This is a genomic window from Emergencia sp., from assembly GCF_048465375.1.
In the GTDB taxonomy this organism is placed as follows: domain Bacteria; phylum Bacillota; class Clostridia; order Peptostreptococcales; family Anaerovoracaceae; genus Senimuribacter.
In genome coordinates, this window is record NZ_DBFWLQ010000007.1 from 1 (window position 1) to 57671 (window position 57671).

Consider the following 57671-nt stretch of genomic DNA (forward strand, 5'->3'; position numbering starts at 1 on the left):
CCGAGCACGGCGATTTCGAAGAAATCGTGCAAGTCCGAAAGTGGGCAGACCATTGTGTTATGACGAAGAGAAGCAGTGGACTTGAACCGATAGGCTTACGCCGTGAAAATCGACTCTCCAGCGGAGAGTTGATTAGGCGGAAGGTGCGCTGGTGACCGAAAAGGGAACCGAGCACGGCGATTTCGAAGAAATCGTGCAAGTCCGAAAGTATGCAAACCATTGTGTTTTGACGAAGAGAAGCAGGCAGGTCAGTCAATGCTTGGGAGTACCACTTTTAGATTGCATGTTTACACTATTTTTGCTGATTGTAATGTTTGCAATTACAAATTCACTAATTACTACAGTGCCTGTCTGTTATTTCATGTTTCTAATTTCAATATTCAGAGCAGTCTTTGATCTTTTGGAGAATAGCGCTTTGTTGAAGGTGTTAAAGATATATCCATTTTTAAAAAAGACCCTGGTTCAATGGTGTTCTTGGTTCACGACAATTAAATTTATATGCCTTTATATGTGGATATTTGCATGCATTTTAAAGTGCCTGGCTGCCATCTTTTAAAGGTGACAATGTTCGCCAATTTGTGCGTAAAAACAATTAATTTAAAAATTATATATTGCGCATAAACCGATTATGAATTAAATTAATGTATTTTCAAAATATTTCCGCTTTATTATTTTGATTTTCTATACACTATGGTACAATAAAGATGTGTAGTGATGTGAAGGGAGAATATTTATGGAGAATAAGAAAAGTGGACTAATGGCCAAGTTTCTAGTCCCATCTGTAATCGGTATCATTTTATTTATGATTCCAGTAAAGTATAATGGCGATTGGACAGTGTGTGTCAAAATTTTAGCTGACATCATTGGCGGCGCTTTGGGAGGTTTCCTTCCGATTTTGTGTGTCGCTATCATCACTGTTTCCGCAATTATGTCTGTTATTTCTTTGGCCAAACCGAAATTTATCACAGAACACCCTATTCTGAATGACACTTTTTCAACCTCGATCATCTGGGTCGTTATCAGAGTGATCGGTGCGGTACTCGTGTGGGTTACCTATCTGGGTCTGGATGCAGAGGATGGAAAAACAGGTTTTCTGCACATGCTTACCGAAGGCGGTGCCGGCGGATTCGTATTAGGTGATTTGCTGACTGTACTGGTAATCATCTTTGCGATTGCAGCCCTGCTTCTGCCGCTGCTTTTAGACTTCGGTCTATTGGAGTTTGTCGGCGCACTGTTGACAAAGGTCATGAGGCCTCTGTTCAAGATTCCTGGACGTGCTGCAGTTGACTGCTTTACTTCTTGGATTGGCGATGGTACGCTGGGCGTTATGCTGACCTGTAACCAATATGAGGGTGGTTACTATTCTGCAAGAGAAGCTTCCGTTATTGCTACGACCTTCTCAGCAGTATCCATCACCTTCAGTATCGTCGTTCTATCACAGGTGGACCTGATGCAGTATTTTGGTGTTTACTATCTGCTCATCTGCCTGATCGGCGTAGTCTGTGCAATCATCGTACCGAGGATCCCTCCTCTTTCTTTGAAGAAGGATACATACCTGGTTGAAGGCAAGGCAATGCCGGAGAGCATTCCAAGCCAGTACAGATCATCCATTCAGTACGGTACTGATCTGGCTCTGAAGAGAGTGCAGGAGCACAAGGGTATCGGCCAGTTCTTTGAGAACGGCATGAAGAACGCAGTAGGAATGTGGTTTGGCGTATTGCCTTCCGTTATGGCTATCGGAACAATCGCTTTGGCGCTTGCAAACAACACGCCGATTTTCGAAATCTTAGGAAAGCCTTTCTTACCGCTTTTGAACCTTTTGCAGGTTCCAGAAGCCCTGGACGCATCAAAGACCATGATCGTAGGCTTTACGGATATGCTGACACCGTCAATCATCGCTTCTGCTGATATTACCAGCGTCATGACAAAGTTCATCGTTGCTGTTGTATCTGTAACGCAATTGCTCTATTTGTCAGAAGTTGGCGGCTTGATTCTGGGATCAAAACTTCCAGTGAAACTTTGGGAATTATTCGTGATTTTCTTAGAAAGAACGATTATCAGTTTGGTTATCGTTTGCCCACTGGCACATTTAATTTTTTAGATAAGTCTTAAATTATTTTGTTTATATTAATTTAGCATCGCTATGCATTAGGGCAGTTCGCAGAGAACTGTCCTTTTTATTGTCAAATTTAAGGAGGCTTTTGACAGAAAGGAAAATTCTTGAAAAAACATTGACAATTATACATATTCAATGTATAATTAATAACGTTGCGGTTGATAATAGTAATTGTTATGCAACAGGTATTCCGAGGTAGCTCAATGGTGGAGCAACCGGCTGTTAACCGGTAGGCTGTGGGTTCGAGCCCCACCCTCGGAGCCAATTTTATGCCGGAGTGGCGGAATTGGCAGACGCACAGGACTTAAAATCCTGCGATCCTTACCGATCGTACCGGTTCGACCCCGGTCTCCGGCACCAATTTTACTGGTGGGAAGAAAGCCTGTAATGAAAAGTTGAATATTTGATATCGCGGGGTAGAGCAGTTGGTAGCTCGTCGGGCTCATAACCCGGAGGTCGCAGGTTCAAGTCCTGTCCCCGCAACCATGAAAGCAGTAATTGCAAGGCTTTGAGAAATAAATAACCTTGCAATTTTTTTATTTATTGTGAAATTAGCCACTTATTAACCATTTAGTTTTCGATGGAGAAGAGGGAGTCTATCTTATCAGCTGCTTTCTTCATTTCAGAAGAACTGACTAGACGATAAAATTTGGCAGTTATGTTGACGTCAGAATGTCCCATAAGCTTTGATGCTGTTTCCAGTGGTACACCGTTCTTACATAGCATTGTACAGAACGTGCTTCTACAGGCGTGGAACTTCCTATACTCCACACCTGCCCGTTTCAAGTGACGGATCCACGCAATTCGAAGATTGCCTTTGTCTAAGAACCTGCCGCTTTCTGATGTAAAGACATAATCTGTGCGGTAGCCATTACGCAGCATCTCCTGTCTGTGCCAGATCGTATATTTCTTAAAGGCTTCCTGTACGTTCAGTGGTAAAGGGATGGCTCTAACACTGCTGGGGGACTTGGGCTTCTGGATGACTCTCTCATACTCCCTATAACTGCTCTCGTCAATTTTGTAATGCGTGTTGATCTGCTTGCTGATTGATACGTTTCCATCTTTAAAATCATCGTATGTAAGCGCCAGCAATTCACTAGCACGAAGGCCAGTAGCCAGTGCAAGCTGGAAGAGGAACTGCTTCCTGTTCGGTGTCTCAATAATCTTTCGGATTTCCTCTTCAGTAAATACTTCTATTTCTTTTATTCTTTTGGAGTCGGACTCAACTTCAAGCCTGGGAAGCGTTATGCTGATCATGATGTCCTGGCAATATCCCTCATTTGAGAGATATTTGAACAGGCGCTTCAGATACTTGTATAGGTTCTTCAGGGCAGACTGGGAGACATCAATCTCTTTGCCGTCAAGCCGACCTTTTGCGAGTCCATTAAGCATCGTCTGTATGTCGGCGCTGGAAATCTCCTTGATCGGCCGGATCATCATGGCGGCTGGAGCCAGTTTTTCGCGATATTGGCGCTCGTACAGCTCGATGGTTCCAGGCGCAAGGTTCTCATGGAGCATGACCTGGTAGGTGTAATATTTTGCAATCTTGCCGAAAGAGTCGTTCCGGTTCTTGTTCCCGCATGTACTGCCTGTATTTCTCTTCCGCTTCTAGCTTGCCGCTACCGTAGAAGGCTTTCATGATCGCCTTGCCATTGGCATCTTCACCAACTTTCTTCCGGATACGGTAATATTCTGTACCGTTGGCAGCAGTGTAGTTCTTTTTCTTTGCCATTGTATCACTCCTTTTGTTAAAAAAGGGTACAAAAATACCCTGAATTCATTGAAAAAACAGGGCTGATATGATACAATCAATTTGCGAGATTGAGGTTGTATTTATTACAGCCCATTACATTAGCTCCTGCTTCGGCAGGGGCTTTTGTTTTATTCTAGAAAGTGTATTTTACCCAATATTGCTTATAGGCTGAGTTGTAGATATAATTGCTGAATGATATCAGATCTTCCGGAACTAAGATGAATTCGTACATTGTAGCGCTTCCGCCATTATATAACTCCACGTCAGAAGCGGTTTGATAACCCAATTCATCACTCATGGTCAGGCCGTCCATAGATGGAAGAGACGCATTGCAATTACCGTTATAAAGATCATAAGAATTGATAATTGACAATCCTGATAGAGAAACATCTTCGTATCCGGATTTTGCCTTTACTTCATATTCAATCCCTACTAATTTTTTCCCAACAAAAGACTCAGCATCATATTCTTGGTAGAATTCCCATGTATCACGATCAAGTTCTTTAAACCAGTTTTCTGCCTCACTGCCAGAACAAATCCTGTTAACCCTAAAATACATCGTACCCGAGGATGTCTTAACAGTAATTCCCTTTGTAGGATCAGCAGGCTTTTGTCTGCTGCCGGTTGCATATTTGACTGTCACTTTGCAAGTATACTTCTTTTTGCCAATTTTTCCTGTAATGGTCGTAGTGCCAGATTTCTTTGCAGTAATTTTTGCAGATGCCTTACCTGTTGACTTTACAGTTGCAACTGTTTTTTTGCTGCTTGTCCAAGTGACCTTCTTTGAGGCATTCAGCACCTTTACAGTTGTGGTCTTGCCGGCATAAAGCGACAATGTTTTCTTGTTAATCTTAACCGTGGCCGCTGATGCAAAAACTGTAGTTGATAGGACGAGCGCAATCGCAACGACTATTGTTACAATCAAATTAAATTTCTTCTTTTTCATAACATTCTTCCTTTCGAATCATATCGAAATATTTAAGATGCCCTGATAGGCAAGATACCGAATTATTGACACTATTCTTTTTTCATTTTAGCATAACCGATATAGGAAAGCACCATCTCTACGATAACAAACATGAAGTACATAGGAAACAATGCCAGTGCGACCGTATAGAGAATTGCACCGGCGAGGGCAAATCCTCTTTTCCTCATGAATAGGCCCAGAGCGTTAAATAACACTGCTACAGCAGTTGCGATCACGTGTGGCGTTACAAGAACTGCTGCTAGTCCGCTGCCAATTTGCTCTGCACTGCCATCGCTGCCTCCCACGGCACCCGTCCAATAGAATATTGCATAGATCAAGTAGGCCGCTCCTATGATAAAGGAGATCAGCAACAATTTGTTGAGTTTTTTCTTTTCCATAGTTCATTCCCTCTTTCTTTCTCACAATGATATATCTAAAATACCTTCTCAGTATGACATGTATCAAATTGTTGCTGTCCAATCTTTCTTTTGATATCGAGCTGGCGCATTCTGTAGGAATGGTGATTATTGATCAACGCAACGAGAATAGGGGAAATGATTGCAGCAACAGCAATGATGGCAGTAATAATTGATAAATCCATGATATCACATCCTTTCAAACTGAGTATACCATACCCTGGAGAAAGGGACAAGGAGGTGCAAAACGATTAATTATTATTATGTGTTCGGAACAAATATCTGGCACCCGTTCTGTGGTGGTTGGTAGGATTGCGAAACAGCTATTGAAAAGGAAAATAGCATTGATAGGTCGCCAGAGAACGCAGGAATTCGAAATGCAGACCTCACGGAAAGGGTAAAATTGATAGAACAGACAGCCATCGAGGCCGCGCGGGATATCTATCAATACATATTACTTGCAGTGACAAATGCAGGGTATTCTTTCAATTACCTCAAGATGATGAAAGGAATGCCGTACGAGAATAGATTATTGTATTTGCAGTCAATTAACTACAAAATATTGTTAATTAGCTACAGACAAAACAATGTTTTTGGAATATACTGAAAAATAAGGGACAATAACATTTAAGTTCAGTTACTGCTTATCGAGTTATTCGAAAGGAGAGAACAAATGAAAAAAAGAACGTTAATGAAGAGAATAGGCGTCTTTGCAATGCTTTGTGTATTGACAATGACGATGTTTGTGGAACCATCTTTCGCAGGAACATATAAAGTAGATGATGGAGGTGATGTTTCTTACGCATCAACGCCGCGTTCTGATGCGTGTGACAAGATGACAGTAATGTCCCAAATGACATGGACGTTACCTGATACCTTGTATTATTGCACCTTGCAATCAGGAGGAGCATTAACCAAAGAATCAGAGGTTAAGCTATACAAATATAAAGATGGAAAATCAGCGAATGGCTTAATAACACGTAAAGGAATACCTTATTCCCAGGTTGATAGGGAATATAGCTTTCCATCAGGTACCTTCACACTGAACTTTGGCACTAAAACGATGATTGATGATGGTATAACCTATCGTTCTGTGCATGGAACAGATTGCGCTTCATCGGTTGCATTTGCATGGAGGAAAGGAACAGGCAATAATAGTGCCTCAAGTAATTTTCTTAAGAGGACCAATACAAATCATGCAATCTACACGACAGAAAATATGTTTAACGACGCTGTAAGAGAAAGTACAGATGCTTATTCAGGCGATTTTCTCAAAGTAGTAGGGAATTATGGTAAGTATCATAAAACAACTGCGACGACAACCAGAGCTGTAGTTGATGGACTTTCTGCAACGGGCAATTATGGAGCAGGCCAGGATATCTACAGTGAGGTATATGCGAAGATAAAGCCTGGTGATGCAGTATTGTTCAGAGGTAGCAGCGGACATGTGCGTCTGGTTACGGGTGTCCATATCGTGTATACAGATACGGCAAAGACACAGGTTGATCCTAAAGCAAGCTATGTACAATGTATTGAACAGACTGGATTCAGAAAATATAAGAAGGATGATACCGATGCAGCAAAAAAGGTGGCCTCCAACTGGTCGACATCATGGATTCCGAACAACGAAACAGTTCAAGCTGGAACATATGCAGGAACAAAGGGATTTACGGGAAAGTATACCTTTACCCAGCTTGTAGGTGAGGATCCAAGCCCGACAGTAAACGGTGGTGACGCTTATAATCGCTATATACCTATCAGATTGAATGTTTGGAACTAAATAAGGATATACAAAAGAGACAAGCCTAACCGCCTGTCTCTTTTTATGTTTGCGCGCAATGGGCGCACTCTAACGGGTGAAATTCCCGAATACGCCTAGGCAACGAGGAAGTACATAGTTGAACAGCAAGGGTGTCCATCGTGAGGTGGAATCTGAAGGAAGCTGTAGGCAAACCCTTGGCCTGACGAACAGGAATCATATAAGAGGCTCGGAAATACGGATAAGCCGGCATAGAGTGATGAAGTCCAAATGTTGCTAGAAGTACGGGTAAATGTGCCGGATAGATGGGGGAGAGAACGTATGATAGTTCTGGACGACTGCATTGGTTTGAATCCCCTGCAGGATATCCATCATTGCATTCAGATGGAACTCGTTATGCAGTCGTTCATTCTCAGTGCATTTCAAATAGGAGTCTGGATTATCGAGATTGTTTGGAAACTGGACATGGTTCCTGTCAATAGCCATGAGGAGATATCCTTTATAGCGCAGATCCTGATTAAATGCGAAACTGCCCATGTGGAACAGCTAAGAAAAGGCGGTATGGGATATCTTGCTTCTCTGCTGGATGAAAGCAGGGGGCGAGGGAGAATCAGGCGAGTATTTTCCCATTCTGAGAAGTTCATTAGTAAGCATGCTTTCGCCAAATGATAAAATTGAGCGTATATGAATCCAAAGGAGATCTTCCTGTTTCGTGAAAAATCCTTTTCAGGATGGACGCTGAACTTTGTTTTGGAATGCTTCAGACGGGTTATCAAGAAATCAAATATATAAATTGCATCTTTCGTGTTCATGGGTTTTTCCTTGTAAATAGGTTTGACGTGTCCTACTTACAAGGACCACACATTTCCTTAATGATGTTAAGAAAAAACTTCGCATCATTAAAGATTGATACGAAGTTTTTATTTAGATTGTCTTAACTTAATGACATCGGCGTTTGACGCGTGGCTGTTTTTTTCCGCAAGATTCATGAAAAACTGTCGTTTAAAATATGATATGATGGAGAACAGCACGAGAAGGAGGTCATACTATGCCAAACAAACAAATAAAAAATATCATCTTTGTGATTGAATATATCGAAGCGCATCTGACTGACAAGATGAATTTGGATACTTTGGCCGAAGCCATGCACTATTCCAAATATCATCTGCATCGAATATTTACTGACACTGTGGGGCTGACGATTCACGACTACATTCAGCGCAGGCGTTTGAGCGAAGCAGCAAAGCTGCTGATTTTTTCTGAAAAATCGGTGCTGGATATCGCGTTGCTTTCTGGTTATGAAAGCCAGCAAGCCTTCACTGATGTGTTTACCAAAATGTATAAGATGCCGCCAGGCAGATACAGAGAAAATGAGGAATTTTATCCGCTGCAGCTGCGGTTTGCCTTTGAAGGGAATTATAAGATGCTGAAGAGAAAAGAAGAACTGAATTTTGATATAGACTATGCGACAAAAGCGGATATTCCCTGCTGGATGGAATTGGTGAGACTTGTGGTCGACGGGTTCCCAAACCTGCAAGAAGAAACGTACCTGCAAAAACTGCAGGAAAAAATCGAGGCCAAAGAGGCTCTGATTCTGAAGGACGAAGAGACGGCGATTGGAATTATGCTTTTCACAAGCAAAACAGGCAGCATTGATTTTATGGCTTGTCACCCCTTGTACAAAAAGAAGGGGATACCAAAGGCCTTTTTAGATAAAGTCATGAATGAACTGCTGACGGGAAAAACCTTGGTGATTACGACTTATCGAGAAGGGGATAAGGCAGATACCGGTCAGCGGCGGGAGATTAAAGAACTAGGATTTGCGGAGGCGGAACTGCTGACTGAATTCGGTTATCCGACGCAGCGGTTTATTCTGCAGAAAGGAGAATCGAAGGATGGACAATAACTTTTTCCCATTTCCCGAAGAACAAGACCATCTGTCGATGATTAATGAAAAGCTGACAGCGGCATTACAAGAGGCGGATAGGAACATCCAGAGGCAGGACGAGTCCTACATGGATACAAAACGCTATATGGTAGAACACAACGGTGACATTGACCCTCACGAGATGTTTCAAAATGAACTGCTCTTGAAACAGGTTGACCGGACAGGCGCTTTCAGTGTAGAAGTGCGAAACAAGCTGGCTAAGTTAAAGGACTCTCCTTACTTTGCCAGAATTGATTTTCAGGATGACTTGAGCGGCGAAGAATCAGTGTTCTATATCGGCTCTTTCGCATTTAACTACGACATGGAACTGCTGATTATCGACTGGCGCGCACCGGTTGCAGGCATGTTTTATGACTATGAATTGGGAAAGGCCGAATATCTGGCACCTGCCGGAAAAATCACAGGAGAACTGACCCGCAAGCGTCAATACAAAATCAAAGACGGCATTATGGAATATGCCCTGGAGAGTTCTGCTAACGTGCAGGACGACGTGCTGCAAAAAGAACTTTCCAATACCTCTGATGAAAAGATGAAATCTATTATCACTACCATTCAAAAAGAGCAGAATCAAATCATTAGAAATGACAAGGCACACACTTTGATTATCCAAGGAGTGGCGGGATCGGGGAAAACTTCTATCGCCCTCCATCGTATCGCATACCTCCTCTATCGTTTTAAAGATCGTCTGCAGGCACAAAATATCGCCATACTATCTCCAAATAAAGTGTTTGGGGATTATATTTCCAATGTCGTACCAGAGCTGGGAGAGGAACCGATCTATCAGCTGGGTTTTGAAGAACTGGCAGCGATACAGTTAAAAGGATTGATTGGATTTGAACGCGAGAAAGATCCTTTTCAAATAGATGCGGCAGAAGGCAGGCGAATCCGTTTCAAATCTACTCTGGAATTTGTTGACCAGATAAACCACTACATAAAAGAACTGGCGGATCGTCTCTTTGTACCGGAAGACTATACTTTTGGACCGTTTACAGCGCCAGGTCAGTGGATTTACCAGCGATTTTGTGCATACGGCAGATATCCCATCAAGAGACGCCTCACCATGGTTGCAGACGATATCTTAAACCGTTTTGAAACGGACAATGTCAGGGAGAGAGAGCTGCCCAAGATTAATGAAATTTTTAAGCATCTGAGCGCCATGCTGACGATGAAAAAGACGTTGCCCATCTATAAAGATTTCTACAGATGGATGGGTGAGGAAAAGATGTTTACTTTGACGGAAAAAAAGACGTTGGAGTGGGCAGACGTCTATCCATTTCTCTATCTTCATCACTTTTTTGCCGGCTTAAAAGAGAGCAGGATCACAAAACACCTCGTCATTGACGAAATGCAGGATTACACGCCCATTCAATATGCGGTCATCAACAAGCTCTTTCCCTGTCAGAAAACGATCCTGGGTGATTTCGGCCAGTTTCTCAATCCCAACTATAGGCTTTCTGTGGATGATCTGAGAACCATTTATGAAGAAGCAGAACTTATCTCTCTCAATAAAAGTTACCGCTCTACTTATGAGATTATTGCCTTTGCAAAGAGTATCCTGCAAAATCCTTTGATTGAAGCAGTAGAGCGTCACGGTGAAGGGGTAAAAGTCATTGCCTGCCGAGATAAAGGAGAAGAAATCGGGCAGATCAGAGCGTACATCAAAGCTTTTATTAAAGAAGAGGATCGTGGTTCCTTGGGAATTATTTGTAAGACCAGCGAGGCCGCCCGGCAGCTTCATGAGAAACTGAGCAAAACCTGCCATCTGCATTTACTTTCACCAGACAGCGGCCAGTTTAAAAAGGGGGCATCCGTTACTTCTATTCAGATGGCAAAAGGCTTGGAATTTGACGAAGTCGTCGTCATGGATGCAGATCAGGAAACCTATGTGACAGATTACGACCGTAACTTGCTATATATCGCCTGTACGAGGGCGATGCACAGGCTGACACTGATGCATCAAGGAGAAATGAGCAAATTGATTGGCGGTGAATTCTAAAAGAATGTTTGCTGGACAACGACTTTGCCGCCGTATATAATAAAAATAAAATTTCTTGTCACAAGGAAGCGTTTCCTTTGTCTAACTTTATAGGAGGTAAATAGTAATGAATATAAAAACAAATGAAGAATTATCTATTCTGATCGACAAAGCCACTTCCGGCGATGAGAAATCACTTGAAACCATCATCCTCAGCGTACAGGATCTGGTGTTTAATCTTTCTCTGCGCATGCTGGGGGTATTTCCCGATGCGGAAGATGCGAGCCAGGAAATCCTGCTGAAAGTCATTACCCATCTTTCTTCTTTTAAGAAAGAAAGTTCCTTTTCCACCTGGGTGTTCAGCATCGCTTCAAATCATTTAAAGAATTACAAAAAGAGTATGTTCGTACAGCATCCTCTCAGCTTTGAATACTACGGTTATGATATCGAAAATGGAGCGGCAGAAGATCTGCCTGATCTGACACAGGATATCGAAAAGTCACTTTTAGCGGAGGAACTGAAGCTGTCCTGTACCAATGTCATGCTGCAGTGTCTTGACGCTGAGAGCAGGTGCATCTTCATTCTGGGGACCATGTTCAAGGTGGACAGCCGCATTGCGGGCGAGATTCTGGGCATTACGCCGGAAACCTATCGTCAGAGGCTGTCCAGAGTGCGCAAAAAGATGGCGGAATTCCTGGAGAACTACTGCGGAGAGTATGGGCAGGGAAAATGCAAGTGTAAAAACCGTGTCAATTACGCCATTCAGACCCACAGACTGCAGCCGCAGAACCTGGCTTTCACTTCGTCAAAAGAAATCGTCCTGGATGTAAAGAATGCCATGGAAGAGGTGGACGACCTGGCAGGCAAATTTGATTTCTGCAAGACCTATGCGCCGCCGGAAACCTTGCATCAGTTTGTCAAGGATTTTCTGCAATCTACACAGATTTCTACGATACAGAGTGCCGGATTGGAGGAAATGTAAATGGAAACCATATTGAACTATCTTTCTGGTTTGAAGGAAAACAATAACCGCGAGTGGTATCACGAACACAAGGCGGAGTACAAGGCCGCTAACGCTGACTTTGAAGCATTTCTGCAGGATCTGATCGTGGGGATCGGGGAGTTTGATGATCAAATTTTGCACAACGTACCGAAGGAGTTGACTTTTAAGCTGGTGCGGGATACTCGTTTCAGCCACGACAAATCCCCCTATAATCCGTCTTTCCGCGCCCATATCTCATCAAAAGGCAAGCTGCCGATCCCAGTGGGTTATTACATCATGATCAAACCTGGCGGCGAAACTTTCTTAGGCGGCGGTCTCTTTGCCGACATGTTCAAGGACGCTACCGCCATGGTCAGAGACTACATCACCGCAAACCCGGAAGAATGGGGAAAAGTCATCAGCGACGAGACTTTCTGCAAGTATTTTACAGTCAAAGGCAATGCGCTGAAGAATGTGCCGAGAGGGTACGACAAAGAGCATCCCCAGGCAGAATATCTGAAGAACAAAAGCTGGTACGTGGAATACTTCGTCGAGGACGAACAGCTTCGCGATACAAAGGCATTTCTCGACCTGGCAGTAACGATTTTCAAAGCCATGAAGCCCTTCAACGATTATTTGAACAAAGCGCTGGAAGGCTTTACGATGCCGGAACGGTGAATATAGTCTCATATATTGACGTCTGTGGGAATAACTTAGGTGGCAGGCTCATAAGGTAATAATAGTTTTTAGAGCTGAATCAAACTATAACAGGAGGCCTTTGATGAGTCTGAAATATAACCTCAATTGTAACGTAAACCTGGATCTGCCTTATCCGCCGATAAAGACAGACAGCCGAAACCTGGAGGATGCATATGCAATGTTAAGCAATGTAGGAAGCAGTAATTCCGAAATGTGTGCAGTCAGCTTGTATTTTTATAATAGCGTTATTCTAAAACCGGAATACGCTGATTTTGCTGAATGCTTTCATAAAATTAGCATTGTGGAGATGCACCACTTGGACATCTATTCATCTTTGGCTTGCCAAATGGGTTTAGCCCCCAGACTGTGGAGTGTGGACGATAAAAAAGTGCGCTATTGGACGCCGGCTTACAACCAATATCCCCAGGGAATTAGGAATCTCATTGAGAACTCCCTCAATAGCGAACTGGCTGCAATCCAGAAATACACCAGACAAACGGAAACAATTGAAGACCCCGACATCGTAAAAATATTGAAACGTATCATTCTCGACGAGCAGCATCACGTAGATATTTTCCACGAGATGCTGGATCATTTAGATTAGATGAAAAAGCAGAGTGTTTGGCACTCTGCACTGTGGGAGAGGCTGGCATGCAGCCTCTCTTTGTTTTTTAGTTTAATTTGACATCGATTCCATCTACGGAAGAATAAATAGCGTGCCCTTTTTTGTTATGGGTAATTACAGGCGCAACGACGAATCCGGACTCCGAGCCTGCATTTTCTTTGTTCAAGCTGTTTTTGTAATATCCGGCATATTTTAACTTGTTCTGACGATAGAGAAAGACGTAGACAGAGCAGTTAGGATAGCGGCCATCAAAGGGCTCGGAAAAGGTAGTAAGAACAAGGTTTTCTCCATCGTAGTCGAAGGACCAGTAGGAAGGCAGCGAAGAGAATTCCCCGCGTTTTATGACCTGTTCGAGGCTGCCTGAAATTTTAATACGATATTGATTCCTCGCTTGTGTCAGAAGATGAATTTGACCATCGTCAGCGACAATCAGCAGCCTGCCGTCTTTCTCTTTGATCATGTTCATGTTGCGTTGTGCCGATATCTGCTGCAAAGGTGTTCTCTGCAGCACCTTTTTTGAAGCGGCGTCGATGACGGATAAGACCAGTTCGCCGCGCTCGCGAAGGAGCACGATGATTTTCTTCTGATCCTGGCTCTGCTGCATTCTGAGCACCTGGGAAGTTGAGGGCAGAGGAACGATTAACTTTGCATTGTCAAAGTCGGCGCGGAGCTTATTTCCCTTATTTTCTTCAGCGACAAAGGGAACGAAGTGAATGCCCCTCATCGCCCGAGCAAGTCTCAAATCCTTCATATAAAGCCATTCTTCGTCGTCTCCATCTGCAGATCCTTCGTGGTCTGCTTCATATTTCAAATCCGGCAAAGCGACGAAACAGCCATTCGTTGTAAAGAGTCCCTCGATGTCTGGTTCGAAATAACTGTGGACAGGTGCCATCTCATATCTGATGATCTTTCCTTTTTCATCCTTTTTTACAGTAACTTTGATTGAGTAATCTGCGGGCATGGGTATTTCGAAATAGTCAGTGTGCAGGGAAGCTTTGTCGATATTGATGCCAGAGATATCCATAGACAGCTTTACTGGATAATACTGATAATATTCTCTCAGTCTATGAGTTTCCTCACGGGTTTTACCGTTGGCGGTGCGCGAAGCCACGTCACTGATAACAGGATGATTCTCTGGCAAGGTGCGGACGATCTCCTCTGGCAGAATATCAGAACTACTGATAAAGCAATCCTCTTCCAATTCGATATAATTGAGATTGGCATCGGGGCTGTACACGTCATCTTTTACTCGCTGAAACTGGGTGGTGGTTTTCGGCTGCTCGGAAATCACATGTTCCGTTTTCCAGAACAATTTTCTTGAGCGGCTGTCACAGGCACTAGTTGTGAGTGTTAATCCCTCTGCAGCTTTTACATCACCAAAGAGCACGGTTTCGTCAATTGTCACCTGATTCTGCTGCTGATTGACGTAAAAGTATATTGCAATAAACGACAGTAGCGCCAGGGAGAAAACCATGAACGCTGTAGCAATGGTCTTTTTCATTTTATCCCGCCTTCCTCATCTTGTGCCAAGGTGGAGAGTACCTTGATGATACGGTCGTTTCTATACTGATACGTTTTCTTCACAAAGGTCATCAGGTCTTTCCCCTGATCTTCCAGATCAGATACAAGCATATCTCCGGCAATGTGTCCCTGATGGAGCAAGACTGCGCGGCTGATAAAGTGCTGCACCTCTTCCAGCAGATGTGTGGACAGCAGAATCGTCTCTGTCGGTTCCAGAATGCCCAGGAGCACTTTGTAAAAATCCTCCCGATTAAACACGTCGTTTCCCGAAAATGGTTCATCCATCAAAATGTAATCCGCCCCCTGGGACAGGGCCATGATGACCTCGAACTGGTTTTGCTGGCCTACGGAGAACTTCCGCAGCTGGTGCGTCATTGGCAGTTCAAAGAACTCCATCAGCGCCGCGAAGCGTTTTGTTCGAAAGGATGGAAGGTGCATCTGATAAAACTCCATGTGGGCCTTTGGCGTCAGACTCGGGAAGAAGGAGTGCTCACAGGTGGCAAAGGAGAGGCGGGCTATATTTCTGTAGGTAATCGGCTCGCCGTCCAACGTGACCGTGCCTTTGTGACGCAGAAGCCCTAAAACAGATTTCTGCAGGGTCGTTTTGCCAGCGCCGTTCTCGCCAAAGAGCCCTACGATCTCCCCCTGCGGCAGGGACAGATTGACACCCACAAGAGCCTCTTTGGTTCCATAATTCTTTGACAAATCTCTAATCTCTATCATAAAAATATTCCTCCCATCAGTTTCTGCCATTGGCCGGGGGCAAGGCACTGTTTCGGCGTGACCGCGCAGTAAATCCAGTAGTATGTCATCAGCAGCAGGAACGCGGTGGCGAGAGCGAGCAAAATGACAGCCGCCGGCACGGATAGACAGCGTTTCAGCATTTCGTATTTCTGCGGCAGACGGCGCATGAGATAGACACTTTTGCTCCCTTTGAAATGATAACGGTAATTGGCTATTGTCAGAAAAATCATGGCCAGGATCAATGCGCCAAAGCCCAGGAAGGCGTTATCTGCTAACTGGATAAAGTCCGGCATCATTGCCTCGGGAATCAGTTTCCCGCTGTCAAAGAGGTCCGGATAGCTCCAGTATATCTGCACGGGGCAGGATAAGCTCCATACGCTGCTGGCAACGTAGCCGAAGAGGATCAGCTTGCTATCCTGCTGCCAGGGCATTCCGACTGGAAAATAGGCCTCCAGATTCCAATTAATCTTCATCTGGCAGCACCCCCTTTTTGATCCTGATCGCGGAGATGACGAGCGCGATAATGGAGAAAGTCAGGATGAAGAAATTGCAAAAGCCAGATTGTTCAATCGTTCGGCGGACAATGAGCAATGCGGTACTGATAAAGAATACAACTGCCAGCAAATCTTTGCCGCCCTGCCGCGTTTTCCACGATGAGCAGGCGATGGCAGTTCCCAGGCTGATCAAAAGGATCGCGTTTGTAATGATGCTGTAGAGATCCCCCAGAGGAAGCAGCCCGTGGAAAAAATCATTTCTGTAGAATGCCAGGAAGGCTGCCGGGCCGTAAGGGTCCGCCGTATTCAATTCTGTATAGATGTGAACCAGGACGAGATCGGTCGCTGCCTGGCTGGCAAACAGCAGGGTGAGGCAGCAGATGTTGTACACGGAGCAGATGATTGCAAACTGCCCCTGGCTGACGGACAGGCGGTTTACCATATAAGCGGGATTGCTGCCCTTCTGCTTTCCCGCAAAGGCTTCCAAAATGATGAAGACGCCTATATAGCAGACGATGAACAGCAGGTAGACGCGGCTGCTGTCTATCATCTCTTCCAAAATTCCGATGTACTGCTGGTTAGCGAGCTGCAGATAGAACATCCCCAACTCTGCTGCCATGAGGGTCACGATCAGCAGGATGATTTTGCCTAAAGTGGCGCGGGCGGCCAGGGCGAATACGGATAGATATTTTTTCATGTCAGTCTTCCTCCTTCCAGGCGTCCCTTATGAGGGCGAGGGCTTCTTCAGCCGAAATGCCCATCTGCTTCATGTTGCGGACGATGGCTTTGACGTCGTTTTCTAAAAGCCTTGTGCGGATTTTTTTGATCTGGCCGTCGTCGATTTTGACATAACTCTTGGCACCGCTGCGGGATTCGATGATGCCTTCTTCTTCGAGATAGCGGTAGGCCTTCTGTATGGTGTTGGGGTTGACGCTGATGAGAGCGGAGAGAACCCGCCTCGAGGGCATCTCGTCGTTATTCTGTATGGCGCCGGAAACAATCTGCCGCTGCACGTAATTGATAATCTGCAGATAGATAGGGCTGCCGTCTTCAATACGAAACTGTTCAAATGAAATCAAGTGGACCACCCCTTTCTATAGAGTAAAACTGTATTACTACTGTAGTACGGTTTCTTTAACTGTATTATACTTGTAGTACGGTTTGCTGTCAAGAGCAAAGTGACGGAAAAGTCTGATTTCAGCGATGATGATAAGATTACGCTTTTTGGGTGTATCCGGGCATCCTCCGCGTAACCGTATTGCTCTCAGAGGCCGTTGCAAGGGGGTATCTCTGATTTTGGTTACTTTTCGTGTAGATTCCTATGGCAAAATTGACGTTTGCAGCACATAAAAGTAACCAGATGGAGCATAGACAGAGATTTTGTAAGGAATTAGAGATATATTGCAGGGGAATGGTCGCTGATGCAGTCTTCGAGTTACGCGAGCAACCTTGCAACAGCATCAAAAAACCTAACTCTATCGTAGAAGATGATGGCTGCATACCCCCCCTCCCCTAGATGTGGACAAAAGGCAGGCGATTGAAAAATGTGCAGAAATGATGCTGAAAAGCGAAAAGAACGTGGAATGACAGTAATAATCACAAATAGAGACGCTGCATGAGTTTTAGTTTCATGCAGCGTCCTCTGTTTTTTGTCTCTAATTTTTTGTTTCGTCTGTGGATGTAGGTCCATCTGTATCCATATTCTCCAGAGCGTATTCGCAAGCCTGTATCACAAAGCTGGAGAATGTAACGTCCTGATTGACAATTGCTTCATCAATTCTCTCTATTACAGATAGAGGAAACCGTATCGTCTTGTTTTCGGTCTCCTTCCGGTCGGGTTTTAATTGAAACACCATTGTATTACCTCCCTGTATGTTTATAGTATTGCAAATTGACTGAAAAGTATGCAATACTAAGTGTGACAAAATATGCATTGCGAATTGTATTGCAAAATGCAATGCAATTTGTTATAATATTCTCAAAATAAGGCGGTGTGAAAGGAGGAACCCAAAACTGCCATTAATCGTTACTGTTAAATTAAGGAGGAAGAAAATGAGAAAGAATAGGATTTCACGCCTACTGATATCTTCAGCATTGGCTGCGACACTGGTAATTTCCAGCGCGACAATTGCCTTTGGGTGCACGGGAATCTACTTCGGGAAAGATGTGACAGACAACGGCACCACGCTGGCAGGCAGATCAGAAGACTCTGGCTGGACGAGGTATATCAAGAACTATACCGTCAGACAGGCAGAGACTCATGAACCGGGAGATATGTATGTAGGGGCAAGTTCAGGCTTTACAATGCCGTATCCGGCGAAGACCTTCCGCTATACTTTGGTCAAAGACTATACAGGAGAAGGCGAAGAAGAAATGGCCCAGGTCGGAATTAACGAGAAGGGTGTAGCTGCAGAGGCATCGGTCAGCTTGTCCAGACCTTTGACGGAGATAACAAATGTAGATCCTATGGTCAACGGAGGCCTGGGAGAAGAAGATATCCCGTCTGTCGTCCTCATGCAGGCGAAGACCGCACGAGAGGGAGCCGCACTGCTGATTGAGATTTATGAAACTATAGGAGTGGCAAGCAGAGATATGACGATGATCTCCGATAAAGACGAGACCTGGATCGTTCAATCTCTCAGCGGCCACAATGCGGTCGCAGTAAAGGCTCCTGACGACATGGTGGGATTCACGCCAAACATCACTGGTAATGTTGATGTGTCAGACAGAGAAAATACGATGTTGACTAAAAACTTTGTAGCCACAGCGGAGGAAGCCGGCACACTTAAGAGAGATGCACAGGGCATGATTCTCGTAACCGACAGCTATGCTTCGAAACCAACCAGCGTAAGCACTCGCCTGTGGCAGGGATATCAATACCTCAGAGGCGAAGAATTTGCAAACGCCCTGACACCGGGGTATATGGATTTGTTCATAGAGCCTCGTCCAGAGAAAAACTACACTCTATATGAAGCCCTTCGTCTTCTCGCCTACAGAGGGGAAGGTACAGAAAAGTACGGCGGCTCTGGCACAGGTAATGGTGTTGCTATCGGAAACGACAATACGTTGGAAGCCCACGTCTTTGAGACACGCCACGACATGCCTGCAGAACTGGCTGTGGTGCAGTGGCTCTCACTGACACCGCCGGAATTCGGTGTGTACATCCCGGGCTACAATGCACTTATCACAGATACTATCAAAGAAAATAGCATCGGTCTTGACACTATGACTTATAACGAAGAAAATCCAGAGGCTAATTCTTATAGGACTACATTTTACGAACTATACTTCCTGTGCAAAGGCAAAGGAAATACAAAGGGCCTTGAAGTAGGCTCTCTTGAAGCGAGAACGAAATACGGCTCAGGTGTTCAAAAATTCTGGGAAAAATATCAGAAAGAATTGATTGCACGGCAGAAGGAAATAGACCAGGATATGCAGAAGATACTTGCTTATGACCATGATCTCGCTCTTGAAAAAGCGACAGCGCTGAACATGCATTTGCAAAAAGAAGCACTGGGATATGCAAAAGAAATTATAGCTGAGTTAAAAGCTTACATAGCGGACGACAAAGGCGTTGAAGAATTTACACCGACGGCTTTGACAGAGGGCAAACTGCCAACCTACAGCTTTGCAGCGATCGGAGGTACTGGTCTGCCTTCCGATAATCCGGCACCGACGCCGCCACCAAGCGTGGAACCACAGAAGCCTGAGATTACAATACAGGATAATGCAGGCGGAAAAGTAGATCTGTCTGCAGACGGATCCGTTGCAACGATTAAGGCTGACGAAGGTTATGAAATCACATCCGTCGTATTGAACGGAAAGAATCTGGGCAAAGTGGACAAGGTTGAGAACCTGAAGACAGGGGATAAGCTGCAGATCGTATTTGCAAAATCAGAGGATTCAACAAAACCAGTTGACAAAAATGCGAAAATCAAAGCCGGCGTCAAAGCGACGACAATCAAAGCGACCTCCAAAGCCTACAAAGGCAGAACCAGGGTCAACTGGAAAAAGTCCTACGGCTACAAGGTCGATGGCTATCAGGTATACCGCTCAATAAAGAAAAATAGTGGATACAAGTACATCGGCAAGACAAAGAAATCTTACATGGACAACAAGAAAAATCTGAAGAAGGGGACGAGATATTACTACAAAGTCCGTGGCTACAGAACCATCGTCGGAGAGAATATCTACACTAAGTGGTCGTCAAAAGCTATCAGGACCGCTAAATAATTTTGTTTAGTAGATAAATATTCCCAAAAGGCGGAGAGAAAGGAGGAAATAAAAACCGCTGACTAACAATCGCTATTGTTAAATTAAGGAGGAAGAAAATGAGAAAGAATTTATCTCAACGTCAAAGCGTGAGTGTATCTATCCGAATCCTCGTGGTCGTTCTGATACTTTCATTGACGCTACCATTGACGGCATTTGCAGATGCAAAGCCAGATCCGGTCAAGGCTTCTAAGTACGAGGTAGACTGTCAGATTTCACTCTCTGAGGACAGAGAAAATGTAACCGTCTCTATTCCGCTGAGTGGGGACACTACCGGTTTGGAGGACAAGCTGGACGATATTTCCCTGTCTCTTAATAGGGATGCATCCCGGCCATATTTGGATGCAGAACTATTTCCGAATCAGAAAAACGGCGGAGCATTAGATACTTGGCAAACACAAAATAAGACGCCTATGTTTACTGAAATGCAGAAGGAAATTGTTACTGATAACGGCGCAACGCTATTGAAAATCAAGTTCAAAACGAATTGCTATTTTTATAGTGGGAGCAACCCAGATTACAGTGCGCCCCATTCAAACGGCGGTGCCTTCCTGGACATTTGCGGTTACTTTGATTTTACTGCAGCTCTGGATGGCAAGGAACTTGGTAAAGCGTCTGTAAAAGTGGTTCCTTATCACAGTTATCACACTATGGAAGAAGTCTATGCAGCCATCGATCAAATCGCTGCGGAAAAAACAGATTTGTACGTAGAAAAAGTATCTATGGGCAAATCATCTGGCGGACGGGACATCCCTTATCTGATCGTTGCGGATAAAAAAGGATCCGTTGATAAATGGCTGGAATATGTGGAATCGGCCGAATCAAATCCAGAAAAAGCATTGCAGCAGATCAAGGACGGCTCCCTGGACGACATCCGCGTGCCTGTCCTGTATTCAAACATTCATTCTAATGAAATTGCAGCTACAGATGGAATCTTGGATTTTGCCCGCAAACTGGTTACAGAGAAAGAAATTTCGTATAACTATCTGACTGGATTTACTGCAGACGGTAAGGCAAAGCTAGACGAGGAACACGGTGCAAAAGGGGCCAAAGGCAGTCTTGCAGTTCCTGATTTGATTAAAGACGATGCAACCTATCTGGGACATATCAAAGATGGTAAAACCGTTTCCGGAAAGGTAGACCTAGATAAATACTACAATCAGAAAACAGAAAAAGTAGAAGTTGACAAACTCATGGAGGATGTATTCTTTATCATCGTTCCGGAAGAAAACGTCGATGGACGTACTTACAACACTCGCACAGCGCAGAACGGTTATGATCTGAACAGAGACAACTCCTATCAGACTACGCCGGAGACGAGGCAGATGCAGCAGATGATAGGCAAATACAATCCAGTATCCTTTACAGAATTCCATGGAAGAGTCAAAGGATTCCAGGTAGAACCTTGCGATCCACCGCACGGACCGAACTTTGAGTATGACTTGCTGGCAAAGCATCTGATGAAAGGCGGAGAGGCTCTCGGCATTGCCGCAGTTGCCAACAACGAGACTTATAACAGTTATGTAACCCCGCAGCGCGACTATCTTGAGTACACTGGCAACGGGGATGAAACATTCTGGGCAGATCCTTGGGACGACATGTCCACAAGCTATACGCCGCAGTTCTCCATGCTTCATGGAACGGTAGCTTATACTGTTGAACTCCCAGCTTACAGCGATGATACAGTACAGCTGGTCAGCTACGGCATTTTGGGACAGAGCGCATACATTGCAGACGAAAAGCTTGGCTACTTAGAAGCTCAGGCTGAGATCTTCAAGAGAGGCGTAAATAACGAAAATGCCAATGATGAGGTAAACCCTTGGTACTGCGACCAATATGACGTAGAAGGCGCAGAGGCGGATATTTTCCGTCCGGAATTTAAGGGTGACGGTGAAAATGGAAACTTCTATCCTGAATGCTACATCATTCCGATGGACAGAAAGAACCAGAAGAATCTGCAGTCAGCCATCGACTTCATGGAAATGCTGACAAGAAACGACGTTGAAGTGAATTTGACAGAATCCGAATTCACATACAATGGGGTCAAATATCCGAAAGGCACGATGATCGTCTCTATGTATCAGGCGAAGCGTTCTGTAGCAAATGAATTGCTTTACGATGGTACTTTGATCAACGACTGGACGGTTCTTTATTCCGAGGCTGCAAATAACTATAACGAGCTGCGCGGATTTGATATGGAAACCGTAACAAAACCTGCTGAGTATAAGACGATTGCGAAGGCCTGCGGCGCTGCGATAGATTATGCAGCCGCATTAAATTACAAGAAGACCTTCGGAACCTCCTTTGACGGCGTGAAAAATGCCGACGTCATCATTGAAAATGTATCCGAAGATTCAACCAGCGCTGTAAATGAACTGCTCAAAGCTGACAAAAAAGTAGCGATGATTACAGAGGGTGAAGAAAAGGGGAACTTCATCTGTGCATATGACGACTACCTCAAGGTAGCAGACAAGTACGTGTTGACTGCTACGGGCGTATATGGCAAAGATAAAAAAATCAAAGCTACAGTCATCAAAAAAGCGCCAAAGATTTTCATTACAGGAAAACCAGGGACAAACAGTTCTGGATTCGTGAACACAAGCATCGTTGGCAATGCCAATTACAACTATGACCGCGTTGCCATGGAACTGATGAACTTCGATACGACGGATAATACCTATAAAGCAGACGTCGTTATCGGTGCAAACGCGATTGGAAACGCATTAGAAGCAGTAAAATCAGGTACTCCATACATCGGTTATGGCAGCACTGCAACGAGAAACGTTAGTACTCTGTTAACAGGCGTTGCGAGAGCAAGCTGTTCTGGCGCAATGGACTGTCTGGGCCGTGTGACTTATCCGAATGACACTTTGGTAAACGCTACATATGTTGCAGAAAAAGACGATATCATGTATGGATACGGCGTCGGATATTTCTCCAGCGTTCCAGACAATGCAACCATATTGGTGCAGATGGACGGGAAGACGGAGCCGACGGAAGGATTCATTCCGACAATCACGGATGCACAGAAGGCAGCGTTCAATACCTACCTCAACGGTTCCATCCAAGGCTTCGAATACAAAGAAGGAGACCTCGATATCGCACTCTTTGCAAATACACTGACCCATAAAGGCCACCAGAGAGACGAATACGCTTTCATCAGCAATTTCATCTTCTCCAGAATGTTAGGCAAAACTGCTTATGAAGGCGAGGCAAAAACTGAAACCCCGACTCCGGCACCGCCACCTGCTCCGGAACCACAGAAGCCTGAAATCACAGTGCAGGATAATGTCGGCGGAAAAGTAGATCTGTCAACAGACGGTACCATTGCAACGATCAAAGCCGATGAAGGCTACGAAATTGCATCTGTCGTATTGAACGGAAAGGATCTGGGCAAAGTGGACAAGGTTGAAAACCTGAAGACAGGGGATAAGCTGCAGATTGTATTCGCCAAGACAGAAGATCCTGTAGGACCGGAAGACAAGTATGCGAAATTGAAGGCCGGTGTAAAAGCCACAACGATTAAAGCGACTTCCAAGGCCTACAAAGGCAGGACGAGGATCAATTGGAAGAAGTCCTACGGTTATAAGGTCGATGGCTATCAGGTATACCGCTCAATCAAGAAAAATAGTGGATACAAGTATATCGGCAAGACGAAGAAGTCTTACATGGACAACAAGAAGAACTTAAAGAAGGGGACAAGATATTACTACAAAGTTCGCGGCTACAGAACCATCGGCGGAGAGAAAATCTACACCAAGTGGTCGTCAAAAGCCATCAGGACTGCTAAATAATTGAAGAGACAGAGGGAGCAGGGGTTATCCAGGCTCCCTCTGCAACTAGGAGATATTACAGAGAAGGAGAACTATTATGGAAAACAAGAAGAGCGGGCTTATGGCCAAATTTCTGATTCCTTCCATCATCGGGATCATACTGTTTATGATCCCGGTAAAGTATAACGGTGACTGGACGGTATGTGTCAAGATTCTGGCAGATATCATCGGCGGCGCTTTGGGTGGATTCCTTCCAATCCTGTGCGTAGCCATCATCACTGTTTCCGCAATTTTATCAGTTATTTCCCTGGCGAAGCCAAAGTTCATCACGGAGCACCCGATTCTGAACGATACTTTTTCCACATCGATGATCTGGGTCGTCATCAGAGTTATCGGCGCAGTCCTGGTATGGGTGACCTACCTGGGCATTGATGCGGGGGATGGCGATACGGGTATCCTGCATATGCTTACCGAAGGCGGTGCGGGCGGATTCGTGCTCAGTGACCTTTTAACCGTGCTGGTCATCATTTTTGCAATCGCAGCGCTGCTCCTGCCGCTATTGCTGGACTTCGGTCTGTTGGAGTTCGTGGGTGCGCTGTTGACAAAGGTCATGCGGCCCCTGTTTAAGATTCCGGGACGTGCAGCGGTGGACTGCTTCACCTCTTGGATTGGCGACGGCACCCTGGGTGTCATGCTGACCTGCAACCAGTACGAGGGCGGATACTATTCGACAAGGGAGGCATCTGTCATCGCTACGACCTTCTCGGCAGTATCGATTACCTTCAGCATCGTGGTGCTGTCACAGGTGGATCTGATGCAGTACTTCGGCGTCTACTACCTGCTGATCTGCCTGATCGGCGTAGTCTGCGCCATTATCGTGCCGAGGATCCCGCCCCTTTCCTTGAAGAAGGACACCTACCTGGTTGAAGGAAAGGCCATGCCGGAGAGCATCCCGAGCGAGTACAGGTCGTCTGTGCAGTACGGTACGGCGTTGGCACTGCAGAGGGTGCAGGAGCACAAGGGTGCAGGCCAGTTCTTCTCAAATGGCATGAAGAATGCCGTAGGCATGTGGTTTGGGGTACTGCCTTCCGTCATGGCAATCGGAACCATCGCCCTGGCGCTGGCAAACAACACGCCGATCTTCGAGATCCTGGGCAAGCCGTTCCTGCCGCTTTTGAACCTGCTGCAGGTTCCTGAGGCACTGGATGCATCCAAGACCATGATCGTAGGGTTTACGGACATGCTGACACCATCCATTATCGCTTCGGCTGATATCACCAGCGTGATGACGAGATTCATCGTCGCAGTGGTATCCGTAACCCAGCTGCTCTATCTGTCAGAGGTAGGCGGACTGATCCTGGGTTCAAAACTTCCGGTCAAGCTGTGGGAGCTGTTCGTGATCTTCTTAGAAAGAACCATCATCAGCCTGGTCATCGTCTGCCCACTGGCTCATCTGATATTCTAACAACGAAAAGAAGGAAGTTTATACTTATTAAAAAATTGGCATAGTCGTGAATACCGACTATGCCAAACTTTGTTTAATAAGAAATATTGATAATCTGCGTCTGCAGGTAAAACGGACAAAAATGCCATAAAAGTACCTAAAACCGCTCATTTATGGCACTTTTTTGAAAAATAGAGCTAATTTTTTGATTAATAAACCAATAAATAGAAAAAATGCAAAGGGAGAAGAAAACTATATAATAATAAAACTTTGCCAAAAACGTGATTTTGCAGCGTAAATGTTATGAATTATTGCATTTTTGCTTTCCAGAAGGGCGGATGAAAATAGAAATCTGCCGTAAAAGCAGCTAAATGACCTTATTTATGGCACTTCTGCTGGATTTGAAATTTGTCCGACTAATGTTATCATGAATCCCTTAGTAAACGTTTCAAACGGGGTTTACCACCCTTCCCACCGGAACTCCTCCATATCCACTCTGCCATCAGGAAGAAAGCAAACACCCTCTGCTTCCAGGAGTTCCCGGCAGAGATCAGCCATGACGCCGCTTGAAATAGTACCGTCGTTTTTAATGACTCTGTGCCATGGCAGCCCCTCCGGGCATTTAGCCATCGCCCAGCCCACCATTCTGGCGGATCGGGGACTGCCAAGCAACCGAGCAATTTGGCCGTAGGAAACGACTCTTCCATAGGGAATGGCGGCGGCGATATCATATACTTGCTGAAAAAACTCACTCATCTTAAGAATCCTTTCTGACTGTCCGGCCGTTGTCAATCCAGCGGCATGTATAAGAACAACTGAAATTGTCCGTCTTTTGTTTTGATTTCCATACTGCCGCCATGCCGGCTGACGATTTCCTTGATACTCTTCAGACCGTAACCGTGGGATATTTTATCCGTTTTGGTCGTACCAGGAAGGATGCTGTCTGCCACTTGCGTGTCGTCTTTCGGTATTGGATTGGCGATTTTGACTGCAAAAAGCCCTTTTTGTGCGCGGGCTTTCAGCTGGATCCAGCGTTGCCCCACAGGTAGTTTGCGACAAGCCTCGATGGCGTTATCCAAGGCGTTGGCAAAAAGCGCGCACACGTCGACTTTATCGTAGGGTAATTCCTGGGCGATATCCACTTCGCTCTCCAATCCGATGGACTCTTGTTCAGTTAGCGATACTTTGGCGCTGATCACCGCATTAACAGTATTGTCGCCGCAGTAGTGGAGGGTACTGCCCATGGCAGGACTTTTTATGAGCTCGGCCACATAGGCATCCCGCTCCGATGCAGGCAGAGTGCTCAATGTCTGCAGATGATTGGCCAAGTCATGGCGAAGCCTGCGTACCTCGAACTGCTGCTGTTCCATCGCTTCGTAATACTTTTTGTTCATATCGCCCATCATCACCTCCTGCTCAAGCTGTTGCTGTTTGGCAAGAACGATGATGGTCCACATCAGTCCGATAAAAGCGACGAGGCAGATGACAAAGCAGACGAGCGAAGTTACCACGATAAAATAAGGGAAAGTATAGTGCGGGTCAGGTATCATGACTAGGGCACAGGTGATTCCCATGGGCAGGGCGGTCAGGAAGAGAATCAGCCGCCAAAGCACCGGCGATAGCTCGTAGTCCTTGGGTGGTGCAAACCGCTTGATCAGTATGTAGAATATCGCCCAGAAAATCAATCTGATGATGATGCGGGTTCCCCAATGAGGACTGCTCAGGTTATCATAAAAGCCATTGAAGGCCAGCATGGTATTACAGAACATGAGCCCGATGGTGAACCGCTGAATTTTGGAGCCTCTGTAACAGATCATGACAGCCGCCATGAATAAAATGGTTGCCGGGGGAAGATTGCCCCTGTCTCCGATAAAGATGACGACGCTGATGATCACCATATAGGCAGAAATGAGAAGAATCCTCCGCCAAAGGCCCTCTTTGATAGGAAGGAGGTATTCAGAGGATTTCATCGCAAAATACCCCGCCGGAAATACCGTCAGTTGGTTTAATACATATATTGCAGCGTCCATCAGAAATCACCTCCCAGCATGGCGTGGGCCAGCTTCTTTGCCGCGGATTCCTTCAAAGCGCGGCTGATGGGAAGATCGCATCCCGCCAAAGTAACGGAAGAAGAGGCCACGTGCTCTACAGCGTGGCTGTTAACAAGATAGCGCTGGTGAATTCTGACAAAGCTGTCTCCCAGGGACTTCTCCACATCGTCCAGCTTGTCGTAAAACTGGTACTCTCTCTGCGCCGTTACCAGATGAACCAGCCTTTTTTCACTGTAGCAGTAGAGGATGTCTCTGAGATTTACTTTAAAGGTTCCGTCCACATTTTGAAAAGTAAAAAACGTTTCGCTTTTTTCAGCGGACGCACTGCGCACCCGCTCCACCAATTCCCTTAATCTTTCTATACCAGCGGGCTTGATGATGTAGTCCAGGGCGCAGACCTTGTATCCATCAAAGACGTAATCTGGATAACCGGTCACAAAGACGATCATCAAATCCTGATTGAAGGCGCGGATTTCCATGGCGGCTTCCATGCCGTTCATCTCGTCCATCTCCACATCGAGGAACAAGAGATCGATTTCGCCAGGATGCTTAGCCAGCCAGCTGACTGCTCCTTTCCCAGAGTTAAATTCATACACGATTTCTTCGTTTCCATCAAGAAGGATTTTCTCCAACTGAAAACGCAGGGCATCCCTTGCGTTGGTCTCATCATCACACAAGGCGATTCTCAGCATATTCGTACCTGCCTTTCTATTTTCATCTGAACAAAAGTATACCATACAATCGCAAAACTTTACATCAAAAGCGTCAAATTTAACAAAGTCTGCAGGGCGGGTGCAAAACTTTACAACAGCTCTGCGAAAAATGACAAGGCATATTTTGGGTCAGCTTTTTTATGGTAAGGTAATATCATCAAAGACAAAACGATTGGAGGATGAAAAAATGTTATATGTGAAAAATCTGCATAAATCCTATATGGTAGGACAGGAAAAATATAAGGTATTAAAAGGTGTGAATCTCAGTGTGGCTCAGGGAGAATTTGTGGCAGTCATGGGGCCTTCGGGTTCGGGAAAGAGCACCCTGCTCAACTGCATCTCCTGTTATATTCCATTTGACGACGGCAAGATTACCTTAGGCGGTCAGGAACTTGCAGATATGAGTGAAGAAGGCTTAGCAAAGGTGAGAAACGAAAAGCTGGGTTTTGTATTTCAGGATTTCATGCTGCTGGATGGACTTACTATCAGAGAAAATATTCTGCTGCCCCGCATCATCAACAGTAGCGTTGATGCAGAAGGAGAAAAGCTGGCTGATAAGCTTCTGGCTCTTTTTGGCATCGATCACATCAAAAGCAAATTTCCCGCTGAGGTTTCGGGTGGTGAGAGGCAGAGAACTGCTGTGGCGAGAGCTTTGATCAACAATCCTCTTGTGATTCTGGCAGACGAACCGACAGGGAACCTGGACAGCAAGTCCAGCAGGGCGGTCATCGACTCCTTTAAAGAAGCCATCGGCAAACTGGGCGCAACCATCCTCATGGTGACACACGACAGCTTTTCAGCTTCCTTTTGTGACAGAGTCATTTTGCTCAAAGACGGAGACGTGTTCAAGAATATGGTGAAGAAGGGAAGTCAGGGCGAGTTCCACGACTTGCTTCTGCAGGAAATCAAAGAAATGAGTGGTGATTTAAAATGATGACGATGAGAGATATACAGAAGAAATTAAGGAAAAATAATAGCAAAAATTACACATTATATACATTTTGCAATTTCATATCTCTGATGCTGATTACGGCTTACGCAGCCATGATGTTTTCACCCACAGTCTTAAAGGTACTGCCGGAAGGCGGAGACAGCAGAAAACAGGTCATGGCGATCTTCGCTCTCGCCTGTGTAGGCTGTGTGGTCTTCACCATCTATGCGGCAGGACTGTTTTTCCGTAAGAAGTCAAAGGAAATCGGCACCATGATGGCGTTGGGCGCATCAAAGAAACGTCTGACACCAATGCTGATCTCGGAAACTGTAACTCTCAGCGGTCTTTCTGCCTTGGCAGGAACGGCAGCGGGAATTCCCTTTGCATGGCTGATCTGGCAGGGTTTTCGTTTATTTGTTGTGGACAGCGATGAGATGAATTTGACTTTTGACTTGAAATGTCTGTGGATTTCGGCAGCTTTTCTGATTCTGGTTTTAGCATCGGCTGTTGTTCTGGCTCTCCGCTATCTAAGCAGGACCAACATCTTAGATGTCATTCACGAGGAACACAAAAACGAAGCAATCCGCCCCGTGGGTAAAAAATGTGGTATTCTAGGCATTGCGATACTTTTGATCGGAGCCGTAGCCGGCTATTTTGGCAGTGCTGTATACCAAAGCATCTTCCAGGCCTATGCTCCCGTATGGATCAATCTGCTGTATGTGCCAGTTTTTATCGGTCTTTATATGATTTTGCTCCACACTGTAGTCAACGGATGGACAGCGCATAAGAATCGGTACAAAGGCATCATCTCGAGAAGCATGATGAAATTTCAAGGAAAACAGACTGTCAACAACATGCTTGTGGTAACAGTGCTCATTGCAGGAGCCTGCTTTGGTATGTTCTATCTTCCGATGACGGGAGGCAGCCAGATCATGGAAGCCAATGGCAGGCCTTATGATTACTGTTTCCGCTATCCCGCTGACAACACATTTGCCAGTGAGACAAATCTGAAGGAACTGGCGGCAAAAGAGGGATTATCTATAGATGACTATAAAACTACGTCCTATATTGCCTTGGGCATGGACGGCGAAGAAGAGGTTGAAGACTCAGGAAATCGTTATCATATGGAGTACAGAGAGTTCTGCAATGAGGCGAGATTTCTCTCTGCCAGTCAGTTCACCCATATGACAGGAGAAAAAATTACTGTGCCAAAGGGACAATATCTGGCTATAGGTGATAACGACGGTAATGCGATTTTTGCTAATGACAAGGCAACTTTGCTGACCAATATGACAACGAAAGAACAGCTTAAAGTGAAGTTTGGCGGGGTGATAAAGTATGGCCTGCTGTATGGCGAAGTGGGGTATTATATCCTCAATGACGAAGATTATGTCCAGGCAGCTAAGGGTCTTGCCAGCCAGTGGATAGAGGGAATGACCTTTTTTAACATTCAGTCCGGCGATCATTATCAGTTTGCAGATCATCTTTATCGTAAATTCATCGACTCTATGGACGACAAAGCTCCGGCCGCAGCCTTTTATGACCGTGTTGCCAAATACGGAAAGGACCTAAAAGGAGAGACATACTGGGGTGATACGGATGAAATGACCAAACTGTCTTTTGATAACCCGGATTCTTCAGAATTCAGGCAGTTTTGGACATATATGCCTAAAATCAGAACTTTAGATCAAAATGATTTCATGAGAACCTTTGCAGTCTTCATGATGATGTTCCTCTTCATCGCCATCATCTGCATGTTGTCAGCTTTGATCATCTGCTACACCAGATGTATGACCATCGCTATCAACAACAGGTATATCTTCGACGATTTGAAGCGCCTGGGGGCATCGCCTAAGTTTTTAAATAAAGAATTGCGCAGCCAGGCAGGGAAGGTATTCTCTGTACCTGCTATCGTAGGTATGTCCATGATGTATCTTCTCTACTTCATGATTATGTACGCAAACGACAGTAAACTTACGCCGGGTGAACTGGTGAACATGGGTATCTGTTTCATCGTCGTGTTGCTGTTCGCTGCCATTATATACGGGGTCTATCAAAAAACACTTTCGAAGATGAGAAAGCAGTTAGCCATTACAAAAGCGTGACATTCTGTCCGTCGAGATGTCAATCGAGCTGCGAGACAGAATATATGGTGGCGCTCCAGCCCATGACTGGTTTGAAATGCATCGTATAAAGAGGGAAACAGGGCATACTGAAATGTACGCCCTGTTTTTCTGTGCACAGCTGTTCTGTGCAATTGAGCGATTTGGCAGGGCAGAGTCTGTCTGGGGTTGGAACTGAAGTCGGAGCAGTTTGGTCGTATAGGGTCCGTCTAAAGTTGGAGCAGTTTGGTCGTATAGAGTCCGTCTAAAGTTAGGGCAGCAGTTGGAGAGTGTGGCTGTATATAGAGTCCGTCTAAAAGTTGGGGCAGCAGTTGGACAGTCCGCAAACAAACTCGGCGGAAAAAAAGTGCGGGACATTTTTCAAGAGCGGGGTAATTGCGGACTGTGAGACTGGGTTATGATGCTGCGGCAGTCCGCAAATGGCACCAGCGAAAAAAAAGTGCGGGACATTTTCTCAAGAGCGGGGTAATTGCGGACTGCGACACTGGGTTATGATGCTGCGGCAGTCCGCAAATAGCTCCAGCGGAAAAAAAGTACGGGACATTTTCTAGAGAATTAGGCGATTGCGTACTAATAATTCAGCCAATTTATTTAAGAGAGAAATTGTGTTATAATGAACGCATCGACCAAACAGCTTTGCTGCAAAGAAGCGTTCATTGAATCAGGTGCTGCGATTCAATATACAGAGGAATGCACCTGTTATAATGAACGCATCAATCAAACAGCAGTTTGTAGGAGTGCTAAAAGGACGCTTTAAGTGGTTAAGGCGATTTTCAGGATGAAATAAGGAAATGGGACAAATGAAAGAAATTATAAACTTTATTGAAGCCAATGTGAATGGCAAAACGCTGTTCACAAAGGAATTAGCTTATGAACTGGAAAATGGTGCATTACAAGGCGTATATTCTGACCAGATATCTTTTCTAATTTGAAATACTCGCAAAGTGGATTTCAGATAGACATGTTTATTGTATCTAACGAAAAAATATGGCTGATTGGTAAAGAAAGACAACGAGAGAAATTAAGAAAGGATTTCAGCGCTGTTTCCTTGTTTCGTTTTGAATTGGCAAAGCGAAAAAGCACGAATGCAATCACCGGTTGCTTTCGATTTGTTTCTGCTTCAGGAAAAAATGTGGCAGCAGAGGCCATTGTAAGTGGGATTTATGATGTGCGTCTTGAAAACGGCGTGCTGAAATTATCGGAAGATCAGGCTTTGTATCGAGATCAGCCGATACAAGACGAGCGTTACAAGCCTGTTGCTTTTCAATCAGAACATCGTTTTTATTGCATGGACGGAAAGCAGCACTATGAATACGATGGTCGCTGTTTTGATGTGGACACCAAAACTATGCGGCGTAGTGACGGTTCTGATACGTTTCCACCGTTTATTTCAATCGAGAAGTAGACCGACAAATATTTAATTTGCCTTATTGATAAGGGACGCATTTGACAGATATGGCGCAGAGTAACAAATTTGAATTTATGAGGTTGAAACATGGGAAAATTATTATCAGAAATGACATTGGATGAATTGTGGGAACTGTTTCCTATCATTCTTTCTGAACATAAAGCATATTGGAATGATTGGTATGTTGAAGAAGAAAAACGAATAAGAGCATTTTTACCGATAAATAATGCACGAATCAGTCATATCGGAAGTACGGCTATTCATGATATATGGGCAAAACCTATCATTGATATTTTACTGGAAATACCTGAAACAATTTCTATGGGAACGGTAAAAGATATGTTGGTTGATAATGGATATATTTGTATGTCGGAATCAGATTGCCGAAAGTCATTTAATAGAGGTTATAACAATGAAGGATTTGCAGAAAGGGTTTTTCATTTACACTTGCGATACCGTGGAGATAATAATGAGTTGTACTTTAGAGATTATTTGAATGATAATCCCGATGTTGCTAGAGAATACGAAACATTGAAGCTTTCGCTATGGAAAAAATACGAGCATAATAGAGACTTTTATACCGATGCTAAAAATGAATTTGTTGAAAAATACACTGTAAAGGCAAAAGAGAAATATAAAAATCGTTATTCGTAAAATTTCAGCTTTGCCGCCTCCAATTTGGGCGTCAAACGAATTGCTGGCAGACATGCAAAAGAGAATCTTGCTTCTGCAAAAGTGCTTGAAAAGCTTGGCTTTGTTTATGCCGGAGATGGTATTACTTCCCATGATGATGGAGTACGTCACTTTGAAAACCGAGAATATTTTTTAGAATTGGATTGACAAATCCCGGTTTCTCGATGAGAAACTGTGGTAAGCGCCATTATACGACATAATTCACCAATCGAGCGGCACTTCGTTTGCTCTCTTGGGAATTATCAGCATAAGGTCTGCCTAGCCACTCGCAATGCTCGTGGGGCAGACCATTATACGACAAAATCCATCCAATCGAACTTCGCCCAAGGCTTGTTCTCTTGGGGATTTACAGCATAAGGAGTTCCCAACAATTTACTCCGTAAATTGGGGCAACTCCATTAGGAGGAACATATGGAACAGATGACTCTTTTTGATAACAGGGAGAAGACTGCGCCGCTGGCCAGTCGACTGCGGCCGGAAACATTGGACGAGTATGTAGGCCAGAAGCATCTTATCGGGGAAGGAAAGATTCTCAGACAGCTGATTGAAAAAGATCAGATTTCTTCGATGATCTTCTGGGGGCCGCCGGGAGTCGGCAAAACCACCCTGGCAAGGATTATCGCAAAAAAGACAAAAGCTGACTTCATCGAATTCAGCGCCGTAAACAGCGGCATCAAAGAAGTGAAAGAAGTGATGAGCCGGGCTGAGGAAAACCGCAAAATGGGCATTCGCACACTGCTGTTCACTGACGAAATCCACAGGTTTAACAAGGCCCAACAGGATGCGTTTCTTCCTTATGTGGAGAAGGGCAGTGTTGTTCTGGTGGGAGCGACCACAGAAAATCCGTCCTTCGAGATCAACTCCGCCTTGCTCTCCCGCTGCAAGGTCTTTATTCTAAAAGGCCTGGAAGAGGGGGATTTGCAGGAACTTCTCCATCATGCCATTAAAAGTCCCAAAGGCTTTGGCCATATGGATATCAACATCGATGACAGACAGATTGCAGCTATCGCCAGATTCGCCAACGGAGATGCCAGGACGGCACTGAACACCCTGGAAATGGCCGTTCTCAACGGCAGACTGGACGGGATGGGTTGTGTTCACGTGGAAGAAGAGAGTCTGGCCCAATGCATGAACCGCAGGTCCCTGCTCTATGATAAGACCGGGGAGGAGCACTATAACATCATCTCTGCCCTCCACAAGTCCATGCGCAACAGCGATCCCGACGCAGCCGTCTACTGGATGTACCGCATGCTGGACGGTGGGGAAGATCCGCTTTATATCGCAAGAAGGCTAGTTCGCTTTGCCAGCGAGGATGTGGGGATGGCTGATTCCCATGCACTGCAGGTGGCAGTGGCGGCATATCAGGCTTGTCACTTTATCGGCATGCCAGAATGTGATGTCCATTTGACTCATGCAGTGGTCTATCTCGCTGTGGCACCAAAATCCAACGCCCTTTACATGGCCTGTGAGGCGGTCAAAAAGGATGTCCATGATTTGCCGGCGGAACCGGTGCCTCTTCAGATTCGCAATGCGCCGACAAAACTGATGAAAGATTTGCAGTATGGCAAAAATTATATCTATGCCCACGACACGGAAGAAAAGCTGAGCAAAATGCAGTGCCTGCCGGACTCCCTGGCAGGCAGGCGCTATTATCAGCCCACGGATCAGGGGCTTGAAAAGAGAGTGAAAGAGCGATTAGAACAAATCATAGAATGGAAAAAGAAATAGCTATTTTTCCATCAAAGCGGTCAGCTTCGCGAGATTTTCAATCGTTCTGGCGTCGAGAAAATGTTCGATTTTCTCAACCTGTTCCAGTTCATTGTCCGTATTGTTGAGCAGGCATAAGAAACGCTGCAGGACGTCATGACGGTAGAGCAAATAGTCGCCGGCCTGACGTCCTTTTTCAGTTAACAAAATATAACCGTATTTTTCTGCATTGATATAGCCGGTTTCCGAGAGGAGCCGAATCATCTTTGAGGCCGAGGAAGGTTTCACATGGAGGACTTCCGCCAGTTCGCCCAGCCGCACCACCGTGTGTGTTTCCATCAGACGGCAGATCATCTCCAGATAATCTTCCATGGCAGGCGTCAATTCTGCTCCTTCTTGTATCTGATATCCCTTTATCGTATAGAAACCATTTTTATCGACCATTTTTTTATCACCTCTAAAAGTCCTTCTGAATAGTATACATAGGGAAAAAAAGTTTCCCTAGACTAAATTTATTTTGGAGGATCAGATTTATGAATCTTAATGATATGAAACCTGGAGAAAGAGCAAATGTAAGAGAACTGCGCAGTATTGGCAACATGAGAAGGCGTCTTTTAGACATCGGTCTCATAGAAAATACGGAAATTGAATGTTTAGGAAGGAGCCCCGGCGGAGATCCAGCGGCTTTTTTGATCAGAGGGGCTGTCATCGCCATTCGCTCAGAAGACTGCGCTGACATCATCGTAAATTCAGAAGGCTGCGCTGCGCGAAAGGCCAGTCAGGAAGGTGGTCTGGCATGGGCTTAACGAGCAGTTCTGTTGGGATGCATGCTGTGGACTCAGGACTCGAAATCAAAAAACAATCAATTGATGATAAAGTCATTGCTATAGCAGGCAATCCCAATGTGGGAAAAAGCACCGTCTTTAATGCGCTGACCGGATTAAACCAACATACGGGCAACTGGCCGGGCAAGACCGTTACCAATGCCCAGGGCTATTGCCAGGGACTGAAGTATTCTTATGTCCTGGTCGATATTCCAGGAACTTATTCTTTGATGGCTCATTCAGCAGAAGAGGAAGTGGCGCGAAATTTCATCTGTTTTGGCGGCCCCGATGCGGTCATGGTGGTCTGTGACGCCACCTGCCTGGAGCGGAATCTGAATCTTGTACTGCAGACTATTGAAATTTCTGATAAAGTTTTAGTCTGCGTCAACCTGATGGATGAAGCGAAACGCAAGAACATCAAAATCGATCTTAAGGCTCTGTCAAAAAAGCTGGGGGTGCCGGTCATCGGTACTGTGGCGAGAAAAAAGCGGAGTCTGGCCAACATCCTTGAGCATTTTGATAAATTAATTGTCAGAGAGCCGGCAAAACCGCTCTGCGTGACCTATGACGACGTGATAGAAGCTGCCATTGCAGAAGTAGAGCCGATCATCGCGGAAAAAACCGGCGGCAGACTGGCGAGCAGATGGCTCGCCTTAAAGCTTCTCGACTACGACGACTCCCTGATTCAGGAAATTAATACTTATCTGGGCGAAGATATCCTGCAAGATACGGAAATCGTCACTGCCCTCGAAAAAGGCAGAGCAATTTTGACCGAAGGCGGTCTATCTTCTGAAAAACTAAAGGACAGCATTGTCGCCAGCCTGGTCACTACAGCAGAAGAGGTCTGTCGCGATACGGTCACTTTTGAAAAATCAGAATACAATGCCATGGACCGCAGACTGGACCGGATTTTTACCAGCAGATGGTCCGGCTATCCAGTAATGATCGGACTGTTGGCCATTGTGTTTTGGCTGACCATTACCGGTGCCAACTATCCATCACAGTTATTATCGGAGGGATTGTTCTGGGTACAGGATCGACTGACGGAATTATTCCAATACTTACATGCACCGGATTGGCTCTACGGCGCTTTGGTCTTAGGCGTTTATCGGGTGCTGGCCTGGGTTGTCTCGGTGATGCTGCCGCCAATGGCAATTTTCTTTCCACTGTTCACCCTGCTGGAAGATGCAGGCTACCTGCCGCGAATCGCATATAACCTGGATAAACCTTTTAAACGCTGCTGTGCCTGCGGAAAACAGGCGCTGACCATGTGCATGGGTTTTGGCTGTAATGCGGCCGGGGTCATCGGCTGCCGTATCATCGACTCGCCGCGTGAGCGGCTGCTGGCAATATTGACCAACAATTTTGTGCCCTGCAACGGCAGATTCCCCACTCTGATTGCTGTTTTGACCATGTTCTTCGTGGGAACAGCGGGCGGTTTCTTTGATTCCGTCTTATCGGCTGTACTGCTGACTGCGGCCATCGTTTTAGGCGTCGTCATGACTTTGCTGGTTACTCGTCTTCTATCAAAGACAGTTCTGAAGGGCATGCCTTCTTCCTTTACCTTGGAACTGCCGCCTTATAGAAAACCGCAGATTGGGAAAGTGATCGTCCGCTCGATTTTCGACAGAACCTTGTTTGTCCTGGGGCGTGCAGTCTGCGTGGCGGCACCTGCCGGACTCTTAATCTGGCTCATGGCCAACGTGACCGTTGGGGACGCTACGATTTTGAATCACTGCGCCGATTTTCTCGATCCTTTCGGCAAGCTGATGGGCTTGGACGGCGTTATTTTGCTGGCGTTCATCCTCGGTTTGCCAGCTAACGAAATCGTGGTGCCGATTATCATCATGACCTACATGGCACAGGGAAGTATCCTGGAGCTGTCCGACTTAGAGGCTATGCGTGCTCTCTTTGTAGAACACGGCTGGACCTGGGTTACAGCCATCAGCATGATGCTGTTTTCCCTCATGCACTGGCCTTGCTCCACAACGCTGATTACCATCAAGAAGGAGACGGGAAGCTGGAAATGGACCGGGGTATCCCTTCTGATTCCAACTGTTTGCGGAATTGTATGCTGTATTGCCTTTGCCAGTCTGGCAAGACTGTTCGTATAGGGGGCGTGAACATCATCTGACGCATTCTGCGTAGCGGGGATAGCAGACTTTCGTCCCCGTTACGCAGCAGTCGGATTTGCAGAGGAGTTTGCGTAACGAAAAAGGGGTTTAGCGCCAAATCTGCGTAACCGAGACGCCCGACTGACAGATGTCAGAGCAGAGGAAGTCAGGGTTATGCGCGCCACAGGGATTGCCGCCTTTTTAGATTTATGGTATCCTTATAACAACAGAGAAAGCAGGTGGATAAATGGAAATCAGATTGATGAATGACAGGGACGACAGGGATGCAATCAGCCAAATTTATGAGGAGAGCTGGAAGTTCGCCTACAAGGGGCTGATTCCGCAGGACTATCTGGACGGCATCCCTAAGGGGAACTGGGCAAAGGCTGTGGACACGCCGGGGTGGAATACTCTTTTGATGCTGGATGGTGTACGGATTATCGGAACATCTTCGTATTGTCATTCTCGATTTGAAGACTGGAAAGAATTTGGAGAAATCATCTCCATCTATTTTCTGCCGGAGTATATGGGAAAAGGGTATGGCAGAGTGCTTTTACAGGCGGTAGTAGACAAGCTGGCAGGGATGGGGTGCAGAGACATCTTGCTCTGGGTGCTTGCGGAGAATGAGCGGGCAAAGAGGTTTTATGAGAAAAACGGATTTGCGGAAAGCGGCGCTTATTTGGACGACAACATCGGCGGAAAAGCACTGAAGGAGGTTCAGTATGTCCGGCATGTGGAATAGAGACGGTAAAGATATCTAGCCTCTACTTTTTCAGCAGTCCTCCCAGCAAAATATAGTAGGCGGGAATTGTCGCTCCATCGGACCAGCAGACACCGAATTCAAAGAGGTCTTCAACTAACCTGACTCCGCAGCCACCAAGGGATTCGATGGAATATCGCATGGTTTCAGGCAGTCTGCAAGGCTTCCCTATCAAGCGGGCACATTCAGGACATTCTTCACACTCCTGCGCGTAAAGAGCGACGCTTCCAGGGGTGCTTTTTTCTAATGCCAACATTTGGCGGTTAAAAATAGGCTTTTCATAAGCTAATCTTTCTTCGGCCTCCTTTGGACTTGCTACGCCTTCCATGGAAACCCTGTCCACGATGACTTGGTAGGCAGAAAACTGTCGCCAATAATTTCTGACGTTAAAGTCAAAATCAGGACAAGACCAAGTCTTTGCATACCCAGTACATGTGTGGCATTTCTGCAGTGTTAGCTCAGGATCAAAATACATTTTAACAAACTTGTCGATTTTCAATTCTTTTGTAAAGCGCTCTTTTTTATACATAAGATACTCCTTTATAATGACTCGGATTTATTTGTCGCAATTTCCATATATAATAGACTGAACATTACTAAAACTGCGCCAGCCCAAGCAGAAAGCGTCATCACTTCGCCCAAAGCAAAAACTGAGATGATGCAACCAGAAGCAGGCTCCATAGCCAGAATGACTCCAACTCTGTTAGATGGTACATATTTTTGACAGATGGACTGGAGCAGAAAAGCCGCTGCACTGCAGAAAAGTCCAAGAAAAACGATGGTTCCCAATTGGAACGCAGAGGCACCTTCATATTTGAACGCGCCAGTGAATAAAGCGATTAAAGTTCCCCAAAGGGCGACAAAGCTCATAAGCAGAGTTGTGAACAACGTTGGATCCATTTTTTCTCGCTTTGATACGCGATCGAGAAAAATAATATGTAGAGAACCTCCAATGGCTGCCAGTACGCAGAGGGCGTCTCCTAGATTGAGACCAAAACTCCCCATATCAGGTGCATAACTAAGCAGAAACATACCAATCATACAGATTGCCACGCTGATGAGTACGATTTTTGTTAGGTGTAGCCGATAGATAATTAAATTGAGAATAGGTACGATGACAAAAGAAAGACAAGTGAAAAAGGAGGCTCGCACTGAGGTGGTATATTTGATTCCTAAAGTTGCAAAAACATACATAGAGGTGATACAGAAGGACAGTAGAAAAGCATATTTCAGAATATCCTTGCTGAAGTTCTTAAAGTGTTTGTGAAAAATGACAGTCATAGCTACGGCCGCTACTAAAAATCTGATAGATACGGTATAAAACGTAGGGCAGGTTTCTACAATTTTGGTCAGAGGGTAACTGATCCCCCACAATAGGGCTGCGACAAGAAGCCCCAGTACAGATAATAGTTCTGTTTTTCTGTCATTCATTTAATCTTCTCCTTTTTCTGTATTATGGCGAGCTGAATGCCAGCCCCCCGAATCTCAAAATTCAAGTTCATTTCGCTGTCCACATCATCTAAATGAACATTGGCATAGGGCTGAGTGCACAAGAGTTTGAGCCAGTTGTCTGGCAGGTTGTTCCTTTCTGGAAAATCAAGCTGCGCCATATATTCGAAAATGGTATTCTCACTTGAAAGAGAATATTTGATCACTTGATATTGACCAGGCGTCAGCTTTAAATTAAAGTCAAGATTCATCTCATCTTTAAAATCGTGAATCACGTCATTGGTTTCATAGACGCTCGCGTTTCTCGAACAAAGTCTGTCTATGTCGTCACTGGTGTTGCATACCATCAAAAGATAGACTGGCTGTCCGTTATGAACGGATCTGACGACACAGTAGTATTTACTCCAGTAAAGCAGGTCCCCTTTTAACCCTCCAAGAAAACGATAGGCATAATAGGAAGGCTTGTGAAGTATATTGGAGGTCAGGCAGGAAGGACATCCCTTGAGGATGATCCGCTCGTCACCGGGATCTCTTAATCGGAAGGCGATATATTCATCATTTGATAAAAAATGCTCCTTAAAAACGTGAAAAAACGCTGCGATGGAATCATATCCGTAAGCAGAGGATAACTTCAAACCGCTTTGCGGCACGATCTGTGTGATAAATCCCTTTTCACTGAGTTTACGAGCTAAATCCTCAGCCTCATCTTTTTTTGAAACGGCGATATTGACGACTTTTACACTCAGATCTTCTAAGGTTTTAAACAAGTCACAATCCATCACTGCAAAATCCTCCATAGTAATGGTGACTTCAAGGTTGTGATCAATCTGTCTGATTGCTTCTTTACCCAGATCTATATCGATATTTAGTTGAAGCTGCCCGACGGCCTGCGGGCTGTTTTCACGTCCGCTGACGGCTGATAGACAATGTCTGATTAGATTGACTGCCACATTCATTGAAAGCTGTTCCAGTTTGGCCTCGCGATAAGGACTCAAAATCATCGGCAGATATTTTGCCCTATGCTCCTCTGGCGTCAATTTAAACCATTTTGTAAAAGAATTCTCATAATATGAGGTAGTGGAAAATCCAGCGTCGCGGGCAACGGCGCTGATTTTTTTATCTGTTTCCAACAGATCGATTTCAGACATTTCCACTCTGGCAAAGCTGAGAAACTCTCGGAAATTCATGCCGGTGTATTCTCTGATCAGATGTGAAAGATAAAAGGTGCTCAGATGTTCCATGTCGGCTAAGTCATCCAGAGTGATGTGGCTGGCATAATTTTCGTAGATGTAGGTTATGATGCGACTGATTCGTTCCACTGTAACCGGGTTGTCATTCTTGAAATTGACGACTACTTGATCTTCAAAGGCAAACAAGTTGAAATTTTCATTCAGATATTTGATAACCTCTACCATTCTGTAAGTACAGGCCGATTTGTAGTTGAAACTTTTCTTTACATAATCGATGAGAATCTGGAGAAGCATCTTACGCAGATTGTCCAGTTTTAAATATAGATCCTTATTGACATAGGTTCGGTAACAGGCTTTATTGAGAGTGGGGAAATATTGCGTAAAGAATCGATTGCTCACTTGAATAATCGCCACCACGTTATCCTGATCGGTGGCGGTTAGAGAATGCACTTCGTGACCGCTGTTGGTAAAGATGTCTCCGTCTTTGAGCAGATAGTCGCAATAGCCGTTTTTAAGCCAGATTTCGCCTCTAAGGACATAGACGAATTCAATATCCTGATGATAATGTATCGGATACTCATTCACCTTGGCAATTCTGATATTGATTGGAAAATCATCCAAATAAGCTGTTTTTTCAAATAACATAATTCATCACCATCCATCTTCAGTATAACTTAAATCAGGAGCAAAAAGCAAAAAGGATATGCATTATGTTAGCAATAAAATGATAGTTTATAGCAAAATAATTATTGTGGCAGGGACGTTTAGAATCTACAATGAAGCATATAGGTAGATAATTTAAAAAATTCTGACGAGAGGAAGATGCGAATATGGAGAAGAAAAAAATATTGCTGCCAGACGGTTCCTATCTGCCGAAGATCGGACAGGGAACCTGGCAAATGGGAGAAGACGATACAGCATACAGCCGCGAAATCGATGGTCTGCGCCATGGGCTTGAGATTGGCATGAATCTGATTGATACGGCAGAAATGTATGCGGACGGCAAGGCGGAAAACATCGCAGGACGTGCCATCGAAAAGTTTAACCGGAAGGATGTCTATCTTTTGAGCAAGGTGTATCCGCAGAATGCGAACAGGCATCATATCTACAGCAGTCTGGAAAGAACCCTGAAGCTTCTGGGGACGGAGTATCTCGACATGTATCTGCTACACTGGAGAGAGGACGCTGATTTAGCAGAGGTGGCTTATTGCATGGAAGATTTGAAGGATCAGGGCAAGATCAAAAGATGGGGTGTATCAAACTTTGATGTAACGGACATGGAGGACTTGTGGAAAGTGCCAGATGGTAATCAGTGCTGTGTCAACGAGGTGCTGTATAATCTAGGGGCAAGGGGCATCGAATATGACCTTCTGCAGTGGCAGAGAGAAAGAGGCGTTCCTTTTATCGCTTACGGTCCGGTGGGGCAGGCGGGAGCTATGACAACTCAGGATGGCGTGTCAAAGGCGGCGTTGATGACAGATGAAAATGTAATAGAGGTCGCAAAAAAACATGGCATTTCTGTGGTACAGCTGCTTCTTTCATTTGTACTGCGACTTGAGGATATGGCGGCAATCCCCAAAGCAGTGGGTTTTGACCACATAGAGGAAAATGCCGCCGCGGCAAAAGTTACCTTGAGCGAAGAAGACCTGGAGCAGCTTTCGAGGTCTTTCCCATCGCCAACCGAAAAAGTTACCATGGAAAAATATTAAAAGGAGGTTTTCAAAATGTTAAATGAGAGATTACAGAGAATGAGAAATAAACTCTGGGATTCCAGGCCCTGCATTACAGCGGAGAGGGTAGTTCTCGCTACGGAGGCCTATAAAAAGTTTGCAGGAGATGCCATCCCTGTTTTCAGAGCAGAGGTCGTGAATTATATTATGGAACATATGACCACTTTGATCATGGAAGACGAATTGATAGTCGGAACCCCGACGAACAAGTACAGGGGTGCCAATCTGCATCCGGAATTTCAGTCCAGTTCCTGGTATATCAGCGATATCGACGATTTTCCAGTGCGGACGAAAGACCCTTATGACGTATCGCCAGAGGATAGGGAGCAGATTCTCGAAACCTTGAAGTACTGGGAAGGCAAGTCGATGGAGGATTATTCCAAGACGATATTGCCTCCCCATATTGAAGAATGTATTCAGGACGACATCATCACCGTAGGCCTTAGAAACGGTGTATCGGGAGAGACCACCTGCGATCACGAAAAGGTCTTGACCGTAGGCCTTGCAGGCTATATGAAGGAGTGCAGAGAGAACATCGCAAATACTGCAGGCGACTGCCACGAAGATCAGGAAAAAATCAATTATTGGCGGGCGTGCATCATTCAATGTCAGGGCTTGATCACCTATGCGCAAAGAATGGCGGAAGAGGCAGAAAAACAGGCGGCGGAATGCAAAGACGAAAAGCGTAAGAAAGAACTAATTACCATTGCAGAAAACTGCAGGGTGGTTCCGGAAAATCCACCGCAGACGTTCCAGCAGGCACTGCAGTTGGTATGGTTCGTCCATGTAGCATTTCATATTGAAGTATGCACTACGGCGTGTGGATTCGGACGCTTTGACCAGTACATGTGGCCATACTACGAAAAAGACATCAAGGGAGGCAGGATCACAGAGGAAGAAGCCCTAGAAATGCTGGAATGTTTTTACCTGAAGGCTTGCGAGGTATACGAGGTCAGAGATAAATGGTATGCCACCTCTTTTGCCGGATACCCGATGTGGGAAATTCTTGTAGTCGGAGGACAGACCCCGGATGGGAAAGACGCTACCAATGATTTATCCTATCTCTGCCTGGAAGCGGCAAACCAACTGAAGACTACCCAGCCTGTCATGGCGGTGCGCATCTGGGACGGATCGCCAGAAGAATTGATCCGCAAAGGATGTAAAATGATTCAGGAAGGACAGGCAAACCCGGGATTCTTTAGCGATAAAGCAGCTATGAAGATGACACTGGGCAAGGGATGCACCATAGAAGAAGCAAGAGACTGGACTATCGTGGGCTGTATTCAGCCGGGACCAGGAGGAGGAACCACCGATGGCTCTCCAGATGCAGGTTATGTGAATATGGGAAAGATGCTGGAGTTTGTTCTTCATAACGGTGTAGATCCAGAAACGGGAAAACTGATGGGACTTCAGACTGGAGATCCGAGGGACTTTAAGGATATTGAAGAATTCAAGGAAGCACTCAAGAAGCAGATTCTTCACCACTATGAACTGGTCGCCAAAGGCTATCGCATCATGCAGAGTGTACATATGACCAAATATCCTGTCATTTTTGCATCCATGGTGACCAAGGGCTGTGTAGAAAGTGGAAAATCTGTGCAGCACGGCGGCGCAAAGTACTCTACAGCAGGGTTGTTTGTTACCGGCGCTGCTAATATGGCTGATTCTATCGTGGCTATTGAAAAATGTGTCTATGAAGAGAAAGATATCACCATGGATCAGCTGATCAAAGCACTTGACCATAACTTTGAAGGGGAGGAGAGAATGCGCCAGCTGCTGCTTAACAAGCCGGAGAAATTTGGCAATGACCATGCTCATGTGGATTCTGTATATAGAGAGATGATGCACTTTATTGCAGATCACGTACAGACCTGGCCTGACGCAAGGGGCGGAGTCTTCTCTTTTAATGTACATTCCCAGACTGTAAACGTTTCTCACGGCGCAGTATGCGGCGCACTGCCTGATGGAAGACTGGCAGGCGAACCTTTCTGCGACAACGCGTCACCGATGATGGGACGCGATATAAGCGGGCCGACAGCCACTGTTAAATCTGTAGCGTCTATGGGGCAGGGAGATTTCCACGACGGAGCCTTGTTCAATCTCCGTTTTGATCCAAAAGGCGTAGAGGGAGAAAAGGGACTTGCCAGTATTGAAGGTGTCATCAAGACCTATTTTGATCATGGCGGTGAACATATCCAGATCAACGTAGTCGATACAGAAACACTAAAGGATGCGCAGGTTCATCCAGAGAAGCACAAGGGGCTGATGGTTCGCGTGGCAGGATATATGGCGTATTTCACAGAGCTGGATAAGAGTGCGCAGGATACGATCATCTGGAGAACCGCGCACTTCGAGAACGCCAGATAGGGAGAAGTCAATGGAAAGAAAACCGTTACAAGCGCTGGTGGGTGCAATCCAGAAGTTTTCTACAGAGGACGGCCCTGGCATCAGAACGACAGTATTTTTAAAAGGCTGTCCGTTGCACTGCCTCTGGTGCCATAACCCGGAACTGATCGACTTTGAGCAGCAGGTTATACAGATGCCGAATAGCTGTATCAAGTGTGGTTTCTGCGTTCGCCACTGTCACAAAGAAGCGGTGTTTATAAATGCCGAGGGTGAAATTGACATCAATCGGAAGAGATGTGACAAATGCATGGAGTGCGTTACAAACTGCTATGCGCAGGCGCTCCAGCCTGTCGCAAGGCTGATGACTGTGGCAGACGTCATATATGAGGTGGAGCAGGACAAGGGCTTTTACGATAACACTGGAGGCGGCATGACCATCAGCGGCGGAGAGATGCTGGCACAGCCGGATTTTGTCGAGGCACTGATTCGAGATGCTGCGGACAGAGACATCAAAGTCTGTCTCGATACGTCGGGATTTGGCGACGGAGATTGCCTGGAGGCTCTTGCCCGCATGGACAACGTCACTCATGTGCTTTATGACATGAAGTCCATGGATGATGCAATTCATCAGAAATATGTCGGCTGCAGCAACAACGCCATTCTGGAAAATCTGATAAGGCTGGCCTGTGTTCCGGAAATAAACAGCAAGATTCAGATGCGGATGCCTTTGATTGACGGCATCAATGATACATGGGAGACGATAAAAGCGACGGCCGCGTTTTATCGGGCGAATCACCTTACAAGGTTGACATTGCTCCCTTATCACAACCTGGGAATTTCAAAGCAAAAGCATATCGGCAGAAAGCCGCAGGCATTTAACACGCCAACTGACGAATATGTGGACGAAATCAAAGCCTTTTTTGAGGAAAAGGCAGAAATGGAAGTAGAGATATTGGGAAGAATTTAATGCAACATTTGTTATTAACTTGTTTACTGAAAGGAGATTTCTTATGAGTAAGACAGCTGAGAAAAAGAACGAACAGCAGCTCCACCGCGGACTAAAACGGCGTCATCTGCAGATGATTGCCATTGGCGGCTCTATCGGCACAGGGCTGTTTCTGGCAATGGGCGGGACAATCAGAGACGCAGGGCCTGGCGGCGCTATGGTTGGCTATGCGATTATGGGTATTGTTGTCTACTGCATGATGACCGCTCTTGGAGAGATGGCCACCAGATATCCCGTCCCGGGCGCTTTCACTGCCTACGCAAACCGCTTTGTTGATAAAGCTTGGGGATTTACCAATGGATGGTCTTATTGGTTTGGCTCGTCTATGACCGTAGCGGCAGAATTAATTGCTGGCGCAATTATAGTAAAATACTGGTTTCCAGGCTCTAACTCCAGCCTTTGGGCGCTGTTATTCCTGACAGTTCTGCTTGCTCTCAATTTATTTACAGTAAAGGGCTTTGGAGAGGGCGAATTCTGGTTCGCAGGAATCAAGGTCGTGGTTACTGTCATATTTTTGATCGTGGGCGTGCTGATGATCATTGGCATTATGAATTCTGGTGAAGACGCAGGCTTCCACAACTGGACGCTTGATGCGGGAGAGGATGGCAAGGCCCCGTTCCTCAACGGTTTTGGAGGCATTGTGGGAATCCTTATGGTTGCTGCGTTTTCCTTCTCTAATACAGAATTGGTCGGACTATCGGCAGCAGAATCAGAAAATCCGAAGGACGACGTACCAAGGGCCATTCGCAGTGTCTTTTGGAGGCTGATGATCTTCTATCTGGGGACTATCTTTGTCGTAGCAACACTGATTCCTTTTACAGAGCCGTCACTTTTAGATGCGGCAGAAGACAATGTCGCTGCTTCACCTTTTACCATCATCTTTAGAAATGCAGGATTTGCTGCTGCTGCTTCGTTGATGAACGCTGTCATTTTGACATCAGTTTTGTCCTGTGGCAATTCGTCCATGTATGCTGCATCTAGAACGATGCAGCACATGGCGGAAAGCGGAGATGCTCCAAAATTTTTTGCAAAAATCAGCAAGAATGGCGTACCGGTAAGATCTGTACTGTTGACTGCTGCTATTGCTGCTACCGCCTTCGTTGCTTCCCTCATCGGAGATGGTGTCGCTTACACAGCAGCTTATTACCTATGCGGAATCGCAGGCGTTTACAACTGGCTTACTATCAGCGTGGCTCATTACAGATTCAGGAAAGGCTGGGTCAAACAGGGGCATACTCTGGACGAGTTGGAATATAAATCGCCGTTCTTTCCTTATGGATCCTGGTTCTGCATCATCATCTGTATTGCTGTTTGCTTTGGCGCCAACTGGTGGGTATTTACTGACTTCAATTGGTTCGACTTCTTGACCTGTTATGCCATCATACCAATTTCTATTCTCATGTTCCTCGTATATAAGAAGAAGAGAGGAAGCGTCTGGGTCAAGTATGAAGATATGGATCTTTCTCAGCCAGAGGATATAGAAGAAGCGAGAAAGCACATGTCCGGTATGGAATAAATAATTTCATTGCAATTGCGCATAGCTAGAAAATCTTTGCCATGCGCAATTGTGCTGAAATAATCAATTATTTAACGTTGGGATTGTCGCACTAAGGCTGATGAGCTAGCGCCAGACCCAGACCTTGTCATTGATGAATCACTTCAAAAGGCGTAAAGTATCCAACAAACAAATACTTTGTGCCATTTTTCGTTAATGTGAGAGACCCAATTTAAAAAATACAGAATTAAGGCTATTTTGGTGCAGTCCATACGTAGGAAAAAGTATCAGCGCGCTAAAACTCACCGGTTGAGAAATTGTCAAGGCAGGCGATTATTCACAATAACTTTTCTTAATCCAGGCAGTGGAAACATCCATAGCGGCGCGGCAGGCTTTTGTTTGATCCAGGGCATTCAGCATGACGAAATCGTGGATCATAGCCTGAAAACGGATGGCGGTAACTGGTACACCGGCACTGCGCAGCTTGCGGGCATAAGCTTCTCCCTCGTCGCGGAGAACATCTGCTTCGCCATTTAAAATCATGGCAGCAGGCAGCCCTTGCAGCTGTTCTACTGTGGCATCTAAAGGGGAGGCGGTAATCTGATTTCTCATTTTGCAGTCGGGCAGATATTGGTTCCAGAACCACTCCATGCCCGCACGATAGAGATAATAACCGATGCCGAATTCTTTATAAGATGACGTATCAAAACAGGCGTCGGTCACAGGATAGTACAGCAGCTGCCTGTTGATACATGGACCCTGACGGAACTTCGCCATGATGGTAAGCGCTGTGGCGATGTTGCCGCCTGCGCTGTCCCCGGCAATTACCAGCTTATTTAAATCTGCGTTTAAGTCCATTCTCTCTAGTAATTCACCCAGACAGCATAGAACAAAGTAACATTGTTCCAGCGCTACAGGATAATGGACTTCCGGGGAACGGGAATATTCAGGGAATACGACGATACTGCCCGTTCTCGCGGCCAGTTCGCGAACTAGCTTTTCATGGGTGTGGAGACTGCCGAAGACCCAGCCCGCGCCATGTATGTATAAGATCACATGTCTTTTTTCCTCACAACTTTCAGGTACGATGAAGTTCACTGGGATTTTGCCATACCTTCCCGTATTTACTTCTGTGGTAAAAATGGAAGAGGGATACATGTCTATGGGCGTATCCTGGACTTTGTCTAAAACTTTTCTTCCTTCTTCTGGCGGAAGTTGGAAGATGAATGGCGGTTTGCTGTTTTCAATACAGACTTCTAGGGCTTCCTTTTCTAAAGAAATTCTTTTTATCATAATGATATCACTCCTATTTCATTTGGCTCCAGATTATTAGGGAGCTTTTGTTATAACATAGGAAATATCGTCTGAAGGACGTATTTCCACGTTTTTTATTGTATGCGCTTTCATCAAAATCTGTTTGCATCATGTGCATCGGTACCCCAAAAATATGTTAAAGTTAGTATCATCAAAAAGGTAGAGAAAGAAATTGCGAAAAGGAGGAGAGGAAAATGGAAGTGAAACACATCTCAGGAGATCCACTGTATATAGAGCAGCAGCTTCAGATTTTGCTGACAGACGGATGGGAAATCATCGATGTTGCAACCAACGTTTATCAGAGCAGTGGCGGACTTCGCACGGAGACTACAGCGTACTTGAAGAAAACTACAGCTTAGAAAATTTCGCTGAATGACAGCGATAACAACAGAAGCAGTCAGCCCTTAGCCAGTCGAACATCGCCTTCAGGCTCGTTCTCTTGGAGGGTGGTTGCATAAGGTCTCCCCAACAATTTGTTTCACAAATTGGGGCGAGAACCATTAAGGAGGAAACATGGAAAAAGATATGAGAATGCAGCCCATCATGCTTCCAAAATACAGATATGACGAAGTGAATCTAAAATATAAAGAAGCAAAGGCGGAAATTGAGAAGCTGAAAGCTTTGATGGAGGCAAAGGACAGTGAAATCAAAGTCCTTCGCAGAGAGCTAACGCAGCTTCGGGAAAATTTTGACCATGCACTCATGGACTTACAGGTAAAGGAGACATTTGTGGAAGGCGGTATCGTCAAAGAGCAGTACGAAGCCATCATTCCAAAGATGACCTGCAAAAACACAGAAAAAATTGCACTGGCAAAAGCCATCGTGCAGCTAATCAAAGATCAACAGAAAGAAAGAGGTAATTAAAAATGGCAATCAGTACAACAGGAACATATTTAACAGTCAAAGGCGAAGGTTTATCAAGTGATATCAAAGTTTACATCAAATCCTTCCCGGATCTGGGCGCAGCACCGGCGGCAATTGAAGTGACCACTCTGGCAGACGAAGCGCAGGTTTTCATCCCGGGCAAAAAGGGCATGGCTGCCATGGAATTCGTGGCCAACTATGACGCAGCGGTCTTTGCTGATTTGACGGCAGCAGAAGGCAAGGAACTGACTTATACACTGAACATCGGAGCTGATAATTACGAGTTTCGCGGACAGCATACGGCAATTATCGTAGCCGGTGCTCTCAATGCGGCAGTTGACATGAAAGTGGTGGCAATTCCTTCCTCAAGGGTAGCAAAAGCAGTTGCACCATCCGCTTAAGGGATAAAACAATTACATTGACAGGCGGAGGCGGCATTTGGCCGCCTTTGCCTTATTAAAAAAGGAGTAGAAGAATGATTATTAATGATAGAGAATATGTATTGCCTGAACTTGATTTTAACGCCATGTGCCAGTTGGAAGACATGGGTATCGCTTTGACCGATATGGACAAAAAAGTGCTGACAACAGTTAGAGGGTTTTTGGCTTTGGCGATGAACGGCGATGATCAGCGTGCTGGTAAAGAACTGGAAGCACATCTGTCAAAAGGAGGCTCTCTGGATCAGATGCTTCAGGAAATCAACAAGGCGGTAGAGGGCAGCGGTTTTTTTCGAGGGCTCAGCCAGAGCACGCAGAAGAGCAATGGATAGAGCCAGAAAACGCAGGAAGACGCGAACCAGTCTTTGACAGTATAAGACAGCTCATAGAGGACTCTTACCTTCCGATGGCGCTGAGAATGGGTGTGGACTATTGTCTGTTCTGGCAGTTGAACCCCAGAAAGTTGCAGCCTTTTGTCAAAGCCTATCAGGCGGAGCAAAAGGAACAGCTTGAGCGGGCAAATTATGCAGCATGGCTCAGCGGCATCTACGTGACCCACGCTGTCGCTGCATCTCTGGGTGAAAACGCCAGATATCCGGAAAAGCCCATTGATCTTTATGAGACAGAGGACGATCTGGAGAGTCGGAAAGCACAGGAAGCAGAACTGTTTTCTGCCTATGTGGACATGTTCAACAAAAACTTTGATGCAGATAGGTGATGGATAGGGCTTCACTGTTCTGCCCGGGAACGACTCCTGATTTTGTCATGGCGTTACGCGAAACCTTTAGAATAGCATCAAAAAACCTAACTTTCTTATAAAAAATGCCTGCCGCATACCCCTGTTCTCTATATGCTGGCGAAAGATTCTCTTTACAAGAGCTTATGGACATTTTCAAAAACGCATCGAAAAGGAAGCATCAGTCATTAAACTGGTGCTTTTTAAATGGGGATAAGAGAATGAGGCGTGGCAGTATTACCAAAATCTATCGTAACAGTTTTGGAACGTGTGCGGTTCATAAGAAAATCACAGAGCTTTCAGTGATACGACACAGTTAGGAGGCTAAACCACTTGCCTGAAACTTTATAACAAGGTAAAATATAAATAGAAGCGAGGAGGGGAATTTTTATGAGTGATGATAAGAAGACAGAGAAGAAGATAGCAAAAAGGAGAGAAGACATTCTTTTTTGGTTGAAGGCAGCAGAAAAATATGCAAATCAATATAAGCAGGCTACTGATGAAAAAAAGAGAGCAAAGTGTGGAAAGAGTTTGCAGAGTGCAAAGGAAAGCATACAGTTTGCAGTCAACGCAGTCATTGACCTTGGAGGCAGTATTGATGATATCCCAGAAACCCTGTCCAGGGAGCGACTTGAAATTTGGAATGAAATGTTTGGGAATGCAGATTCTGATGATATTGCCATTGATAAAGAGATTCGGCGGATCAAAAAGTTGCTCAACGAGGATTTAAAAGAGGCTATGGAAAAGTACGCCTATGACCCGGAGGAGCCAATTGAAGAGAAAAGGAAGAACAAACTTTTCTATCAAGAGCACGCCATTGGACTAACGCTTAAGCATAGCAGCCGAAAGACAATGGCATCGGGAACGCCAAATAAGGCATACAATGACTGCTGGAACTATGACAGGGATTATGAAACTACGAAGGATAAGTATTTTTCTAAGGAAGAACAGGATTTAATCATAAACTGTCTGCGTTCCCACCAGGAAGAGGCGGCATACCTTTCAGAGAAACGTGCATGGATGGGAAGATTAGGAGAATCCTTATGCAAGACTGCAGAGAAGATCGGCGAGTGGGGGGACATCACGTCAGCCAGGGTACTAGCACAGGGACTGAGCAAGGAGATATTCCAGCAAACAGTAACTGAAATCGAAGGGAAACTTCCGAAAGACGAACTGAAGAAACGGGCGGATGAGATGACAAGGAGATATATTCGGTTCATATCTGACACACAGGAACTGGAGGAAGCAATGATACAAGAAAAGGAAAGTGAGATTGAGGCTGAGAAACTGCTGGCTGAACTGAGAGGTTCGACTGAAGGCGCACAGATGCTGCTATCGGGAAGAGAACGCAGACAGGTAGAACAATGGATGGAGATTGCAGAAAGCGAGGTGGAAGGGCAGAACATCCTGGCCTACGAACTTCTGTGTGAGAAGCTGGGGAAGGAAAGAGCAAAGTTCATCTTACTCTGCAAAGCTGACCCGGATCTGGAGACGAGGAAAGAAGCCTTGACTTCATACAGTTTTGAGGAATTGGGGCTGTAAAGAACTAACAATAGAATGAAAATATGGACAGAAGCATCAGCAATAGTACTGATGCTTTTTTTATGGAAATAAAGGAGGTGGGGCCTATGAGAGTTAAACAATAAAAGAAATTGTAACTGGATAAATATGAAAGGAGTTAAAATGAAAGATAATGTTAAAGCACTTTCACAAGGGCTAATAGACATAGGAGGAAGTCTAAGTGAAATTACGAAAGCAGCATCAGAAGCATCAGAAGGCTTAGCAGGAACTTTGGAGATAATTAGCAGTGTAATCGCTGAATTACCGAATATAAAAGATGCGGCACATGATGTAAGGAAAACATTTAGAGATATGAACCTGATTATAGGTGATAGTGAGTTTATAGAAAACTTCGCAAAAAGTGTAACCACCAATGTGGGGAAAATAGGTGAATCATTAACTGACTTTAAAGCGAGTGGCTTTAATGTAAAAGACACAATAGCAGCTCTCTGCGATTCTGGGCGCGAAAAGTTTAATGGTTTATTACAAGGAGTAAAAAAATTCGGAGAAGGTGCAAAAGATCACTTTTCTAACCTCAAAGACACCATCTCTAACTTCAGCTTCTCTGACCTAAAGGAAAAAATAAAAAACCTCCCTCAGACCATGAGTGAAGCCATGGGCAAACTGGGTAACACCCTTTCCACCCATGCAGGTTCTATCGGCTCAACAGCAGGAAAGCTCTTGTCCGGCGGCCTCATTGCAGGTGTCGCCCTGGCTGCGGCAGCTTTAGTCGGACTGGTGGCAGCCTTCAAGCATCTGATGGAGTCCAACGAAGAATTCAGAGAAAAGATAGAGACGGCGTGGTCAAAGGTGACGGAGGCCTTCGAGCCGGTCATCGAAGCCTTTGGCAGACTGAAGGAAGCACTCTTTGGAGAGGACAGCGGTGAGACGCCGCCTTTGGTCGATGCCATTTTGGAAGGCGCCCTCAACATCATAGACTGTATAGCCGAAGCGGCGGAACTGATCTCAGAAATCGTGTCCGGCGTTTTTGATTTTTTGACAGAACTATGGATGGAACACGGCGAAGCTATCTCGGAATTTATATCCGGAACCATAGAGACCATAACCGAAATTATCAGCGGCATTATCGACATCGTCAGCGGTATCATCGATGTCATCGTCGGCTTCTTCACAGGAGACGGCAATCGGATTTCCAGCGGCGTCAGCGAGATGTGGGACGGCGTTACCGCCATCTTCTCCGCAGCTTGGGACATCATCAAAGAGATTTTTTCCGTAGTGGTGGATTTCTTTGCTGGTATATGGAGCGGCATCAAAGAAGCCTTTGCCAGCGCGGCAGAGTGGTTCGGCAAAATTTTCCGTTCCGCATGGAAAGGCATTTCTAATGCCTTCGAAGCAGCGGTGGACTTCTTCAGCGGCATCTGGAAGGGAATTTCCAAGGTGTTCAGCAGTGTCAGCAGCTTCTTTAAATCGAGATTCTCGGCGGCATGGACGGCGGTCAAAAACGTCTTTTCAGGCGTGGGCAGCTTTTTCAGCGGCATCTGGAGTACCATCAAAAAGACCTTCACCAACATCGGAACCAGCATCGGCAACGCCATCGGCGGCGCATTCAAGAAGGTGGTCAATTCCATCATCGGCTTTGCCCAGAATACCATCAACGGCTTTATCAGCGCCATCAACGGGGCCATCAAACTGATCAACAAGATACCGGGCGTTACAATCGGACTCATATCAAAACTGAGCATTCCTCGCCTGGCAGCAGGAGGTCTGGTAGATGCAGGGCAGATGTTTGTAGCCAGAGAAGCGGGTCCCGAGCTGGTGGGCAGCTTTGGCAGCAGAGCCGCTGTCATGAACAACGATCAGATCGTGACCTCCGTATCCAAAGGCGTATACGAAGCCGTCAAAGCCGCCATGTCAGGCAGCGACGGAAACTACACCTTCAATATTGTCAACAAGCTGGACGGCAGAGAAATCGGCAGACAGGTTGTTAACTATCACAACGGCATTGTAAAGCAGACCGGGGCTTCACCGCTGCTGGTGTAAAGGAGGAAACTATGAATATTTTAAGAATGAGAAAAATCGGAGCTGACCAATGGACAGAGGTGGAAAACCCTATGTCCCTGCAGTGGAGCCTGAGCGACCTCGACAGTGAGGACGGCAACGGCAGAAACCAGATGGGAGAAACTTTCAAGGACAGAATCACGCAGAAAAGACAATTGAGCTGCACCTGGGCGGCCATGGAAGGAGAGAAGATGAAAACCCTTCTCTCCTGCCTCAACGACAATTTCTTTGAACTGGAGTACCCAGATGCGCTGACCGGAAAACGAGAGGCTTCTGTCTTCTACGTCTCATCAAAGCAGACGCCTATGTACCGCTTTGATCCGAAATCTGATCAGTGGCTGTGGACCGGGCTGTCGGCCACACTGGTAGAAAGGTAAGGTGGACCCATGCAGAACGTAACACAAAAATATCAGGAAGCAATTCAGTCCTACGATAGAAAGTTTCTCATCAAAGCGGTTTTCTGCCAGCCCATTGTTGGGGCGGCGCCTGACGAGACGGGGCAGCGGCCAGTGCAGGAGGTGGCCGTTTTGACCGGCGCGGACAATTTGGTGTCCATGACCTTGGAAGAGGCCGCAGCGGCAGATGACCGCATTTCCATGGGAAGCTTTTGTTCGACTAAGCTGACAGCAGAACTGATTGACGCGCCGAAGAATATCGACTATGACAATGTGATGATCAAAGCCTACAGCGGCCTTTTGATTGAAGAGGAAATCTACGAGTATGTACCTCTTGGAACCTTCTATATCACAGAAGTCAATACCAAGAATGACTATAAGAACTTGACCCTGACAGCTTATGACGGTGCCTGCCTTCTGGAAGAGCCTTTTGCCATAGACGAGGGGTATCCCATGTCCATTGAAGAGCTGGTGGTGAAAATTGCGGTAGACAAAGCGCTTTCGCTCCACCCAGACAACGTGTATAAGGAATACCTTCTTCCAGCCTTTAAAGAGGGTTATAGTTGTAGGCAGATGCTGGGCTTTGCTGCCGGGCTGATGGGCTGCAATGTGAGATTTGACCGGCTTGGAAGACTGCAGTTCTACTGGTATCAAGAGACTGGGACAGAGATGGTCATAGATCGCCAGAACCAGTATCTCCATGAATTCATCCCTTCCACCGTAAATCCAGTTACGGTGACTTCCCTGATCTGCTCAGATGGGGAGAGAACCTATACCAGAGGCAAAGGAACCAGCGGATTGGAACTGTCCTTTGAGAACCCATATATAACCGAAACCTTTATGGAAACGATTTGGCAGGAGAGAGTAGCCGATATGGATACGGCAGAGACGATCACAACCTTGCAGGTGGCTTACAGCGGCGCACCGGATACAGAACATATTTTGACCGGAACCTATAACCAATCTCTAACAGCCTTTCGCTGTACAGATCTGTCAAACGTCCATCCTGGCACGCTGATGGAGATGACCTATGAACTGGACCAGATATCGTACAGCAGAAACATTATGGCGGAAAGTGTCGATGAGGAAAAAAGTCAGTTTACCTTTATCTTAGAAGAAACCGATGAGGGACAAGAGGAGGAGCTGGCTCTGCCAGAAGATTTGACTGCCCGGTTTACCATCACAAGACAGTGGCTGGTCACCGCCGGGGATCTCGCCTCCATCGAGAAAAACGATCTTCTGAAAGTTTCCGGTCAGGGTGTGCTCATCGTCTCTATGATAGACAGAGAGGCGGGAGAACTCTATCTGACCGATACCTCTGCAGAGCCGATTTACGGCATGGCCGGCGGCACGGAAATGACATTGATAAAGCAGGAAGTTAACGACTACAGAATCCATTATCTCCCGGGAGAACTGAAGTGGCGGGGAAACCCGGCTTTGGAAGCAGGGGATATCGTCATGGCAGAGAAGGCCGACGGCAGCAGTGAAAGCTTCTACATTATGACACAGAACCTGCGTCTCAGCGGAGGCCTCAGCAGCCAGCTTGCAGCAAAGGGAGAAAACGAGACTTCGTCCAACTTTTCTTCTGCTGGAGACGGACCGACAGACAAGAAGCTGACAAGGGTCTACACCTCTCTGCAGGAAACGATCCTCAAGGCGACCAACCGAATCACAGGGCAGAACGGCGGCCACGTGGTAATCAACGAAAATGACAGCGGTCCGGCGGAAATTTTGATCATGGATACCGATGATATCAGAACTGCCAAGAAGGTCTGGAGATGGAACCAGGGCGGTCTGGGTTACAGCAGCAACGGTTATAGCGGACCTTACGGCACAGCGGTAACCCAGGATGGAGAAATCGTCGGGTCCTACATCCAGGCGGAAAGTATCGCCGGCAGCAAACTGAAAATCGACAGTCAGATCATTGAAAAGATTGTCACCGGCATCAACGCAGGTGAACAGAAAATCAACTCAGCCTCCCTGGACATCGACAGCGAGGATATTTCAGAGGCTATCAAAATGCAGGTCAGCCAGAGCGGCGGCACCAACAAAATCTGCAACTCTGTGGGCGCTTATGACCTGCAGGGCTGGATTTGTTCTGGAGAAGTCAAGAGACTCAATGGAGAGGATCAGAAGATTAATTTGATCTCAGGCCGAGCATTTTCCCTATCTGCGGGGACCACTTTGGAATCGGACATGTCAGCAGCACCAATCAGATTGACGGCAGGTCTCTCCTATACATTATCCGCGGTAATCAAGCACAACGACTGTTACGGCAGTCTGCAGCTGATCAGCGGCTCTGGAACGATCCTGACACA

General features: G+C 45.7%; 52 protein-coding genes, 3 tRNA genes and 1 pseudogene (1 of these 56 running past the window's edge). 37 read left to right on the forward strand and 19 right to left on the reverse strand.

Annotation, left to right across the window (positions count from 1 at the left end):
* Positions 1 to 733: 733 nt before the first annotated feature.
* The 4 genes from ACMQ5W_RS04830 (at position 734) to ACMQ5W_RS04845 (ending at position 2602) form a co-directional block, all read left to right on the forward strand.
* Positions 734 to 2101, forward strand: a complete 1368-nt coding sequence (locus tag ACMQ5W_RS04830; RefSeq protein WP_419023848.1) for a YjiH family protein — start codon at positions 734 to 736, stop codon at positions 2099 to 2101.
* 204 nt (positions 2102 to 2305) lie between these two features.
* Positions 2306 to 2380: transfer RNA gene (locus ACMQ5W_RS04835), tRNA-Asn, on the forward strand.
* A 7-nt stretch (positions 2381 to 2387) separates the two neighbouring features.
* Positions 2388 to 2476, forward strand: a tRNA-Leu gene (locus ACMQ5W_RS04840).
* Between the two features lie 50 nt (positions 2477 to 2526).
* Positions 2527 to 2602: transfer RNA gene (locus ACMQ5W_RS04845), tRNA-Met, on the forward strand.
* A gap of 84 nt (positions 2603 to 2686) precedes the next feature.
* Here the strand turns inward: ACMQ5W_RS04845 and ACMQ5W_RS04850 are convergent.
* From ACMQ5W_RS04850 to ACMQ5W_RS04870, 5 genes are all read right to left on the reverse strand, one after another.
* A complete protein-coding gene (locus ACMQ5W_RS04850) occupies positions 2687 to 3634 on the reverse strand; it encodes a tyrosine-type recombinase/integrase (protein WP_419023850.1) in 948 nt (315 codons plus the stop codon).
* On the reverse strand, positions 3624 to 3848 hold the full coding sequence (locus tag ACMQ5W_RS04855; protein ID WP_419023852.1) for a hypothetical protein: 225 nt from the start codon (positions 3846 to 3848) through the stop codon (positions 3624 to 3626). Before ACMQ5W_RS04855 ends, ACMQ5W_RS04850 begins: the two co-directional genes overlap by 11 nt.
* 154 nt (positions 3849 to 4002) lie before the next feature.
* Positions 4003 to 4815, reverse strand: a complete 813-nt coding sequence (locus ACMQ5W_RS04860; RefSeq protein WP_419023854.1) for a hypothetical protein — start codon at positions 4813 to 4815, stop codon at positions 4003 to 4005.
* Positions 4816 to 4886: 71 nt separating this feature from the next.
* Complete coding sequence (locus tag ACMQ5W_RS04865) at positions 4887 to 5234, reverse strand: hypothetical protein (RefSeq protein ID WP_419023856.1); 348 nt, start codon at positions 5232 to 5234, stop codon at positions 4887 to 4889.
* A gap of 35 nt (positions 5235 to 5269) precedes the next feature.
* Positions 5270 to 5437, reverse strand: a complete 168-nt coding sequence (locus ACMQ5W_RS04870) for a hypothetical protein (RefSeq protein WP_419023858.1) — start codon at positions 5435 to 5437, stop codon at positions 5270 to 5272.
* A 488-nt stretch (positions 5438 to 5925) separates the two neighbouring features.
* Between ACMQ5W_RS04870 and ACMQ5W_RS04875 the strand changes: the two genes are divergently transcribed.
* The 7 genes from ACMQ5W_RS04875 (at position 5926) to ACMQ5W_RS04905 (ending at position 13219) form a co-directional block, all read left to right on the forward strand.
* Positions 5926 to 7032 (forward strand): hypothetical protein, encoded by a 1107-nt coding sequence (locus tag ACMQ5W_RS04875; protein WP_419023860.1) that lies wholly within the window; start codon positions 5926 to 5928, stop codon positions 7030 to 7032.
* Between the two features lie 300 nt (positions 7033 to 7332).
* Positions 7333 to 7680 (forward strand): hypothetical protein, encoded by a 348-nt coding sequence (locus tag ACMQ5W_RS04880; protein WP_419023861.1) that lies wholly within the window; start codon positions 7333 to 7335, stop codon positions 7678 to 7680.
* A gap of 379 nt (positions 7681 to 8059) precedes the next feature.
* Positions 8060 to 8917 (forward strand): helix-turn-helix transcriptional regulator, encoded by an 858-nt coding sequence (locus ACMQ5W_RS04885; protein WP_419023863.1) that lies wholly within the window; start codon positions 8060 to 8062, stop codon positions 8915 to 8917.
* Positions 8907 to 10955: a HelD family protein gene (locus tag ACMQ5W_RS04890; RefSeq protein ID WP_419023865.1), complete on the forward strand. Its 2049-nt coding sequence runs from the start codon at positions 8907 to 8909 to the stop codon at positions 10953 to 10955. Before ACMQ5W_RS04885 ends, ACMQ5W_RS04890 begins: the two co-directional genes overlap by 11 nt.
* Before the next feature lie 106 nt (positions 10956 to 11061).
* A complete protein-coding gene (locus tag ACMQ5W_RS04895) occupies positions 11062 to 11916 on the forward strand; it encodes an RNA polymerase sigma factor (protein WP_419023867.1) in 855 nt (284 codons plus the stop codon).
* On the forward strand, positions 11917 to 12594 hold the full coding sequence (locus tag ACMQ5W_RS04900; protein WP_419023869.1) for a DUF2461 domain-containing protein: 678 nt from the start codon (positions 11917 to 11919) through the stop codon (positions 12592 to 12594).
* 103 nt (positions 12595 to 12697) lie between these two features.
* On the forward strand, positions 12698 to 13219 hold the full coding sequence (locus ACMQ5W_RS04905; protein ID WP_419023871.1) for a ferritin-like domain-containing protein: 522 nt from the start codon (positions 12698 to 12700) through the stop codon (positions 13217 to 13219).
* Between the two features lie 67 nt (positions 13220 to 13286).
* Here the strand turns inward: ACMQ5W_RS04905 and ACMQ5W_RS04910 are convergent, their stop codons facing one another.
* The 6 genes from ACMQ5W_RS04910 to ACMQ5W_RS04935 all read right to left on the reverse strand — a co-directional run bounded on the left by ACMQ5W_RS04910 (position 13287) and on the right by ACMQ5W_RS04935 (position 17855).
* Positions 13287 to 14741 (reverse strand): hypothetical protein, encoded by a 1455-nt coding sequence (locus tag ACMQ5W_RS04910; RefSeq protein WP_419023873.1) that lies wholly within the window; start codon positions 14739 to 14741, stop codon positions 13287 to 13289.
* Complete coding sequence (locus tag ACMQ5W_RS04915; protein WP_419023874.1) at positions 14738 to 15484, reverse strand: ATP-binding cassette domain-containing protein; 747 nt, start codon at positions 15482 to 15484, stop codon at positions 14738 to 14740. Before ACMQ5W_RS04915 ends, ACMQ5W_RS04910 begins: the two co-directional genes overlap by 4 nt.
* The gene (locus tag ACMQ5W_RS04920) at positions 15481 to 15978 is read right to left on the reverse strand and encodes a hypothetical protein (RefSeq protein WP_419023876.1); all 498 of its coding nucleotides are present in this window, start codon (positions 15976 to 15978) and stop codon (positions 15481 to 15483) included. Before ACMQ5W_RS04920 ends, ACMQ5W_RS04915 begins: the two co-directional genes overlap by 4 nt.
* Positions 15968 to 16696 (reverse strand): hypothetical protein, encoded by a 729-nt coding sequence (locus ACMQ5W_RS04925; RefSeq protein ID WP_419023878.1) that lies wholly within the window; start codon positions 16694 to 16696, stop codon positions 15968 to 15970. Before ACMQ5W_RS04925 ends, ACMQ5W_RS04920 begins: the two co-directional genes overlap by 11 nt.
* Before the next feature lies 1 nt (position 16697).
* A complete protein-coding gene (locus tag ACMQ5W_RS04930; protein WP_419023879.1) occupies positions 16698 to 17078 on the reverse strand; it encodes a GntR family transcriptional regulator in 381 nt (126 codons plus the stop codon).
* A gap of 576 nt (positions 17079 to 17654) precedes the next feature.
* The gene (locus ACMQ5W_RS04935) at positions 17655 to 17855 is read right to left on the reverse strand and encodes a YlcI/YnfO family protein (protein ID WP_419023881.1); all 201 of its coding nucleotides are present in this window, start codon (positions 17853 to 17855) and stop codon (positions 17655 to 17657) included.
* Positions 17856 to 18051: 196 nt separating this feature from the next.
* Here ACMQ5W_RS04935 and ACMQ5W_RS04940 point away from each other — a divergent pair, with 196 nt between their 5' ends.
* The 3 genes from ACMQ5W_RS04940 to ACMQ5W_RS04950 all read left to right on the forward strand — a co-directional run bounded on the left by ACMQ5W_RS04940 (position 18052) and on the right by ACMQ5W_RS04950 (position 25509).
* A complete protein-coding gene (locus ACMQ5W_RS04940; RefSeq protein WP_419023883.1) occupies positions 18052 to 20232 on the forward strand; it encodes a C69 family dipeptidase in 2181 nt (726 codons plus the stop codon).
* Between the two features lie 98 nt (positions 20233 to 20330).
* The gene (locus tag ACMQ5W_RS04945) at positions 20331 to 24065 is read left to right on the forward strand and encodes a M14 family zinc carboxypeptidase (protein ID WP_419023885.1); all 3735 of its coding nucleotides are present in this window, start codon (positions 20331 to 20333) and stop codon (positions 24063 to 24065) included.
* A gap of 76 nt (positions 24066 to 24141) precedes the next feature.
* Positions 24142 to 25509 (forward strand): YjiH family protein, encoded by a 1368-nt coding sequence (locus tag ACMQ5W_RS04950; RefSeq protein ID WP_419023887.1) that lies wholly within the window; start codon positions 24142 to 24144, stop codon positions 25507 to 25509.
* Between the two features lie 438 nt (positions 25510 to 25947).
* On the opposite strand, the gene ACMQ5W_RS04955 is transcribed toward ACMQ5W_RS04950, so the two are convergent.
* From ACMQ5W_RS04955 to ACMQ5W_RS04965, 3 genes are read right to left on the reverse strand one after another with little or no spacing between them, the layout of a single operon-like run.
* Positions 25948 to 26244 carry an MGMT family protein gene (locus ACMQ5W_RS04955; RefSeq protein ID WP_419023888.1) on the reverse strand — a complete coding sequence of 99 codons (297 nt, stop codon included), beginning with the start codon at positions 26242 to 26244 and terminating at the stop codon, positions 25948 to 25950.
* Between the two features lie 32 nt (positions 26245 to 26276).
* Entirely contained in the window at positions 26277 to 27518 is a 1242-nt protein-coding gene (locus ACMQ5W_RS04960; RefSeq protein WP_419023890.1) for a sensor histidine kinase, read from the reverse strand.
* Complete coding sequence (locus tag ACMQ5W_RS04965) at positions 27518 to 28231, reverse strand: LytR/AlgR family response regulator transcription factor (protein ID WP_419023891.1); 714 nt, start codon at positions 28229 to 28231, stop codon at positions 27518 to 27520. The genes ACMQ5W_RS04960 and ACMQ5W_RS04965 overlap by 1 nt, the downstream gene beginning before the upstream one ends.
* Positions 28232 to 28439: 208 nt before the next feature.
* Here ACMQ5W_RS04965 and ACMQ5W_RS04970 point away from each other — a divergent pair, with 208 nt between their 5' ends.
* The 7 genes and pseudogenes from ACMQ5W_RS04970 to ACMQ5W_RS05000 all read left to right on the forward strand — a co-directional run bounded on the left by ACMQ5W_RS04970 (position 28440) and on the right by ACMQ5W_RS05000 (position 35135).
* Positions 28440 to 29186, forward strand: coding sequence for an ABC transporter ATP-binding protein (locus ACMQ5W_RS04970; RefSeq protein WP_419023892.1), 747 nt, complete (start codon positions 28440 to 28442; stop codon positions 29184 to 29186).
* Positions 29183 to 31288, forward strand: a complete 2106-nt coding sequence (locus tag ACMQ5W_RS04975; protein ID WP_419023893.1) for an ABC transporter permease — start codon at positions 29183 to 29185, stop codon at positions 31286 to 31288. The genes ACMQ5W_RS04970 and ACMQ5W_RS04975 overlap by 4 nt, the downstream gene beginning before the upstream one ends.
* Positions 31289 to 32106: 818 nt before the next feature.
* Positions 32107 to 32238, forward strand: a complete 132-nt coding sequence (locus ACMQ5W_RS04980) for a hypothetical protein (protein WP_419023894.1) — start codon at positions 32107 to 32109, stop codon at positions 32236 to 32238.
* Between the two features lie 29 nt (positions 32239 to 32267).
* Positions 32268 to 32711: a hypothetical protein gene (locus tag ACMQ5W_RS04985; protein WP_419023896.1), complete on the forward strand. Its 444-nt coding sequence runs from the start codon at positions 32268 to 32270 to the stop codon at positions 32709 to 32711.
* A 90-nt stretch (positions 32712 to 32801) separates the two neighbouring features.
* Positions 32802 to 33368, forward strand: coding sequence for a GrpB family protein (locus tag ACMQ5W_RS04990; protein ID WP_419023897.1), 567 nt, complete (start codon positions 32802 to 32804; stop codon positions 33366 to 33368).
* A 21-nt stretch (positions 33369 to 33389) separates the two neighbouring features.
* Positions 33390 to 33554: pseudogene (locus ACMQ5W_RS04995) on the forward strand (hypothetical protein); the annotation flags it as partial.
* 264 nt (positions 33555 to 33818) lie between these two features.
* Entirely contained in the window at positions 33819 to 35135 is a 1317-nt protein-coding gene (locus ACMQ5W_RS05000; protein WP_419023899.1) for a replication-associated recombination protein A, read from the forward strand.
* Here the strand turns inward: ACMQ5W_RS05000 and ACMQ5W_RS05005 are convergent, their stop codons facing one another.
* A complete protein-coding gene (locus tag ACMQ5W_RS05005) occupies positions 35136 to 35558 on the reverse strand; it encodes a metal-dependent transcriptional regulator (protein WP_148493067.1) in 423 nt (140 codons plus the stop codon).
* Between the two features lie 89 nt (positions 35559 to 35647).
* On the opposite strand from ACMQ5W_RS05005, the gene ACMQ5W_RS05010 reads away from it, so the two are divergent.
* The 3 genes from ACMQ5W_RS05010 to ACMQ5W_RS05020 all read left to right on the forward strand — a co-directional run bounded on the left by ACMQ5W_RS05010 (position 35648) and on the right by ACMQ5W_RS05020 (position 38794).
* Positions 35648 to 35920, forward strand: a complete 273-nt coding sequence (locus tag ACMQ5W_RS05010) for a FeoA family protein (protein ID WP_148493066.1) — start codon at positions 35648 to 35650, stop codon at positions 35918 to 35920.
* Positions 35911 to 38052, forward strand: coding sequence for a ferrous iron transport protein B (gene feoB / locus ACMQ5W_RS05015; RefSeq protein ID WP_419023901.1), 2142 nt, complete (start codon positions 35911 to 35913; stop codon positions 38050 to 38052). Before ACMQ5W_RS05010 ends, feoB begins: the two co-directional genes overlap by 10 nt.
* Before the next feature lie 247 nt (positions 38053 to 38299).
* On the forward strand, positions 38300 to 38794 hold the full coding sequence (locus tag ACMQ5W_RS05020) for an N-acetyltransferase family protein (protein WP_419023902.1): 495 nt from the start codon (positions 38300 to 38302) through the stop codon (positions 38792 to 38794).
* A gap of 22 nt (positions 38795 to 38816) precedes the next feature.
* Here ACMQ5W_RS05020 and ACMQ5W_RS05025 read toward each other — a convergent pair whose 3' ends face one another.
* Genes ACMQ5W_RS05025 through ACMQ5W_RS05035 form a run of 3 tightly spaced genes read right to left on the reverse strand, consistent with a single transcriptional unit; the run spans position 38817 to position 42096 of the window.
* Positions 38817 to 39341, reverse strand: a complete 525-nt coding sequence (locus ACMQ5W_RS05025) for a DUF2284 domain-containing protein (protein ID WP_419023904.1) — start codon at positions 39339 to 39341, stop codon at positions 38817 to 38819.
* Between the two features lie 11 nt (positions 39342 to 39352).
* Complete coding sequence (locus tag ACMQ5W_RS05030) at positions 39353 to 40243, reverse strand: DMT family transporter (protein WP_419023906.1); 891 nt, start codon at positions 40241 to 40243, stop codon at positions 39353 to 39355.
* Positions 40240 to 42096: a helix-turn-helix domain-containing protein gene (locus ACMQ5W_RS05035; RefSeq protein WP_419023907.1), complete on the reverse strand. Its 1857-nt coding sequence runs from the start codon at positions 42094 to 42096 to the stop codon at positions 40240 to 40242. Before ACMQ5W_RS05035 ends, ACMQ5W_RS05030 begins: the two co-directional genes overlap by 4 nt.
* Before the next feature lie 185 nt (positions 42097 to 42281).
* Here ACMQ5W_RS05035 and ACMQ5W_RS05040 point away from each other — a divergent pair, with 185 nt between their 5' ends.
* Genes ACMQ5W_RS05040 through ACMQ5W_RS05055 form a run of 4 tightly spaced genes read left to right on the forward strand, consistent with a single transcriptional unit; the run spans position 42282 to position 48049 of the window.
* Positions 42282 to 43160, forward strand: coding sequence for an aldo/keto reductase (locus ACMQ5W_RS05040; RefSeq protein WP_419023909.1), 879 nt, complete (start codon positions 42282 to 42284; stop codon positions 43158 to 43160).
* 15 nt (positions 43161 to 43175) lie between these two features.
* A complete protein-coding gene (locus tag ACMQ5W_RS05045) occupies positions 43176 to 45548 on the forward strand; it encodes a glycyl radical protein (protein WP_419023911.1) in 2373 nt (790 codons plus the stop codon).
* A gap of 10 nt (positions 45549 to 45558) precedes the next feature.
* Positions 45559 to 46494 carry a glycyl-radical enzyme activating protein gene (locus ACMQ5W_RS05050; RefSeq protein WP_419023913.1) on the forward strand — a complete coding sequence of 312 codons (936 nt, stop codon included), beginning with the start codon at positions 45559 to 45561 and terminating at the stop codon, positions 46492 to 46494.
* 43 nt (positions 46495 to 46537) lie between these two features.
* Positions 46538 to 48049, forward strand: coding sequence for an amino acid permease (locus ACMQ5W_RS05055; RefSeq protein ID WP_419023915.1), 1512 nt, complete (start codon positions 46538 to 46540; stop codon positions 48047 to 48049).
* A 312-nt stretch (positions 48050 to 48361) separates the two neighbouring features.
* On the opposite strand, the gene ACMQ5W_RS05060 is transcribed toward ACMQ5W_RS05055, so the two are convergent.
* A complete protein-coding gene (locus ACMQ5W_RS05060; RefSeq protein ID WP_419023916.1) occupies positions 48362 to 49321 on the reverse strand; it encodes an alpha/beta hydrolase in 960 nt (319 codons plus the stop codon).
* A gap of 215 nt (positions 49322 to 49536) precedes the next feature.
* Here ACMQ5W_RS05060 and ACMQ5W_RS05065 point away from each other — a divergent pair, with 215 nt between their 5' ends.
* From ACMQ5W_RS05065 to ACMQ5W_RS05105, 9 genes are all read left to right on the forward strand, one after another.
* A complete protein-coding gene (locus tag ACMQ5W_RS05065; RefSeq protein ID WP_419023918.1) occupies positions 49537 to 49701 on the forward strand; it encodes a hypothetical protein in 165 nt (54 codons plus the stop codon).
* A 154-nt stretch (positions 49702 to 49855) separates the two neighbouring features.
* Positions 49856 to 50206 carry a hypothetical protein gene (locus ACMQ5W_RS05070; RefSeq protein WP_419023919.1) on the forward strand — a complete coding sequence of 117 codons (351 nt, stop codon included), beginning with the start codon at positions 49856 to 49858 and terminating at the stop codon, positions 50204 to 50206.
* Between the two features lie 2 nt (positions 50207 to 50208).
* Positions 50209 to 50607: a hypothetical protein gene (locus tag ACMQ5W_RS05075; protein ID WP_419023921.1), complete on the forward strand. Its 399-nt coding sequence runs from the start codon at positions 50209 to 50211 to the stop codon at positions 50605 to 50607.
* A gap of 74 nt (positions 50608 to 50681) precedes the next feature.
* Entirely contained in the window at positions 50682 to 50975 is a 294-nt protein-coding gene (locus ACMQ5W_RS05080; RefSeq protein WP_148493051.1) for a hypothetical protein, read from the forward strand.
* 74 nt (positions 50976 to 51049) lie between these two features.
* Complete coding sequence (locus tag ACMQ5W_RS05085; RefSeq protein ID WP_419023923.1) at positions 51050 to 51361, forward strand: hypothetical protein; 312 nt, start codon at positions 51050 to 51052, stop codon at positions 51359 to 51361.
* 408 nt (positions 51362 to 51769) lie between these two features.
* Positions 51770 to 52921 (forward strand): hypothetical protein, encoded by a 1152-nt coding sequence (locus ACMQ5W_RS05090; RefSeq protein WP_419023925.1) that lies wholly within the window; start codon positions 51770 to 51772, stop codon positions 52919 to 52921.
* A 141-nt stretch (positions 52922 to 53062) separates the two neighbouring features.
* A complete protein-coding gene (locus ACMQ5W_RS05095; RefSeq protein ID WP_419023927.1) occupies positions 53063 to 54940 on the forward strand; it encodes a phage tail protein in 1878 nt (625 codons plus the stop codon).
* Positions 54941 to 54951: 11 nt separating this feature from the next.
* On the forward strand, positions 54952 to 55335 hold the full coding sequence (locus ACMQ5W_RS05100; protein ID WP_419023928.1) for a hypothetical protein: 384 nt from the start codon (positions 54952 to 54954) through the stop codon (positions 55333 to 55335).
* 9 nt (positions 55336 to 55344) lie between these two features.
* On the forward strand, positions 55345 to 57671 hold the 5' portion of the coding sequence (locus tag ACMQ5W_RS05105) for a hypothetical protein (protein WP_419023930.1). Its footprint extends 469 nt past the window's final position; 2327 of the gene's 2796 nt are visible here — the first part of the coding sequence; it begins with the start codon at positions 55345 to 55347; the stop codon falls past the right edge of the window.

Excerpts from the sequence above, each read along its gene's own strand:
- ACMQ5W_RS04980 (WP_419023894.1), top strand. The coding sequence starts at position 32,107 with ATGAAAGAAATTATAAACTTTATTGAAGCCAATGTGAATGGCAAAACG.
- ACMQ5W_RS05025 (WP_419023904.1), bottom strand. The coding sequence starts at position 39,341 with ATGTATAAAAAAGAGCGCTTTACAAAAGAATTGAAAATCGACAAGTTT.
- ACMQ5W_RS04865 (WP_419023856.1), bottom strand. The coding sequence starts at position 5,234 with ATGGAAAAGAAAAAACTCAACAAATTGTTGCTGATCTCCTTTATCATA.
- ACMQ5W_RS05100 (WP_419023928.1), top strand. The coding sequence starts at position 54,952 with ATGAATATTTTAAGAATGAGAAAAATCGGAGCTGACCAATGGACAGAG.
- ACMQ5W_RS05090 (WP_419023925.1), top strand. The coding sequence starts at position 51,770 with ATGAGTGATGATAAGAAGACAGAGAAGAAGATAGCAAAAAGGAGAGAA.
- ACMQ5W_RS05020 (WP_419023902.1), top strand. The coding sequence starts at position 38,300 with ATGGAAATCAGATTGATGAATGACAGGGACGACAGGGATGCAATCAGC.
- ACMQ5W_RS04970 (WP_419023892.1), top strand. The coding sequence starts at position 28,440 with ATGTTATATGTGAAAAATCTGCATAAATCCTATATGGTAGGACAGGAA.
- ACMQ5W_RS05035 (WP_419023907.1), bottom strand. The coding sequence starts at position 42,096 with ATGTTATTTGAAAAAACAGCTTATTTGGATGATTTTCCAATCAATATC.
- ACMQ5W_RS05080 (WP_148493051.1), top strand. The coding sequence starts at position 50,682 with ATGATTATTAATGATAGAGAATATGTATTGCCTGAACTTGATTTTAAC.
- ACMQ5W_RS05000 (WP_419023899.1), top strand. The coding sequence starts at position 33,819 with ATGGAACAGATGACTCTTTTTGATAACAGGGAGAAGACTGCGCCGCTG.
- ACMQ5W_RS05030 (WP_419023906.1), bottom strand. The coding sequence starts at position 40,243 with ATGAATGACAGAAAAACAGAACTATTATCTGTACTGGGGCTTCTTGTC.
- ACMQ5W_RS04985 (WP_419023896.1), top strand. The coding sequence starts at position 32,268 with ATGTTTATTGTATCTAACGAAAAAATATGGCTGATTGGTAAAGAAAGA.
- ACMQ5W_RS04900 (WP_419023869.1), top strand. The coding sequence starts at position 11,917 with ATGGAAACCATATTGAACTATCTTTCTGGTTTGAAGGAAAACAATAAC.
- ACMQ5W_RS04880 (WP_419023861.1), top strand. The coding sequence starts at position 7,333 with ATGATAGTTCTGGACGACTGCATTGGTTTGAATCCCCTGCAGGATATC.
- ACMQ5W_RS05075 (WP_419023921.1), top strand. The coding sequence starts at position 50,209 with ATGGCAATCAGTACAACAGGAACATATTTAACAGTCAAAGGCGAAGGT.
- ACMQ5W_RS04915 (WP_419023874.1), bottom strand. The coding sequence starts at position 15,484 with ATGATAGAGATTAGAGATTTGTCAAAGAATTATGGAACCAAAGAGGCT.
- ACMQ5W_RS04965 (WP_419023891.1), bottom strand. The coding sequence starts at position 28,231 with ATGCTGAGAATCGCCTTGTGTGATGATGAGACCAACGCAAGGGATGCC.
- ACMQ5W_RS04925 (WP_419023878.1), bottom strand. The coding sequence starts at position 16,696 with ATGAAAAAATATCTATCCGTATTCGCCCTGGCCGCCCGCGCCACTTTA.
- ACMQ5W_RS05045 (WP_419023911.1), top strand. The coding sequence starts at position 43,176 with ATGTTAAATGAGAGATTACAGAGAATGAGAAATAAACTCTGGGATTCC.
- ACMQ5W_RS04945 (WP_419023885.1), top strand. The coding sequence starts at position 20,331 with ATGAGAAAGAATTTATCTCAACGTCAAAGCGTGAGTGTATCTATCCGA.
- ACMQ5W_RS05060 (WP_419023916.1), bottom strand. The coding sequence starts at position 49,321 with ATGATAAAAAGAATTTCTTTAGAAAAGGAAGCCCTAGAAGTCTGTATT.
- ACMQ5W_RS04885 (WP_419023863.1), top strand. The coding sequence starts at position 8,060 with ATGCCAAACAAACAAATAAAAAATATCATCTTTGTGATTGAATATATC.
- ACMQ5W_RS04855 (WP_419023852.1), bottom strand. The coding sequence starts at position 3,848 with ATGGCAAAGAAAAAGAACTACACTGCTGCCAACGGTACAGAATATTAC.
- feoB (WP_419023901.1), top strand. The coding sequence starts at position 35,911 with ATGGGCTTAACGAGCAGTTCTGTTGGGATGCATGCTGTGGACTCAGGA.
- ACMQ5W_RS04935 (WP_419023881.1), bottom strand. The coding sequence starts at position 17,855 with ATGGTGTTTCAATTAAAACCCGACCGGAAGGAGACCGAAAACAAGACG.
- ACMQ5W_RS04990 (WP_419023897.1), top strand. The coding sequence starts at position 32,802 with ATGGGAAAATTATTATCAGAAATGACATTGGATGAATTGTGGGAACTG.
- ACMQ5W_RS04940 (WP_419023883.1), top strand. The coding sequence starts at position 18,052 with ATGAGAAAGAATAGGATTTCACGCCTACTGATATCTTCAGCATTGGCT.
- ACMQ5W_RS04870 (WP_419023858.1), bottom strand. The coding sequence starts at position 5,437 with ATGGATTTATCAATTATTACTGCCATCATTGCTGTTGCTGCAATCATT.
- ACMQ5W_RS04890 (WP_419023865.1), top strand. The coding sequence starts at position 8,907 with ATGGACAATAACTTTTTCCCATTTCCCGAAGAACAAGACCATCTGTCG.
- ACMQ5W_RS05085 (WP_419023923.1), top strand. The coding sequence starts at position 51,050 with ATGGCGCTGAGAATGGGTGTGGACTATTGTCTGTTCTGGCAGTTGAAC.
- ACMQ5W_RS04895 (WP_419023867.1), top strand. The coding sequence starts at position 11,062 with ATGAATATAAAAACAAATGAAGAATTATCTATTCTGATCGACAAAGCC.
- ACMQ5W_RS05005 (WP_148493067.1), bottom strand. The coding sequence starts at position 35,558 with ATGGTCGATAAAAATGGTTTCTATACGATAAAGGGATATCAGATACAA.
- ACMQ5W_RS05050 (WP_419023913.1), top strand. The coding sequence starts at position 45,559 with ATGGAAAGAAAACCGTTACAAGCGCTGGTGGGTGCAATCCAGAAGTTT.
- ACMQ5W_RS04910 (WP_419023873.1), bottom strand. The coding sequence starts at position 14,741 with ATGAAAAAGACCATTGCTACAGCGTTCATGGTTTTCTCCCTGGCGCTA.
- ACMQ5W_RS04850 (WP_419023850.1), bottom strand. The coding sequence starts at position 3,634 with ATGCTCCATGAGAACCTTGCGCCTGGAACCATCGAGCTGTACGAGCGC.
- ACMQ5W_RS05040 (WP_419023909.1), top strand. The coding sequence starts at position 42,282 with ATGGAGAAGAAAAAAATATTGCTGCCAGACGGTTCCTATCTGCCGAAG.
- ACMQ5W_RS05010 (WP_148493066.1), top strand. The coding sequence starts at position 35,648 with ATGAATCTTAATGATATGAAACCTGGAGAAAGAGCAAATGTAAGAGAA.
- ACMQ5W_RS05095 (WP_419023927.1), top strand. The coding sequence starts at position 53,063 with ATGAAAGATAATGTTAAAGCACTTTCACAAGGGCTAATAGACATAGGA.
- ACMQ5W_RS04905 (WP_419023871.1), top strand. The coding sequence starts at position 12,698 with ATGAGTCTGAAATATAACCTCAATTGTAACGTAAACCTGGATCTGCCT.
- ACMQ5W_RS05055 (WP_419023915.1), top strand. The coding sequence starts at position 46,538 with ATGAGTAAGACAGCTGAGAAAAAGAACGAACAGCAGCTCCACCGCGGA.
- ACMQ5W_RS04960 (WP_419023890.1), bottom strand. The coding sequence starts at position 27,518 with ATGGACGCTGCAATATATGTATTAAACCAACTGACGGTATTTCCGGCG.
- ACMQ5W_RS05070 (WP_419023919.1), top strand. The coding sequence starts at position 49,856 with ATGGAAAAAGATATGAGAATGCAGCCCATCATGCTTCCAAAATACAGA.
- ACMQ5W_RS04830 (WP_419023848.1), top strand. The coding sequence starts at position 734 with ATGGAGAATAAGAAAAGTGGACTAATGGCCAAGTTTCTAGTCCCATCT.
- ACMQ5W_RS05065 (WP_419023918.1), top strand. The coding sequence starts at position 49,537 with ATGGAAGTGAAACACATCTCAGGAGATCCACTGTATATAGAGCAGCAG.
- ACMQ5W_RS04860 (WP_419023854.1), bottom strand. The coding sequence starts at position 4,815 with ATGAAAAAGAAGAAATTTAATTTGATTGTAACAATAGTCGTTGCGATT.
- ACMQ5W_RS04975 (WP_419023893.1), top strand. The coding sequence starts at position 29,183 with ATGATGACGATGAGAGATATACAGAAGAAATTAAGGAAAAATAATAGC.
- ACMQ5W_RS04950 (WP_419023887.1), top strand. The coding sequence starts at position 24,142 with ATGGAAAACAAGAAGAGCGGGCTTATGGCCAAATTTCTGATTCCTTCC.
- ACMQ5W_RS04955 (WP_419023888.1), bottom strand. The coding sequence starts at position 26,244 with ATGAGTGAGTTTTTTCAGCAAGTATATGATATCGCCGCCGCCATTCCC.
- ACMQ5W_RS04920 (WP_419023876.1), bottom strand. The coding sequence starts at position 15,978 with ATGAAGATTAATTGGAATCTGGAGGCCTATTTTCCAGTCGGAATGCCC.
- ACMQ5W_RS04875 (WP_419023860.1), top strand. The coding sequence starts at position 5,926 with ATGAAAAAAAGAACGTTAATGAAGAGAATAGGCGTCTTTGCAATGCTT.